General features: G+C 72.0%; 49 protein-coding genes and 4 pseudogenes (2 of these 53 only partly in view). 21 read left to right on the top strand and 32 right to left on the bottom strand.

The window, feature by feature from the left end:
- On the top strand, positions 1–332 hold the 3' portion of the coding sequence (locus ACVGV0_RS13565) for a TetR/AcrR family transcriptional regulator (RefSeq protein WP_459156034.1). It extends 355 nt beyond the left edge of the window; only the last 332 of its 687 coding nucleotides appear in the window; its start codon lies beyond the left edge, outside the window; the stop codon is at positions 330–332.
- Positions 333–407: 75 nt separating this feature from the next.
- Here the strand turns inward: ACVGV0_RS13565 and ACVGV0_RS13560 are convergent, their stop codons facing one another.
- The gene (locus tag ACVGV0_RS13560; RefSeq protein ID WP_459156033.1) at positions 408–1,436 is read right to left on the bottom strand and encodes an SDR family NAD(P)-dependent oxidoreductase; all 1,029 of its coding nucleotides are present in this window, start codon (positions 1,434–1,436) and stop codon (positions 408–410) included.
- Between the two features lie 198 nt (positions 1,437–1,634).
- Here ACVGV0_RS13560 and ACVGV0_RS13555 point away from each other — a divergent pair, with 198 nt between their 5' ends.
- Complete coding sequence (locus ACVGV0_RS13555; RefSeq protein WP_459156032.1) at positions 1,635–3,101, top strand: MFS transporter; 1,467 nt, start codon at positions 1,635–1,637, stop codon at positions 3,099–3,101.
- 253 nt (positions 3,102–3,354) lie between these two features.
- Entirely contained in the window at positions 3,355–4,605 is a 1,251-nt protein-coding gene (locus tag ACVGV0_RS13550; RefSeq protein WP_459156031.1) for a cytochrome P450, read from the top strand.
- Positions 4,606–4,730: 125 nt separating this feature from the next.
- On the opposite strand, the gene ACVGV0_RS13545 is transcribed toward ACVGV0_RS13550, so the two are convergent.
- From ACVGV0_RS13545 to kdgD, 9 genes are all read right to left on the bottom strand, one after another.
- Complete coding sequence (locus ACVGV0_RS13545; protein ID WP_459156030.1) at positions 4,731–5,492, bottom strand: dienelactone hydrolase family protein; 762 nt, start codon at positions 5,490–5,492, stop codon at positions 4,731–4,733.
- A 233-nt stretch (positions 5,493–5,725) separates the two neighbouring features.
- A complete protein-coding gene (locus ACVGV0_RS13540) occupies positions 5,726–6,925 on the bottom strand; it encodes a low temperature requirement protein A (protein WP_459156029.1) in 1,200 nt (399 codons plus the stop codon).
- 490 nt (positions 6,926–7,415) lie between these two features.
- Positions 7,416–8,627, bottom strand: a complete 1,212-nt coding sequence (locus ACVGV0_RS13535; RefSeq protein ID WP_459156028.1) for a PucR family transcriptional regulator — start codon at positions 8,625–8,627, stop codon at positions 7,416–7,418.
- Positions 8,628–8,753: 126 nt separating this feature from the next.
- Positions 8,754–9,941 (bottom strand): L-talarate/galactarate dehydratase, encoded by a 1,188-nt coding sequence (locus tag ACVGV0_RS13530; RefSeq protein WP_459156027.1) that lies wholly within the window; start codon positions 9,939–9,941, stop codon positions 8,754–8,756.
- Positions 9,942–10,074: 133 nt separating this feature from the next.
- Positions 10,075–11,520 (bottom strand): GntP family permease, encoded by a 1,446-nt coding sequence (locus ACVGV0_RS13525; RefSeq protein WP_459156026.1) that lies wholly within the window; start codon positions 11,518–11,520, stop codon positions 10,075–10,077.
- A gap of 138 nt (positions 11,521–11,658) precedes the next feature.
- Positions 11,659–12,975, bottom strand: coding sequence for a glucarate dehydratase family protein (locus ACVGV0_RS13520; protein ID WP_459156025.1), 1,317 nt, complete (start codon positions 12,973–12,975; stop codon positions 11,659–11,661).
- Between the two features lie 111 nt (positions 12,976–13,086).
- On the bottom strand, positions 13,087–14,436 hold the full coding sequence (locus ACVGV0_RS13515; protein ID WP_459156024.1) for an enolase C-terminal domain-like protein: 1,350 nt from the start codon (positions 14,434–14,436) through the stop codon (positions 13,087–13,089).
- Positions 14,437–14,453: 17 nt separating this feature from the next.
- Positions 14,454–16,040: an aldehyde dehydrogenase (NADP(+)) gene (locus tag ACVGV0_RS13510; protein ID WP_459156023.1), complete on the bottom strand. Its 1,587-nt coding sequence runs from the start codon at positions 16,038–16,040 to the stop codon at positions 14,454–14,456.
- Positions 16,041–16,042: 2 nt separating this feature from the next.
- Positions 16,043–16,963, bottom strand: a complete 921-nt coding sequence (gene kdgD / locus ACVGV0_RS13505) for a 5-dehydro-4-deoxyglucarate dehydratase (protein WP_459156022.1) — start codon at positions 16,961–16,963, stop codon at positions 16,043–16,045.
- Positions 16,964–17,072: 109 nt separating this feature from the next.
- Between kdgD and ACVGV0_RS13500 the strand changes: the two genes are divergently transcribed.
- The 3 genes and pseudogenes from ACVGV0_RS13500 to ACVGV0_RS13490 all read left to right on the top strand — a co-directional run bounded on the left by ACVGV0_RS13500 (position 17,073) and on the right by ACVGV0_RS13490 (position 18,530).
- Positions 17,073–17,945: a LysR substrate-binding domain-containing protein gene (locus ACVGV0_RS13500; RefSeq protein WP_459156021.1), complete on the top strand. Its 873-nt coding sequence runs from the start codon at positions 17,073–17,075 to the stop codon at positions 17,943–17,945.
- An 81-nt stretch (positions 17,946–18,026) separates the two neighbouring features.
- Positions 18,027–18,125: pseudogene (locus ACVGV0_RS13495) on the top strand (hypothetical protein); the annotation flags it as partial.
- Between the two features lie 270 nt (positions 18,126–18,395).
- Entirely contained in the window at positions 18,396–18,530 is a 135-nt protein-coding gene (locus ACVGV0_RS13490; protein ID WP_459160124.1) for a hypothetical protein, read from the top strand.
- Positions 18,531–18,638: 108 nt separating this feature from the next.
- Here ACVGV0_RS13490 and ACVGV0_RS13485 read toward each other — a convergent pair whose 3' ends face one another.
- The 10 genes from ACVGV0_RS13485 to mftA all read right to left on the bottom strand — a co-directional run bounded on the left by ACVGV0_RS13485 (position 18,639) and on the right by mftA (position 28,308).
- Positions 18,639–20,213: a 4-hydroxyphenylacetate 3-hydroxylase family protein gene (locus tag ACVGV0_RS13485; RefSeq protein ID WP_459156020.1), complete on the bottom strand. Its 1,575-nt coding sequence runs from the start codon at positions 20,211–20,213 to the stop codon at positions 18,639–18,641.
- An 83-nt stretch (positions 20,214–20,296) separates the two neighbouring features.
- Complete coding sequence (locus tag ACVGV0_RS13480; protein WP_459156019.1) at positions 20,297–20,830, bottom strand: flavin reductase family protein; 534 nt, start codon at positions 20,828–20,830, stop codon at positions 20,297–20,299.
- Between the two features lie 260 nt (positions 20,831–21,090).
- Positions 21,091–22,125 carry a helix-turn-helix domain-containing protein gene (locus ACVGV0_RS13475; RefSeq protein ID WP_459156018.1) on the bottom strand — a complete coding sequence of 345 codons (1,035 nt, stop codon included), beginning with the start codon at positions 22,123–22,125 and terminating at the stop codon, positions 21,091–21,093.
- A gap of 212 nt (positions 22,126–22,337) precedes the next feature.
- Entirely contained in the window at positions 22,338–23,732 is a 1,395-nt protein-coding gene (mftF, locus tag ACVGV0_RS13470) for a mycofactocin biosynthesis glycosyltransferase MftF (RefSeq protein ID WP_459156017.1), read from the bottom strand.
- Entirely contained in the window at positions 23,729–24,517 is a 789-nt protein-coding gene (locus ACVGV0_RS13465) for a mycofactocin-coupled SDR family oxidoreductase (RefSeq protein ID WP_459156016.1), read from the bottom strand. The genes mftF and ACVGV0_RS13465 overlap by 4 nt, the downstream gene beginning before the upstream one ends.
- Before the next feature lie 75 nt (positions 24,518–24,592).
- On the bottom strand, positions 24,593–25,324 hold the full coding sequence (mftE, locus tag ACVGV0_RS13460) for a mycofactocin biosynthesis peptidyl-dipeptidase MftE (RefSeq protein WP_459156015.1): 732 nt from the start codon (positions 25,322–25,324) through the stop codon (positions 24,593–24,595).
- 5 nt (positions 25,325–25,329) lie between these two features.
- Complete coding sequence (gene mftD, locus ACVGV0_RS13455; RefSeq protein ID WP_459156014.1) at positions 25,330–26,526, bottom strand: pre-mycofactocin synthase MftD; 1,197 nt, start codon at positions 26,524–26,526, stop codon at positions 25,330–25,332.
- 54 nt (positions 26,527–26,580) lie between these two features.
- On the bottom strand, positions 26,581–27,801 hold the full coding sequence (gene mftC / locus ACVGV0_RS13450; protein WP_459156013.1) for a mycofactocin radical SAM maturase: 1,221 nt from the start codon (positions 27,799–27,801) through the stop codon (positions 26,581–26,583).
- An 88-nt stretch (positions 27,802–27,889) separates the two neighbouring features.
- Positions 27,890–28,204 carry a mycofactocin biosynthesis chaperone MftB gene (gene mftB / locus ACVGV0_RS13445; protein ID WP_459156012.1) on the bottom strand — a complete coding sequence of 105 codons (315 nt, stop codon included), beginning with the start codon at positions 28,202–28,204 and terminating at the stop codon, positions 27,890–27,892.
- On the bottom strand, positions 28,204–28,308 hold the full coding sequence (gene mftA / locus ACVGV0_RS13440; RefSeq protein ID WP_459156011.1) for a mycofactocin precursor MftA: 105 nt from the start codon (positions 28,306–28,308) through the stop codon (positions 28,204–28,206). The genes mftB and mftA overlap by 1 nt, the downstream gene beginning before the upstream one ends.
- Before the next feature lie 426 nt (positions 28,309–28,734).
- On the opposite strand from mftA, the gene mdo reads away from it, so the two are divergent.
- The 4 genes from mdo to mftM all read left to right on the top strand — a co-directional run bounded on the left by mdo (position 28,735) and on the right by mftM (position 33,700).
- Positions 28,735–30,027 carry an NDMA-dependent methanol dehydrogenase gene (gene mdo / locus ACVGV0_RS13435; RefSeq protein ID WP_459156010.1) on the top strand — a complete coding sequence of 431 codons (1,293 nt, stop codon included), beginning with the start codon at positions 28,735–28,737 and terminating at the stop codon, positions 30,025–30,027.
- Positions 30,028–30,106: 79 nt separating this feature from the next.
- Complete coding sequence (locus ACVGV0_RS13430; RefSeq protein ID WP_459156009.1) at positions 30,107–31,264, top strand: AAA family ATPase; 1,158 nt, start codon at positions 30,107–30,109, stop codon at positions 31,262–31,264.
- A 10-nt stretch (positions 31,265–31,274) separates the two neighbouring features.
- Positions 31,275–32,792, top strand: coding sequence for a VWA domain-containing protein (locus tag ACVGV0_RS13425; RefSeq protein WP_459156008.1), 1,518 nt, complete (start codon positions 31,275–31,277; stop codon positions 32,790–32,792).
- The gene (gene mftM, locus ACVGV0_RS13420) at positions 32,789–33,700 is read left to right on the top strand and encodes a mycofactocin oligosaccharide methyltransferase MftM (protein ID WP_459156007.1); all 912 of its coding nucleotides are present in this window, start codon (positions 32,789–32,791) and stop codon (positions 33,698–33,700) included. The genes ACVGV0_RS13425 and mftM overlap by 4 nt, the downstream gene beginning before the upstream one ends.
- Before the next feature lie 4 nt (positions 33,701–33,704).
- Here the strand turns inward: mftM and ACVGV0_RS13415 are convergent, their stop codons facing one another.
- The 5 genes and pseudogenes from ACVGV0_RS13415 to ACVGV0_RS13395 all read right to left on the bottom strand — a co-directional run bounded on the left by ACVGV0_RS13415 (position 33,705) and on the right by ACVGV0_RS13395 (position 38,481).
- Positions 33,705–34,391 carry a MadR family response regulator transcription factor gene (locus ACVGV0_RS13415; RefSeq protein WP_459156006.1) on the bottom strand — a complete coding sequence of 229 codons (687 nt, stop codon included), beginning with the start codon at positions 34,389–34,391 and terminating at the stop codon, positions 33,705–33,707.
- Positions 34,388–35,749, bottom strand: coding sequence for a MadS family sensor histidine kinase (locus ACVGV0_RS13410; protein WP_459156005.1), 1,362 nt, complete (start codon positions 35,747–35,749; stop codon positions 34,388–34,390). The genes ACVGV0_RS13415 and ACVGV0_RS13410 overlap by 4 nt, the downstream gene beginning before the upstream one ends.
- A gap of 7 nt (positions 35,750–35,756) precedes the next feature.
- On the bottom strand, positions 35,757–37,046 hold the full coding sequence (locus tag ACVGV0_RS13405) for an iron-containing alcohol dehydrogenase (protein WP_459156004.1): 1,290 nt from the start codon (positions 37,044–37,046) through the stop codon (positions 35,757–35,759).
- A gap of 44 nt (positions 37,047–37,090) precedes the next feature.
- Positions 37,091–37,351, bottom strand: coding sequence for a DUF4242 domain-containing protein (locus ACVGV0_RS13400; protein WP_459156003.1), 261 nt, complete (start codon positions 37,349–37,351; stop codon positions 37,091–37,093).
- 247 nt (positions 37,352–37,598) lie between these two features.
- Positions 37,599–38,481: pseudogene (locus ACVGV0_RS13395) on the bottom strand (class I SAM-dependent DNA methyltransferase).
- 148 nt (positions 38,482–38,629) lie between these two features.
- Here ACVGV0_RS13395 and ACVGV0_RS13390 point away from each other — a divergent pair.
- Both ACVGV0_RS13390 and ACVGV0_RS13385 read left to right on the top strand, forming a co-directional pair.
- Entirely contained in the window at positions 38,630–40,240 is a 1,611-nt protein-coding gene (locus ACVGV0_RS13390; RefSeq protein ID WP_459156002.1) for an ABC-F family ATP-binding cassette domain-containing protein, read from the top strand.
- A gap of 278 nt (positions 40,241–40,518) precedes the next feature.
- A complete protein-coding gene (locus ACVGV0_RS13385; RefSeq protein WP_459156001.1) occupies positions 40,519–41,547 on the top strand; it encodes a LacI family DNA-binding transcriptional regulator in 1,029 nt (342 codons plus the stop codon).
- Here ACVGV0_RS13385 and ACVGV0_RS13380 read toward each other — a convergent pair.
- Entirely contained in the window at positions 41,501–41,905 is a 405-nt protein-coding gene (locus ACVGV0_RS13380; RefSeq protein ID WP_459156000.1) for a DUF6807 family protein, read from the bottom strand. The genes ACVGV0_RS13385 and ACVGV0_RS13380 overlap by 47 nt on opposite strands.
- Positions 41,884–41,997: pseudogene (locus tag ACVGV0_RS13375) on the bottom strand (hypothetical protein); the annotation flags it as partial. The gene ACVGV0_RS13380 and the pseudogene ACVGV0_RS13375, both read right to left, overlap by 22 nt.
- Before the next feature lie 90 nt (positions 41,998–42,087).
- On the opposite strand from ACVGV0_RS13375, the gene ACVGV0_RS13370 reads away from it, so the two are divergent.
- Positions 42,088–43,179 (top strand): alcohol dehydrogenase catalytic domain-containing protein, encoded by a 1,092-nt coding sequence (locus tag ACVGV0_RS13370; RefSeq protein WP_459155999.1) that lies wholly within the window; start codon positions 42,088–42,090, stop codon positions 43,177–43,179.
- A 160-nt stretch (positions 43,180–43,339) separates the two neighbouring features.
- A complete protein-coding gene (locus ACVGV0_RS13365) occupies positions 43,340–43,762 on the top strand; it encodes a DoxX family protein (protein ID WP_459155998.1) in 423 nt (140 codons plus the stop codon).
- Positions 43,763–43,811: 49 nt separating this feature from the next.
- On the opposite strand, the gene ACVGV0_RS13360 is transcribed toward ACVGV0_RS13365, so the two are convergent.
- Together ACVGV0_RS13360 and ACVGV0_RS13355 are read right to left on the bottom strand one after the other, a co-directional pair.
- Positions 43,812–43,946 carry a hypothetical protein gene (locus tag ACVGV0_RS13360; RefSeq protein WP_459155997.1) on the bottom strand — a complete coding sequence of 45 codons (135 nt, stop codon included), beginning with the start codon at positions 43,944–43,946 and terminating at the stop codon, positions 43,812–43,814.
- Positions 43,947–43,959: 13 nt separating this feature from the next.
- A complete protein-coding gene (locus ACVGV0_RS13355) occupies positions 43,960–45,174 on the bottom strand; it encodes a cobalamin-independent methionine synthase II family protein (protein WP_459155996.1) in 1,215 nt (404 codons plus the stop codon).
- 99 nt (positions 45,175–45,273) lie between these two features.
- Between ACVGV0_RS13355 and ACVGV0_RS13350 the strand changes: the two genes are divergently transcribed.
- Complete coding sequence (locus ACVGV0_RS13350; protein WP_459155995.1) at positions 45,274–45,762, top strand: MarR family winged helix-turn-helix transcriptional regulator; 489 nt, start codon at positions 45,274–45,276, stop codon at positions 45,760–45,762.
- A gap of 182 nt (positions 45,763–45,944) precedes the next feature.
- Here ACVGV0_RS13350 and tnpA read toward each other — a convergent pair.
- Positions 45,945–46,348: pseudogene (gene tnpA / locus ACVGV0_RS13345) on the bottom strand (IS200/IS605 family transposase).
- 43 nt (positions 46,349–46,391) lie between these two features.
- Between tnpA and ACVGV0_RS13340 the strand changes: the two are divergent.
- Positions 46,392–47,624, top strand: a complete 1,233-nt coding sequence (locus tag ACVGV0_RS13340; protein WP_459155994.1) for an RNA-guided endonuclease InsQ/TnpB family protein — start codon at positions 46,392–46,394, stop codon at positions 47,622–47,624.
- A 108-nt stretch (positions 47,625–47,732) separates the two neighbouring features.
- Positions 47,733–47,987 carry a cupin domain-containing protein gene (locus tag ACVGV0_RS13335; RefSeq protein ID WP_459155993.1) on the top strand — a complete coding sequence of 85 codons (255 nt, stop codon included), beginning with the start codon at positions 47,733–47,735 and terminating at the stop codon, positions 47,985–47,987.
- A 71-nt stretch (positions 47,988–48,058) separates the two neighbouring features.
- On the opposite strand, the gene ACVGV0_RS13330 is transcribed toward ACVGV0_RS13335, so the two are convergent.
- Positions 48,059–49,552, bottom strand: a complete 1,494-nt coding sequence (locus ACVGV0_RS13330; protein WP_459155992.1) for a CoA-acylating methylmalonate-semialdehyde dehydrogenase — start codon at positions 49,550–49,552, stop codon at positions 48,059–48,061.
- Between the two features lie 199 nt (positions 49,553–49,751).
- On the opposite strand from ACVGV0_RS13330, the gene ACVGV0_RS13325 reads away from it, so the two are divergent.
- Positions 49,752–50,237, top strand: coding sequence for an Lrp/AsnC family transcriptional regulator (locus tag ACVGV0_RS13325; protein ID WP_459155991.1), 486 nt, complete (start codon positions 49,752–49,754; stop codon positions 50,235–50,237).
- Here the strand turns inward: ACVGV0_RS13325 and ACVGV0_RS13320 are convergent.
- Positions 50,219–51,619, bottom strand: coding sequence for an APC family permease (locus ACVGV0_RS13320; protein ID WP_459155990.1), 1,401 nt, complete (start codon positions 51,617–51,619; stop codon positions 50,219–50,221). The genes ACVGV0_RS13325 and ACVGV0_RS13320 overlap by 19 nt on opposite strands.
- A gap of 234 nt (positions 51,620–51,853) precedes the next feature.
- Between ACVGV0_RS13320 and ACVGV0_RS13315 the strand changes: the two genes are divergently transcribed.
- The 3 genes from ACVGV0_RS13315 to ACVGV0_RS13305 all read left to right on the top strand — a co-directional run.
- Positions 51,854–53,245 (top strand): aspartate aminotransferase family protein, encoded by a 1,392-nt coding sequence (locus ACVGV0_RS13315; RefSeq protein WP_459155989.1) that lies wholly within the window; start codon positions 51,854–51,856, stop codon positions 53,243–53,245.
- An 83-nt stretch (positions 53,246–53,328) separates the two neighbouring features.
- A complete protein-coding gene (locus ACVGV0_RS13310) occupies positions 53,329–54,762 on the top strand; it encodes a gamma-aminobutyraldehyde dehydrogenase (RefSeq protein WP_459155988.1) in 1,434 nt (477 codons plus the stop codon).
- Between the two features lie 426 nt (positions 54,763–55,188).
- Positions 55,189–56,384, top strand: partial view of an RbtT/DalT/CsbX family MFS transporter gene (locus ACVGV0_RS13305; protein ID WP_459155987.1) — the 5' portion only. Its footprint extends 124 nt past the window's final position; only the first 1,196 of its 1,320 coding nucleotides appear in the window; its start codon is at positions 55,189–55,191; its stop codon lies beyond the right edge, outside the window.

Genomic DNA, 56,384 nt, shown 5'->3' with positions numbered 1-56,384 from the left:
AGGCCGCCCTGCAGGTGTGGACCGCCGCCGCGGCCGACGAGAAGCTCCGCGAGCGGATCGTGCCGCTGGAGGCGAAGTTCGGCCGGATCGCGCACCAGGTCACCGTCGAACTGCTCGGGGCCGACGACGCGGATCCGGTGGTGCGGCGGCTCGTGCAGGGCACGCTGGACATGGCCCGCGGGCTGGGACTGGCCGACGTGCTCACCGACGACTCCGCGCGCCGGGAGCGCATCGTGCGCCAGTGGTCCGAGACCCTCGACGCCGCGCTGCGCGACCGGCTGCCCGGGTCGGGTGGTGGAGGAGCAGCGGGCGGCGAGCGCGGCGCGGAGTAGCGGGACTCCGCCGGGAGCGCCGCCGCGGTGCACGGCCCGCGGAGGTGCTGCGGTGCCGCCGCGGGCCGGTGCGCGCTACTGCACCGACCAGCCGCCGTCCGAGGGCAGCACCGCGCCGGAGATGTTGACCCCGTCGTCGCTGAGCAGGAACGTGATCGAGGCGGCGAGCTGCGGTGCCGTCGCGATCGGCGGCATCATCCGCTGCAGCGGGGCCAGGCGGCCGGAGCCGAACTCCGCCGGTTCCGCCATCGCCCCGCCGCTGGCGATGCCCGTGACCACGCCGCCCGGGGCGACGGCGTTGACGCGGATGCCCGAGTGCCCGTACATGAACGCCGCGCTGCGGGTCAGCCCCACCACCGCGTGCTTGGAGGCGGTGTAGGCGACTCCGGATGCCCCGCCGCGCAGCGCGGCCTCCGAGGCGATGTTGACGATCGAGCCGCGCCCCGCCTCGAGCATCGCCGGGAGCACGGCGCGGGTGAGGCGGAACATCCCGTCGACGTTGACGCCGAACACGCGCTGCCACAGCTCGTCGCTCATCTCGTGCAGGGCGCCGAAGTCGTCGTTGATCCCCGCGATGTTCGCCAGCCCGTCGATCCGCGGTCCGGCGGTGGTGACCACCCGCTCGAGGTCCTCCGCGTCGGTGATGTCCGCGCGCACCGGCAGCACCTCGGCGGAGCCGAGCTCGGCGGTGAGCTCGTCCAGCTCCCCGGCCGCCACGTCCGCTGCGACCACGCGCCCGCCTTCGCGGGCGATGCGCGAGGCGGTGGCGCGGCCGATGCCGGAGGCGGCACCGGTGACGATGACCGTCCGGCCGTCGAACCGCCCGGGCGCGATGCGCTCCTGCCAACCGGTTTCCTCCTCGGCCGCGTCGGGCGCGGCGCCGCCGTTGGCCCGAGACACCAGGTCGTCGACCACCTGCTGCGAGAGCGCGCCCCGGCTCATGGTGACCAGCTGTTCCAGCGGCAGCTGCCGCACGGGTGCGAGCGCCTCCTCGTCGAAACCGCCCCGGGCGAGCAGCTCCCGGATCAGCGGCCCGCCGACCGGGTGGTCGATCCACGTGCCGATCGGGGTCCGGCCGGTCAGCGGCGTGCGTTCGTCCGTCATCGCGTCGTCCTTCCTCTCGTGCGTGCGTCGCCGGTCGCACCGCGCCGGAGCGGTGCGCCCGCCCTCCCGCGGGCGCGGGTCCCGCCGCGCACGCGGGTTCGCCGGTGGTGCGGGGATCCTCGTGCGGAGCCTCCGCGGGGTACCTGCTAGCGTAAGTCAGACAGCTGACTTAAAATGTTCGCGGGGGTTCGCGCAGGGATGACACCGACGTCCACCACACCGCAGGCGGAGGAGGTCTCCGGTGCCACCCGCCCGCAGACCATCGTCGTGGTGCTGGCCCTCAGCGGGATCGTGGTCTCGCTCATGCAGACGCTCGTGGTGCCGCTGGTGCCGCAGCTGCCCGAACTGCTGAGCACCTCGGCCGCCGACGCGGCCTGGGCGGTCACCGCCACGCTGCTGGCCTCCGCCGTCGCCACTCCCACGGTGGGCAGGCTCGGCGACATGTACGGCAAGCGGCGCATGCTGCTGCTCAGCCTCGCGATGCTGGCGTCCGGATCCGTGCTGTGCGCCCTGTCGCACGGCCTCGTGCCGATGGTCCTCGGCCGCACCCTGCAGGGGTTGGCCGCGGGCGTGATCCCCCTCGGCATCAGCATCATGCGCGACGTCCTGCCGCCCGAGCGGCTGAGCGGTGCCACCGCGCTGATGAGCGCCTCGCTCGGTGTCGGCGGTGCGCTGGGCCTGCCGCTGGCCGCGTTCATCGCCGACAACGCCGACTGGCACGTGCTGTTCTGGGCCGCCGCCGCGCTGGCCGGTGCCGCCTTCGCGCTCGTGACCGCGCTGGTGCCCGCCTCCGCGGTGCGCACCGGTGGGCGGTTCGACCTGCCCGGGGCGGTGGGGCTGTCGATCGCGCTGCTGTGCCTGCTGCTGGTGATCTCCAAGGGCTTCGACTGGGGCTGGGGCAGCGGCCTGCCGGGGGCGCTGCTCGCGATCACCGCCGTCGTGCTGCTCGTGTGGGGGTGGTGGGAGCTGCGCACCCCGCGCCCGCTGGTCGACCTGCGCACCTCCGCCCGGCGCCAGGTGCTGCTGACCAACATCGCCTCCGCGGTGTTCGGTTTCTCGATGTACGCGATCACCCTGGTGGTTCCGCAACTGGTGCAGCTGCCGGAAGCCACCGGCTACGGCTTCGGTCGGACCGTGTTCGTCGCCGGCCTGGTGATGGCCCCGAACGGGCTGGTCATGATGGCGATGGCGCCGGTGTCCGCGCGGATCACGCGCACCCTGGGACCGAAGGTGACGCTGATGACCGGTGCGGCCGTGGTCGCCGCGGGATACGGCGCGGGACTGCTGCTCAACTCCGCCCTCTGGCAGCTCGTGCTCGCCTCGAGCGTCGTCGGCTCCGGGGTCGGACTCGCCTACGGCGCCATGCCCGCGCTGGTGATGGCCGCGGTACCGCCCTCCGAGACCGCCGCGGCCAACAGCCTCAACACGCTCATGCGGTCGATCGGCACGTCGGTCTCCAGCGCGGTGATCGGGGTGGTGCTCGCGCACATGACCACGCGGATCGGCACCGCGGCCGTACCGGCGCAGTCCGGCTTCCGCGCGGTCCTCGGCCTCGGCGCGCTCGCCGCGCTCGGCGCCCTGGCGATCGCCTCCTTCCTGCCCGGCCGCTCCGCCGGGCGCGCAGCGGCCGAACCGGGACCCGCCGCGCAGCGGGCGGGCCGGTAGGGCGGCGCACCTGCCGCGGCGAGCCCGGGGGTCACCCCACCCGGGGGACGGCACCGCCGCGGCGTCCGGCTGATCGGTGGACACGTCTTCTTCCGCGCCGCAGCACCGGTGTAGTTTCGCCGGAAAGATCCCGTGCGGGCCGTGCTCCGGCCTGCCCCGCGGTGCGGTGTCGCCGTCCTCGGCGCTTCGCCGCTTCGCAGCGGTGGGCCCGGGGCCGACCGCACGGGCCGTCGCGCGGCGAGGGGAGCGTTCCGTGGCCAGCGAGGTGCACCGGGCCGGGCTGGCGGTGGCCGACCCGGCCGTCTACGCCCACGAGCAGCAGCTGCACGAGGCGCTCGCGACCCTGCGGCGGGAGGATCCCGTGCACCGGGTGGACCCCTCCCCGGAGTACAACCCGTTCTGGCTGCTCACCCGCCACGCCGACATCCTCGAAGTGGAGCGGCAGCACCACCTCTTCCGCAACGCGCCGCGCCCCGTGCTCGTGCCCGCCGAGCAGGACCTGCGCGCCGAGCAGGAGGGGCAGCTGCTCAACACGCTGATCCACATGGACGGTCCGGAGCACCGCGCGATGCGCGGTGTCGTCGCCGACTGGTTCCGACCCAAGGCGCTGCGCAGGATGGAGGAGCAGGTCCGCGTCCTCGCCAGGCGCTACGTCGACCGGATGGCCGAGTTCGGCGGGGAGTGCGACTTCGTCCGCGACGTCGCCGTGGGCTACCCGCTGTACGTCATCCTCTCGCTGCTCGGGCTGCCCGAGTCGGACTTCGACCGGATCCTGCAGCTCACGCAGGAGCTGTTCGGCGGGTCCGACGAGGAACTGCAGCGCGGGCGCACCGCCGAGGAGATGGCTGCGGTGGTGACGGACTTCTTCGCCTACTTCCAGAAGATCACCGCGGACCGGCGCGCCCAGCCGACCGAGGACCTGTCCTCGACGATCGCCAACGCCCGCGTCGACGGGGAACTGCTGTCGGACCTCGACGCCACCTCGCTGTACGTGATCATCGCCACTGCCGGGCACGACACGACGAGCTCCACGATCTCCGGCGGGATGCACGCGCTCGCCGAGCACCCCGAGCAGCTGCGCCGGCTGCAGCGCCGCCCGGAACTCGTCGACACCGCGGCCGAGGAGATGATCCGGTGGTCCACTCCGGTCAAGGCGTTCCTGCGCACGGCCGCCGCCGACTACGAGCTCAACGGCGCGCCCATCGCGGAGGGGGATTCGCTGCTGCTGTCGTACCCCTCGGCGAACCGCGACGAGGAGGTCTTCACCGACCCCTCCGCCTTCGACGTCGGGCGCGACCCGAACCGGCACCTCGCGTTCGGGTTCGGTGCGCACTACTGCCTGGGCGCCACGCTCGCGCGCATGGAGACCCGCGCGTTCTTCGCCGAGCTCGCGCCGCGGCTGGGGGAGGTGGAGCTCGCCGGCGATCCGGAGTGGGTGGCGACCACGTTCGTCGGCGGGCTCAAGCACCTGCCGCTGCGCTGCGGTATGCGCAGGGCTTCCTGAGAGCCGTTCCGGCGAGCCGGGCCCGGTCGCGGCGGGTGTCCGCAGCGCACTGCGGGCGGTCCGCCGGCGGACCGCCCGCAGTGCGCGGAACGCCGTTCCGCGCTGCGTGGTCGCGTTGCCGCGGACTACGCGCTCAGGTTGCGGTCGAGCAGGTCCAGCAGCTCCCGCCAGTGCCGCTCGGCGGCGTCCTCGTCGTAGCTGGCCGTATCGGCCTGCGTGTAGCCGTGCGCGGCGCCCTCGTAGACCTCCGCGCGGAAGCGCACCCCCGCGTCGGTCAGCGCGGTGCTCAACCGCTCGACCTGCTCGGGCGGCAGCGCGTGGTCGTTGTCCGCGTGTCCGAAGTAGAGCTCCGCGGTGATCCGGTCGGCGAGCAGGTGCGGGCTGTCCGGGTCCTCCGTGGCCAGGTTCCCGCCGTGGAAACCCGCCGCGGCGGCCACCCGGTCGGGGTGGGCGGCGGCCGTGCGCATCGCGAGCGCGGCGCCCATGCAGTACCCCGTCACGCCCACCGGCCCGTTGGCGGCCTCGGGACGCGTGCTGATCCACTCGAGGTAGGAGCCGGCGTCGCGCACCACGCGGTCCGGCGTGAGCGAGCGCATCATCGGGCCGATCTGCTCGAAGATCTCCGGGCGCTGTTCCGGGTCGATGAACTCGGGCAGGTCGGCCACGGGCGTGCGGGCGTGCCGGTAGAACACGTTCGGGACCACCGCGGTGTAACCGGAGGCGGCGAGCCGGTCGGCCATGCCGGTCAGGTGCGGGCGCAGCCCGAACGCATCCATGTAGAGCAGGACCGCCGGGTGGGCGGCGGTGTCGTCGGGATGCGCCAGGTAGGCGTCGGCCACCCCGTCGGCGGTGGGGACGTCCACCCAGGTTCCGGTTGTGGTGGTCATCGGCGCAGGTTCCCTTCTCTCGACGGATCTTCTGCTGCGCGATCACATCACTCCGCGCCGCGGGGCGGGATCCGGGGCCCGCGATCCCGTGCGCGGGCCGGCGCCGCCGGCCGTTGCGCACCGCGACAGGCGCGGCGCGGCAGCGCTGCTCACCAGACGCGGACAGCGGCGAGCCCGGCGGACCACCGCGGCCTGCCGGGCTCGCGTCGGGAGCAGTGCTGCGCTCGCGGCCGTCAGTCGGTCCGCGCGGCCGTGATGCGGTTGGAATTGATCTGGGTCGCGATCGCGAGCGCGCCCATGATCAGCACGGTGGCGATGCCGACGAACAGCGGCGGGATCGCGTGGCCCAGCGCCAGGGCCAGAACGCCGACGAGGATCAGCGCCCCCGCGGCCGCGTAGCGGGCGCGGGCCACCGCACCGGTGCGCGAGCGCAGGAACAGGATGTTGCCCAGCAGGTAGATCAGCGGACCGCCCACGGTGGTCAGCACCAGCGGCGCATCCGTGTGGTCGTGGGTGAGGCGCAGCTCGATCGACACGGCCACCACGATCGCACCGGCGACCATGAGCGCGTGCGCGTAGGCGAACGCCGACCGCAGCGCGCGCGTGCTCGCGTCCCCGCGGCTGGCCTGCGTGTTCTGCCCCGCCAGCGCGAAGTACGCCCACCACTGCACGAACAGGCCGAGGAACCCGAGCACCGTGGTCAGCACCGCGGCCGGCGGGATCTCCTCCAGCTCGGACAGCGTGAAGCCCATGATCAGGATCGACTCGCCGAGGGCGATGATGAACACCCCGCGGTTGCGCTCGGCGAGGTGCTCCGGGTCCGTCGGCCAGGTGTGCATCGGCGCCGACCCGAGACCGGGGAAGCGGAACTCGAACCGCGGTGCGGCCACGTCCACCACCAGGGCCGCCAGCCAGATCACCAGCCGCACTTCGGGCGGGAAGAACGCGCCGAGGATCCACAGCACTCCCGCCGTGGAGCTCCAGGCCAGCAGGTTGGTGTAGTTGTGCGAGAGCACGTGTCCCCGCATGGCGAAGACCATGAACGCTGCGCGGCCCACCTGGGCGACCACGTAGAAGAGCGCGAAGAGCAGCGCTTCGCCCGCGAACGCGTACGGCAGGGTCAGCGACATGCCCAGGGCCGCCAGCATGAGCAGCAGGTTGAGCACGCGCACGATCCCGCTGTGCGGGTCCAGCCAGTTCATCGCCCACGCCGAGTAGTTCCACGCCCACCACACCGCGCCGAACAGCAGGGCGACTTCCAGCGCCCCGAACCAGTTCAGCTCGTCCAGCAGCGTGTGCGAGATCTGGATGATGGCGAACACGTACACCAGATCGAAGAACAACTCGATCGGCGCGACTTCCGAGCGGCCCTCTCCCGGTGCCCGCATCAACCGGGGCCGCGGTCGCGCGGCCCCGGCGTCCTCTTCGACCATCGCTCCTCCCCGTGGTGTTCCGACCTCGCGGCTCTCCGCGGCCGCACAATCCTAGAGCAGTCCACACCGGAGGGCGCGACCGTCCGGTGCCCTCCGGTGGTGCAGGCGCTCCGCGAGCACGATCCGTCCGCAGTGGCTGGTTGTCCGTGGATCCGCGGGGGAGCGTGGCCGGGCAGTCGCTCGTGGGAACGCCGCCCCGCGCGGGATGCGGCGGCTCGGTGGCCGGGCGCGCTGCAACGCGCGAGCGCGGGCGGCCCCTGCGGACCGCCCGCGCACGTCACCCCCGCTCTCCCGAGGACGACCCCCGAACGAGCCTAGGCCGGCGACCTCGCAGGTGGGAAACGCGAACCTGCGGTGGGCTCACAAGCGGGAGCGATAGTCCCAGTGCAGCGCCTTCCCGGCACTCGGCGGGCCTGCGCTGCGGGCAGCGGCGGCGGATGGCTGACCGGCCGGGCCCGGCGTGCTGCTCGCGGGTCCGGCGCGCCCGGGCTCAACTCGGGTGCAACCGCCGCGCGTCCAGGGCGAGGCGCAGCCACACGGTCTCCTCGACGCCGTTGATCGACCGCCCCAGCACCGACTCGATCCGCGCGAGCCGGTTGAGGACGGTGTTGCGGTGGCAGAACAGCCTCGTCGCGGCGAGCTTGGCCGAACGGTCGGCCGCCAGCCAAGACGCCAGCGTCGCGAGCAACACGTCGCGTTCCTGCTCCGGCAGCTCCAGCAACGGACCGAGCGCGCGGTGCACGAGCCGCTCGGCCAGCGCCGGGGAGCGGGCCACGAGAGCCTGCGGCAACCGCTCGTCGAGCGTGGCCGTTCCGGCCGTTCCGGGAGGGACCGTGCGCAGGGCGAGCCGTGCCCACTCGTGGGCGCGCGGCAGTTCGGCGGCGCTGGTGACGCCGGGGGAGAGACCGACACGCCCCGGTACGTTCTCCGCGAGGACCCGGGTCAGCGCCTCGACCGGGTCCAGCTGCACCGCGACGATCCCCACCAGGGCCGCCGGCCTGGCCTGCCACGCCGAGGAGACCCCGTGGCGGGCCAGCATCTCCTCGCGGTGCACCGGGTCGACGGGCCCGTCGTCGGCGGCGTTGACCACCACCAGGTAGGACGTGTTCGCCGGCAGCCCCAGCGCCCGCAGCTGCGACTCCGCCGATCCCGCTTCCTCCTCCGTCCCGTGCAGCAGGGAATCGATGAGCGCGCGGCGCTGCTGCTCGTCGGCGCGGAGCACCTCCAACTCGGCGCGGCGGTAGTTGTCCGAGACCACCGAGGAGACCTCGTCGACCACGGTCCACACGGAGGTGGCGATCTCGAGCAGCAGCTCCTGGTCGATGCGCTCGCTGCCGCGGGCGGCCTCCAGCGTGTTCGACCACACCACGCGCCCGCCCAGGCGGAACGAGCGCAGCACGAGGTCGAGCGGGACGCGCTGCTCCGCCCGCTTGCGCCCGGTGCGCCGGGCCGCGTCGTAGGCGTCCTCCCCCTCGGGGGTGCACTGGCCGATCAGCTGCAGCACGCGCTCGATGTTGGCCCGGCACGAGGCCCGCAGGTCCGGTTCGGACACCTGCTGGGAACGGTAGTACCGGGGGTTTTCGGTGACGATCGCCTCGACCAGCCGGTCGGTGACCGTGTCCAGCTTCGCCAGCGTCGCACGCGCGAGTTCGGCGGCACCCGCGTCCCGCTCGTCCGGAACGGTCCGTGCGTCGGTGTCCATGGTCCGGGAACGTAGACGGCCCGCGGCGGGCTTGGCAATTGCCCTCCTCCCGCGCTCCCGCGGGTGCGCTGCGGTGATCCGGAACTCGCGGGGTGCTGTGACGCCGTGCGCCGGGTGCCGCCCCGGTCAGGCAGGGGCTTCCACCGCGGCCTCCGCACTGGTCCACGCCCGTGCCCGCTCCGACGGGGAGAAACCGAGGCCGGGGCGGTCCGGCACGATCATCCGCCCGTTGCGCAGCTGCAGTCGTTCGTTGAACACCGGTTCCAACCACTCGAAGTGCTCGAGCCAGGTGGTACCCGAGTACGCCGCGGCCAGGTGCAGGTGGATCTCCATGGCGAAGTGCGGGGCCAGCGACAACCTGCGGTGCTCGGACAGGGCCATGATCCGGAGGAACGGCGTGATCCCGCCGACGCGGGGAGCGTCCGGCTGGACGTAGTCGCAGGCGTCCTGCCGGACGAAGTTCCAGTGCTCGTCGACGCTGGTCAGCATCTCGCCCGTGGCGATCGGTGTGTCCAGCGCCGCGGTGAGCCGGGCATGCCCCTCGGCGTCGGAGCAATCGAGCGGTTCCTCGATCCACGTGAGCTGGAACTGCTCCAGCACCCGGCCGGTGCGCTGCGCGGTGGCCCGGTCCCACTGCTGGTTGGCGTCGACCATCATCGGGAACGCGTCCCCGAGGTGTTCGCGCACGGCCTCGACTCGCCGCAGGTCCTCCCGCGCGTCGGGTTGTCCGACCTTGATCTTGATGCCGCCGATGCCGCGCGAGAGGGACAGGTCCACGTTTTCCAGGATCTGCTCGGTGGACGCGGACAGGTAACCACCGGAGGTGTTGTAGCAGGGAACCGAATCGTGGTGCGCCCCCAGCAGTTTGGCCAGCGGCAGGTTCGCGCGCTTGGCCTTGAGGTCCCACAGCGCGATGTCGCAGGCCCCGACCGCCTGGGTGGCCAACCCGCTCCGGCCCATCGAGGCACCGGCCCAGACGAGCTTGTCCCACAGGCGGGCGATGTCATTGGGGTCCTCCCCGATCAGTTCGCCGGCGATCTCCCGGACGTGGGCGAACATGCCCGGCCCGCCCGCGCGTTTCGCGTAGCTGAAGCCGACACCGCCGTGCCCCGCTTCGGTGCTGATCTCCACGACGAGCAGCGCGATCTCCGTCAACGGCTTCTGCCTGCCGGTCAGGACCTTCGCGTCGCTGATCGGGACTTCCAGCGGCAGGCGGACCAGCGAGAGGTGCACCTTCGAGATCGCGTCGGTGGGCGCCTCCTCGGGGGCGCTGGTGGACGACCGGGTGGCAGGACTGCCGGATCGAGTTGTCATGGGGTTTCCTCTCCGTGCACGTTGGACCGTTGTCGCGTGGTGGGCCGTGGTGGTGGGGACGTGGTGGTGGACCACTGCTTGCTCGCCGCGTCGTGCCGGGGCGCTCCGGGAACCGCGCGGGAGCGCTGCGCGCTCAGCCGAACGCGGTGATGCCGATGCTGATCACCAGGGCGATCAGGAACATCAGCGCGCCCATGATCGTCTCCATGAGCGTCCAGGTCTTCAGCGTGCTCCTGACGTCCAGATCGAGGTAGCGGTTGAACAGCCAGAACCCGGAGTCGTTGACGTGCGAGAGCACGGTCCCGCCGCCGGCGACGGCGATGACGATGAGCGCGGTCTCCGGCTGGGAGAGGTCCGCGGATTCGATGAAGGGACTGATGATCGGTGCGGTCGTCACGATCGCCACCGTCTTCGACCCCAGGGCCACGCGCAGCACCGCGGCGACGAGGAAGGCCAGCACGGTGGGGGGCAGCGCGGCGCTGCCGATCGCGTTGGCCAGGGCGTCACCGGCCTCGGTGGCCTCGAGCACGGCGCCGAACACGCCACCGGCTCCGGTGACCAGCAGCACCATCGCAACGGGGCCCAGCGAGGCCGAGGCGGCCTTCTCGACGCCCTGCAGGGTGAACCCGCTGCGGCGGGCGAGGATCCAGAAGGCCAGCAGGGTGGAGATGGTGAGCGCGCTGATCGGGTCACCGATGAACAGGAAGAAGCTGCGCACCGGTCCGTCGGGGAGGAACACGTCGGAGAACGTGTTGAGCAGGATCAGCACGACCGGCAGGACCATGAACGTCACGGTCAGCGGCAGGGACGGCGGGCGCTGGTTCTGCGCGCGCTGGCCGGCCTCCTCCGACACGCTCAGCGACAGCTGCTCGGGCACCGGGGTGAAGGTGCGGTCGCCGATCCACTTGCCGAACAGGTAGGAGCCGAAGAACCAGGCGGGCAGGCCGCAGAGGAGGCCCATGATCGTCAGCCACCCGAGGTTGGCGCCGAACAGCTCAGCGGCGGCGACCGGTCCGGGGTGCGGGGGCAGCACCGCGTTCAGCATCGCCAGAGCGCCCAGCGTGGGCAGTGCGATGCTGATCAGGGAACGTCCCGCGTTGGCCGCGACGGCGTACACCAGGGGCAGCAGCAGGATGAAACCGACGTCGGGGAACAGGGGGATGCCGACGACGAGTGCCGTCACGCCCATCGCCAGCGGAGCGCGGTGCTCGCCGAACAGGGTCAGGAGGCGTTCGGCGAGGGCCTGCGCACCGCCGGTCTGCTCCATGACGCGACCGAGCATCGCCCCGAGAGCGACGATGATGGCGAAGCTGCCGAGCATCTCGCCCATGCCGTTCTCCAGCACGGTGGGGATCTGGTTGAGCGGGATGCCGGAGGCCAGCGCCACGAACATGCTGACGACGAGCAGCGCGACGAAGGCGTGTAATCGCAGGGCGAGCACGAGCACGAGCAGCAGCGCGATGCCACCTGCCACGCTGAGCACGAGCGCCCAGTCGGGCAGGTCCCAGGCGGGCGTGATGTTCGCGTCCCCCGACTGCGCGAGGACGAGCGGTGCGGGGTGTGCGGGTAGGAACGGCATGGGCGTCCACCTTCCGCGGTGTCCGGGATCAGCGGGAGTTCGAAGTTCGTCGGGATGCGCGCCCCCGCGCGGGTGGGCCGGGGAGGTGCGCGGCGGTGCGGGGAGGGTGGCGTTCCAGGCGGCCGCCCGGAACGCCGGTCACCAGCGCGGCAGGTGCGGAGCGGTCCAGGAGGGGTCGTGGGCCCGCATCGCCGCGGCGTCGTCGCGCGCGCGGACCTCGCTGCCGGCCCAGCGCGCGTGCAGCCGCTCCACGGCGGTGCGGTCGAGCTCCACCCCGAGTCCGGGTTCATCGCTGACGGCGACGGCCCCGCCGCTGATGGTGTGCGGCCGGGCCACGACGTCCTCGTCCTGCCACGGCCGGTGCGTGTCGCAGGCGTGGTGCAGGTTCGGCACGGTCGCGGCCACCTGGGTCATCGCGGCGAGGCTGATGCCCAGGTGCGTGTTCGAGTGCATCGAGACGCCGACGCCGTAGGTGCGGCACAGGGCGGCGAGTTCCTGCGTGCGCCGCAGGCCGCCCCAGTAGTGGTGGTCGGCGAGCACGACCTGCACGGCGTCGCTGCCGAACGCCTGCGGGACCTCGTCGAACCCGGTCACGCACATGTTCGTGGCCAGCGGCATGCCGGTCCTCGCGTGCACCTGCGACATGCCGTCGGGGCCGGGCGTCGGGTCCTCCAGGTACTCGAGCGTCCCGTCGAGCTCGCGCGCGACGCGCACGGCCGTGTCCACCGACCACGCGCCGTTGGGGTCGAGCCGCAGCGGCAGTTCGGGAAACGCGGTGCGGAGGGCGCGGATGGCGGCGATCTCCTCGTCCGGTGGGAACACGCCGCCCTTGAGCTTGATCGACGAGAACCCGTAGTGCTGCACGAACGTGCGCGCCTGCGCCACGATTCCCGCGGGGTCCAGCGCACTCCCCCACGCGTCCGGTTCCCGGTTCGGGTGCGCGCCGTACTTGTAGAAGAGGTAGGCGCTGTAGTCCACCCGGTCGCGGACTTTCCCGCCCAGCAGGGCGTGCACCGGAACACCGAGGGCCTTCCCCCAGGCGTCCAGGAAGGCCACTTCGAACGCGGAGTGCACGCTGGCCTTGAGCTTGGGGAGGTCGTGCTTGCCGCGCAGCGCCGAGGCGGGAGCCCCCGCCTCGGCACCGCCGGAGCCGTTCTCGCCGCGGCCGGGGCCGTCCAGGGCTTCGTCGACGCGCGCGAGCAGGGCGTTGGGGCGGGAGACGTCGGCGGCGTGCAGCTGCGCGGCGACGGCGCGGACGGCGGAGAGGTAGTACTGGTCGCCGTACGTTTCGCCGAGACCCACGTGACCCGAGGCGGTCTCGACTTCGACGACGGTGCGGGGGGTCAGCGGCTGGTGCGCTCCGGGCAGGTTGAGCAGCGGGGGGTCCGAGATCAGGATGGGCGTCACCCGGACGTCGGTGACGTGGGACGCGTTGGTCGGTCCTGGAGCAGGCATCGTTGCCTCCTGTGCGGTGTGGACGGACCGGTCGCGGCGGTGGCGCTCCCCGCCGCTCCGGATCGGGAGCGCCGCGGCCGGGCGAGGAGGGCCCGCCCGGCCGCAGCGGTGTCAGCCCCGCTCGAGGGCCGGGCGCTTCGGGTCGAACGTCCAGTCGGGGACCAGGTACCGCATCGCTGCGGCGTCGTCGCGGGAACCGAGCCCCTCGGCCCGGTAGAGCTCGTGCGCGGCCGCCACGCGCTCCTCGTCGAGCGCCACGCCGAGGCCGGGGGCGTCCGGCACCCGGAGCAGGCCGTCGCCGATGCGCAGCGGCTCCCGCGTGAGCCGCTGACCGTCCTGCCAGATCCAGTGCGTGTCGATCGCCGTGATCTCCCCCGGCGCCGCGGCGGCCACGTGGGTGAACATGGCCAGCGACACGTCGAAGTGGTTGTTGGAGTGCGATCCCCACGTCAGGCCCCACTCGTGGCAGAGCTGGGCCACGCGCACCGAACCGCTCATCGTCCAGAAGTGCGGGTCGGCCAGCGGGATGTCCACCGCGTCGGCGCGCACGGCGTGCCCGAGCTCGCGCCAGTCGGTGGCGATCATGTTCGTCGCCGTGGGCAGGCGGGTGGCGCGGCGGAACTCCGCCATCGTCTCCCGCCCCGAGAACCCGTCCTCGGCGCCGCACGGGTCCTCGGCGTAGGCGAGGACGCCCGGCAGCTCGCGGCCGAGCTCGATGGCCTGCTCCAGCGGCCACGCCCCGTTCGGGTCGAGCGTGATCCGCGCGTCGGGGAAGCGCCGGGCGAGCGCGGTGACCGCTGCGGCCTCGTCCTGCGGCGGCAGCACGCCGCCCTTGAGCTTGAAGTCGCGGAAGCCGTAGCGCCGCTGCGCCGCTTCGGCCAGCCGCACCACCCCGTCCGCGGTGAGGGTTTCCGCGTGCCGCAGCCGCATCCAGTCGTCCGCGCCGGCCGGTTCGTCCTCCGGGGCGCGGTAGGCCAGGTCGGTGCGCGTCCGGTCGCCGACGTAGAACAGGTAGCCCAGCACCGGGACGTCGACGCGCTGCTGCCCGTCGCCGAGCAGCTCGGCCACGGGCACGTCGAGGTGCTGCCCCAGCAGGTCGAGCATCGCCGATTCGACAGCGGTCGCGGTGTGCACCGCCACGCGCAGGTCGAAGGTCTGCTGACCGCGCCCTCCCGCGTCGCGCCCGCCGAAGCGGGAGCGCACCGCGCTGAGCACTGACCGCAGCCGGGCCACCGGTGCCCCGACGACGAGCTCGGCGACTTCCTCGAGGGTGGCGCGGATCGCCTCCCCGCCGGGGACCTCGCCGAGACCGGTGCGCCCCTCCGCGTCGGTGAGCACCACCAGGTTGCGGGTGAAGAACGGCGCGTGCGCGCCGCTGAGGTTGAGCAGCATGCTGTCGCGCCCGGCCACGGGGATGACGCGCATCCCGGTGACCACAGGGGACCGCTGTGCGTGTGCCATGGGTTCCTCCGCGTGCTTCAGTGGCGTCCCGGTTCGCCGTCGATGCGGCGCAGCAGTCCTTCGGGGTTGTCGGCGGCGACCGCCGCCGGCAGCAGGCCGGCGGGCACGTCCTGGTACGCCACGGGGCGCAGGAACCGGTCGACGGCCGCGGTGCCCACCGACGTGGTGCGTGCGTCCGATGTGGCCGGAAACGGTCCACCGTGGACCATCGCGTGCCCGACCTCGACGCCGGTCGGCCAGCCGCCGAAGAGGACGCGACCGGCGAGCAGCTCCAGGACCGGCAGCAGTCGCGCGGCCTCGTCGTGATCGGCGGGGGAGGCGTGCACGGTGGCGGTCAACTGCCCCTCGAGGCTCCCGGCCACCTCGCGCAGCTGAGCGGCGTCGCGGCACCGCACCACCAGCGAACTCGCCCCGAACACCTCGCGCTGCAGGCCGTTGTCGGCGAGGAAGCTCGCCGCGTCGGTGGCCAGCAGCGCCGGGCGGCACCGGTTCGGGTGGTCGGTTTCCGGGCCGCGGGCGAGCACCTCGACGTCCGCGCGGTCGGCGAACTCGGCCACGCCCTCGTCGTAGGAGCGGGCGATCCCCGGCGTGAGCATCGTGCTCGGTTCGCTGGCCGCGACCTCGGCGGCCGCGGCGTCCAGGAACGTCCGCAGCTGCGGATCCTCGACCGCGAGCACGAGCCCCGGGTTGGTGCAGAACTGGCCCGCGCTCGAGGTGAGCGAGCCGACGAAGCCGCGCGCGAGCTCGGCGGGCCGCTCGGCGAGCGCGCCCGGCAGCAGGCACACCGGGTTGATGCTGCTCATCTCCGCGTACACCGGGATCGGCTGCGGGCGCTGCTGGGCAGCGTTGCGCAGGGCCGTCCCGGCCGCGCGCGAACCGGTGAAGCCGACCGCCCGGATCCGCCGGTCGCCGACCAGCCGCACGCCCAGCTCCGGCCCCGAGCCGAACAGCATCGAGAACGTGCCCGCGGGCAGGTCCAGATCGGCCACGGCCTCGGTCGCGGCGCGCGCGACGAGCTCGCACGTGCCGGGGTGGGCGTCGTGCGCCTTGACGACGACGGGGCAGCCGGCGGCGAGCGCCGCGGCGGTGTCACCGCCCGCGATGGAGAACGCCAGCGGGAAGTTGCTGGCGCCGAACACCGCCACCGGTCCGAGCGGCACCGCCCGCTGCCGGATGTCCGCGCGCGGCGGTTGGCGGTCGGGGCGGGCGGGGTCGAGGCGCGGGACCTGTTCGCCGCCGTCGCGCAGCAGCGCGGCGAACATCCGCAGCTGGCCGGTGGTGCGGGAGCGCTCACCGGTCAACCGGGCGGTCGGCAGGCCGGTTTCGGCGCGGGCGCGCTCGACGAGCGCGTCGCCGAGCGCCTCGATTCCGTCGGCGATGCCCTCCAGCAACGCCGCGCGTGTGGTGCGGTCGACGGCGCGGTAGGAGGCGAAGGCCTCCTCGGCGGCGGCGCAGGCGCGCTCCACCTCGGCGGAGCCGCCGTGGCCGAAGGCGGGCTCGAGTTCCTCGCCGGTGTCGGGGTCGGTGGCGCGGATCCGCGCACCGCCGCCGAAGACGGCCTCCCCGGCGAGGAACATGTGGCCTGTCGGGTGCTGCTGGGGCATGATCACTCCTTCGGAATGCGTTCGACGAGTTCGGCCAGGCGGGCGCGTTCGTCCTCGTCCAGGTCCACCAGCGGGCTGCGCACCGGACCGGCCGGTCGCCCGACGACGGTCATGCCGGCCTTGACGATGCTGACCGCGTACCCCGCCCGGCGGTTGCGGATGTCGCAGTAGGGCAGGACGAACTCGTCGAGGTAGCGGTGCACGGCCTCCCGGTCGCGGGCGCGCACGGCCGCGTAGAAGCGCTGCGCGAACTCCGGCACGAAGTTGAACATCGCCGAGGAGTACGTCGTCACGCCCAACTCCTGGTAGGGCAGGGCGAACGTTTCCGCGGTGGGCAGTCCGCCGACGTAGGTGAGCCGCTCGCCCACGCGGGAGTGCAGCCGGGTCATCCGCTCGATGTCGCCGACCCCGTCCTTGAAACCGATGAGGTTCGGGCAGTCCTCGGCCAACCGCGCGACGGTCGTGTCGGTGTAGGTGGCGTTCGCCCGGTTGTAGACGAGGACGCCGAGGTCCGTGGCCGCGCAGACCGCGCGCACGTGGGCGGCCAGTCCCTCCTGGTCGGTCTCGGTGAGGTAGGGCGGGAACAGCAGCACGCCGTCGGCGCCGGCTCGTTCGGCCGCGCGGGCCAGCTCGGCGGCCAGCGCTGTCCCGTAGCCGGCGGGGGCGACGATCGGCACGTCCTGCGGGGCCTCCTGCACCGCGGCTGTGACGACCTGCTCGACCTCGGCGGGGGTGAGCGAGAAGAACTCGCCGGTGCCGCCGGCGGCGAACAACCCGGACGCGCCGAACGAGCCGAGCCAGCCGATGTTCTCGCGGTAGGCGGGCTCGTCGAAGGAGCGGTCCGCGCGGAAGTGGGTCACCGGGAAGGACAGCAGACCGGAGGCCAACCGGTGGGCGAGATCGGGTGGAGTGAAGCGGGACATCGGTGCGTCGTCCTCCAGAATCCGTGCTTTGACTGGAGATGACGGTAGAGTCGCCGATCAATGCGCGTCCAACTCCGAAAAGGCATCCTCCGATACTGAGAGAGCATCAATGTTCACGCTCACGCAGCTCGCCGGTTTCGTCGCCGTCGCGGAAGAGGGGAACGTCGGCCGGGCGGCGCAGCGGCTGCGCATGACGCAGCCGCCGCTGAGCCGCCAGGTCCAGCAGTTGGAGAAGGAACTGCAGGTGCGGCTGTTCGACCGCAGCGGCCGGACGGTGCGGCTCACGCCCGCCGGGCGCGCGTTCCTGCGGGACGCGCGGCGGCTGCTGCACGAGGCGGACAACGCCGCCCTGTCGGCCCGCCGCACGACCGCCGGCCAGGAGGGCACGGTGCGCGTGGGCTTCACCGCGACCTCGGCCTACGGCGTGCTCGGCCCGCTGCTGAGCACGGCGCACGAACAGCTGCCGCACGTGGAGGTGGTGCTGCAGGAGCTCGTCACCCGCGACCAGTTCGAGCGGATCGCCTCCGGGGCGCTCGACCTGGGGCTCGTGCGCCCCCCGGCGCGGCCGGAACTCGCCTCCCGCCGGTTGCGCAGCGAGCCGCTGCTGGCCGCGCTGCCGGCGGGCCACCCCCTGGTGGACGCCGGCGAACCCCTCGGCCTCGAGGAGTTCCACGGCGCCGAGGTCGTCGGCTACTCGCCGTCCGAGGCGCGCTACTTCCACGAACTGCTCGCCGGCGTCTTCTCCGCGGCCGGGGTGCGGCCGGTGTACGTGCAGCACGTCAGCCAGGTGCACACCGTCCTCGCCCTCGTCGAGGTCGGCCTGGGCACGTCCCTGGTGCCGTCCACCGCGGCGCGGCTGCGGTTCGAGGGGGTCGTGCTGCGGCAGGTGGACCTGCCCGCGCCGGACCCGGTGGAGCTGCACCTGGCCTGGCGCGAGGACAACGACAACCCCGCCCTGCACGCGCTGCTCGCGGAGCTGTGAGCACGCGACCGGAGCGGTGCGGCGCGGTGCTCGGCGCCGCCGGGCTCGACAACCGGCGGGACGGTTCGCGCACTGCCGGTCATGCCGAACTCGCGGGCCGGGGAGTCAGTGGTGGCGCGGATCGTGCGCATCGTCGAGCGCTTCGGCGTCGACGCGCCCGCCCTGACGGTCTCGGAGATCGCCCGGCGGGCGGACCTGCACGTCGCCACCGCCTCGCGCCTCGTCGACGAGCTCGTCCGCACGGCTGGTTGCGCCGCGACGGCGACCGCGCCGTGCGCGTCGGGGTGCGGTTGTGGGAGGTCGCCTCGCGCGCCTCGCCCACGTCGGGTCTGCGCGAGGCGGCGATGCCGTTCCTGGAGGACGTGCACGCCGTGGGCCACCACGTCCAGCTCGGGGTGCGCGACGGCGGCGAGGTGCTGTTCGTCGAGCGGCTGTCAGCACGGGGCGCGGTTGGAAGCCGAAGCCGTGCTCACCGCGCTGGTGCGGCGGGTGGAGCGGATCGAACTCGCTGCTGACCCGGTGCGCCACCGCAACAACACCCTGCGCGGGCGGGAGTCCCCGCCCGTGCGGGTCCGGCTCGGTTGAGCGCCCGGTCCGTCTGCGGACCGGGCGCTCGGGCTCCGCGGTCGTCCTCGCGGAACCCGAGCGCGCTGCGGGGCGGGGCGCGGTTCCGGTCGAGGGCCCCGCCCGGGTTCACCTGCGGCCGTGCACGGACACGTCGTCCGGGTTGAAGAGGTCCGGTGCCGTCCAACCGTCCAAGTCGTACTCGGCCATGCACCGCTCGGCGAAGCCCTTCATCTCATCGGCCTTGCCCGAGTTCTGGTGCGCGTACAGGATTTCGGCGCGCACGCCCTCGTGGTTGCCGGAGTAGTTGACCTCGTAGAGCTCGTGGCGGCTGCCGAACTCGCTGCCGATCGAGTCCCAGATCAGCTTCATGAGCTTCACCCGGTCCACCGCCTCGTAGCCGTTCGACCCGCGCACGTACCTGTCCAGGTAGGACCGGATCTCGGGCCGCTTGAAGTCCCGCGCGTGCGAGTTGAGGTAGATCAGCGAACTGCCGAGGTCCTTCTGGATGATCTCCTTGATGCGCGGGTACCCCTGCGTCATGAACCAGCGGTAGGCCATGCCGTAGTCCGCGTTCGGCAGCACGGTGCCGTCCTTCCACCCCTCCGGGGTCCTGGCCATCGCGTCGGTCAGTCCCCAGAACATGTTGCGCCAGGCGAGCACCTCGCCGACGCGGGTCTGGATGCCGCGGAAGTCCTTGGTCCCGGTGACCTCGACGCCCTTCATGAGCAGGCCCGCGATGAAGTCGAGCTTGACCGCCAACCGCGTCACGCCCTGGAACGTGAACCGGGGCAGGAACCCGGAGTTGGGCATGAACGTGCTGGCCTTCTCGGTGTCACCGTAGATGAACACGTTCTCCCAGGGGATCTTGACCCGGTCCAGGATGAAGATCGTGTCGTTCTCGTCCATGCGCGAGGACAGCGGGTTGTCGAACGGACTGCCCATCACGTCGGACTGCATGGAGTACGAGTGGCGGCAGATCAGCTTCATCCCGGGCGCGTTCATCGGCACCGTGCACACGAGCGCGAACTCGCGCTCCCTGATCGGCAGGGCGTAGTGGCCGAGGAAGTTGAAGTGCGTCAGCGCCGACCCGGTCGCCACGACCTTCGCCCCGGAGACGACGAGTCCGTCGTCGCGCTCCTCGTGGACGTGCATGAACACGTCCTTGACCTCCTCCGGGTCGCGGTGGCGGTCCACCGGCGGGTTGATGATCGCGTGGTTCCAGTACAGCACCTTCTCCTGCGACTCCCGGTACCAGCGGCGGGCGTTGTCGGAGAACGGTTCGTAGAAGTCGGCGTTGGCCCCGAGCGTGCCGAGGAAGCTCGCCTTGTAGTCCGGACTGCGCCCCATCCACCCGTACGACAGGCGCGCCCACTCGGCGATCGCGTCCCGGTCGGCGACCATGTCCTCGGCGCTGCGCGGGGCGCGGAAGAACGGGTGCGTGAACCCGTTGTTGCCCGTGTCGGTCGGCCGGGTGAGCACGTCCTGCTCGTCCGGGTCGTGCAGCGCGTCGTAGAGGCGCGCCGTCATGCGCACCGGGTTGCGGAAGGCCGGGTGCGTGGTGACGTCGTCGACCTTCTCCCCGTACAACCACAGTTCCCGGCCGTCGCGCAGGCTCTCGACGTACTCGTCGCCGGTCATCGGCCGCTGCTGCGCCTGCGGGGCGACGGCGGGATTGCTGGTGCGCTCTTCCTGCTGGGTCATCACGTGCTCCTTCGCTGCGGATTTCCCGCTGCTGCGGACTCTCCGCGTTCTTCGGGTGCGGGTGCGCCGTGTCCGTGCCGGGCTCACGCCCGGACGAAACGGGTCTGGCCCGTGGGGCAGTCGGCCGATTCGAGCCACGGTGCGTCCTGGAACACTTCGCCCAGGTGCCGGAACGCGCCGAGGTAGAACACGAGCGGATCGCCGCCGGTGCACTCGAACGTCTCGACCTCGCCCAGGTGGATGACGTGGTCCCCGCCGTCGTAGCACCGCCACGGCCGGCACGAGATGCGTGCGAGCGATTCCCGCAGGTACGGCGCGGAATCAGCGGGACGCACCCACTCGACCGGTTCGCCCGCGGGCTTTCCCGCGAAGTGCAGCGCCACTGCGTCCTGCTCCTCGCGGAGCACGTTCACCGCGAACGGCCGGTTCTCCAAGTACCCGCAGGCCTTGCTGCGGCGGTCGAGCGACACCAGCACCAGCGGTGGATCCAGGGAGACCGCGCTGAACGCGTTGACCGTCGCACCGTGCGGGCTCCCGTCGGCCTCGCAGCTGACGACGGTGACTCCGCTGGTGAAGTGGCCGAGGCAGTTCCTGAGTTCTCGCGGATCCAGGTGCATGACGTCTCCAGTGACGGTCGGGGGCCGGAGGGCCCGGCCGCGCGGTGGGCGGGCCCCTCCACCCGTCTGCGGGTGTCCGGAAGACTGACCCGCCTCGCCGCGCTGTGGAAGGCGTCACGCCGGCGATGTCCGCTGAGTGCTAGGACCCGGCGGCTGAGTGCGAAGGGAGCGCAACTCCTGGATCGATTCTGCGGGTGCTCGAGCCCGGCCCTCCGCTGCGGTGCGCGCTGCCTCGGACGCGCAGGTGGTGACGCCGGCGGTCACACGACCCGCACCGGCCGCGGTGCGGTGTCCGCGTCCGGCGCGGCCCCGGAGCGGTCCTGCCGGCGCGCTTCGCGCGGAGTCACGGCGAAGCGGTTCTTGAAGGCGCGGCTGAAGTAGTTGTGCGAGGAGAACCCGAGCGCCGGCGCGATCTCCCCGAGCGGACGCTCCTCGCCTTCCGGGGAGGTGAGCAACTCCCACGCGCGGTCCAGGCGACGGTCGCGCAGGTAGTCGCGCAGCGTCAGGCCCGCGTCGGCGAACGCGCGCGCGAGGTGGCGCGGGCTGATGCCGACCGCTGCGGCCACCCCTTGCGCCGACAGATCGGGGTCGGCCAGGTGCTGCTCGATGTAGTCCTTGGCCGCCGCCACGTAGCACGGGCCGGCTCCCGCCTCGCGGTCCACGACGAGCGGACGGAGGAGGTCCAGGACGGAGCGCTCCACCTCCGCGCTCACCGGGGCGTGCGCCGTGGCGGTGTCCAGTTGCGCCGCCACCGTGCGGCGCACCAGTTTCGCCAGGGTGTGCGCTGCGCGCTGAGCACCGGTTCCGAACGGGAAGATCACCGGTTCGCGCGGCGCGCCACTACCGGTGAGTCCGCAGTAGACCGATCGTGGAACGGTCAGGACCAGTTCTTCCAGTCCACGGGCGAATCCTCGGGTGTAGGGCAGGTCCGCGTCGTACATGATGGCCTCGCCCGGTTTCAGGGATTCGTTGCCGCCGCGGTGGAAGAAGAAGGCCTCCCCCTGCGTGGCGAAGAAGATCGCCACCGCGTCCGCGGGGTTGTCGCGGATGAACGACTCCGAGCGCTCCACGATCTGGGGTGAACCGTTGACCTGCGCGAGGCTGAGGTTCGGCAGGTGCACGTTGATCTCCCGCGCGCGCAGCGGCGATTCGTCGATCGTGCGGATGTCGAGGGGTATGAGAGCTCGGGCGTTGTGGTGCTCCCACATGCGCACCCGGCTCGCCGGAGCGATGCCGTGCGTGGTGAACCGGAGGGTTCTCGGATGAGCGACCTGCTCGGCGTGCTCCTCGGGCATGGCTCCACTCCCGCTGGCCGTCGATCGATTCGCCGATATGCACCGCGTCCGAATCTCCCGGGGAGGCGGCGCGGAATCTTGGCTCGGTACTATGCGGGTGCGCGCGCGGCACGTCAACGCCGCCGCCGGCGCGATGCCGCCGCCGGCACGGATCCGGGACGGGGACGCCGGCGAGCACCGGCCCTCGGTGGCGCGGCGGAGGGCTCGGCGAGTCAGCGCAGCGAGTCCTCGGTGAACTGCGGGCGCAGCGGGTCGAGCGTGCGCTCGCGCAGGCAGCCGCGCCACACGCCGGCCGCGTAGGCGGCGTCGTCGAGCACGCGCAGCGCGGCCCAGTCCCCACCGCGGCCCGCCGACTCGACCAAGCACGGCAGCAGCGCGGCGAGCAGCGCCCGGCGCGCCCGCCGGCTGAACACCGCCGCCACCGCCAGCGGGGGCAGCCAGGTGCGGCGGGCGGCGTCGGACAGCAACCGGCCCGCGCCGAGGTGCCCCAACCCGGCCAGTCGCAGCGCCTGCGCGGCGGGCAGACCGCGACCGCGGAGCTTGCGGGGGAACAGCGCAGCCGTCACCACCGCGGTGGCCAACGCCGAACAGGGGCGTCCCGCGGCGAGCAACGTCCACGACAACGCGCTCCACCGCGACATCTTCGCGCACGTCAACCGTCCCGGGTGGCGCGCCGACAGCGGTGCCGCCGAGGTGCCGTAGTCGAACCGCTGGCGCAGCCACGCGGCCAGGCCCGCCCGCGGGTCGTGGTGGACCACCGAGCGGGGCTCGTAGCGCACCGCGCGGCCACTGTCGAGCAGCCGCCACACCAGGTCCACGTCCTCGCCGAAGCGCAGCCGCGCGTCGAAGCCGCCGACCTCCTCCAGGGCGCTGCGGCGCACCACCAGCGCGGCGCCGGGCACGTAGCTGACCCGGCTCATCGGCCGCACCGGGGCCGGCTGCTCCCCCAGGTCGAGGCTGGAACGGCTCCGCTCGTAGCGGGCCACCGCCCCCGGGGCGGAACTGCTGCGCACGCGCGGGGCGACCGCGGCCACCGCCGGGTCGGCGAACTGCGCCAGCACCGGTTCGAGCCAGCCCGGCTCGGGCCGGACGTCGGCGTCGACGAAGGCGACGAGCTCCGTGCCGGCGCGCTGCCACCCCGCATCGCGCGCGGCCGCCGGCCCGCGCGGGGTCTCGTGGCGCACGGCCGCTTCGGGCAGCGGGGCGGCCGAACCGTCGTCGACGAGCACCCGGTCGCCGAGCTCGGCCGTGGCCCGCCACAGCCGGCGAACCCCGGACGGGTCGTCCTTCACCGGCGCCACCAACGTGACGTCGCTCGGTGCGAACCGGCCCGGTGGTGGTTCGGGGTGCAGCAGGCCCGCGTCGATCAGCTGCCGGGCCAGGCGTTGCTCACCCCGGCCCGGTCCGAGCCGCTCGCCGTTCAACCAGCCGGTGACGACGGCGGCTCCGCGGGAACCGAGCCGCAGCAGCCGCAGCGGGGAACCGCCGAGCAGCACGGAGTCGGCGGCGAACCGGCGCAGCGAGGCGTCCGACCGCAGGACCGTGCCTTCCGGCGGGGCCGCGCTTTCCGGTGGTGCAGGACCGTTCGGCGGGGTGGCGGTGCTCAAGCCGTGAACCCCCCGTCCGCGTGCACGACGCTTCCGGTGATGGCCGAGGACTCCGGCGAGCACAGGAAGGCCACCGCGGCGGCGACCTCGTCCGGGTCGAGCAGCCGCTCGGTGAGCTGGTGGGCGGCGAACTCCTCGGCGTCGGACAGGTCGTAGATCGCGGCCGTGGCGTCGAGCATGTCGGTGCGCGTCGAGCCGGGGGAGACGGCGGTGGCGCACACGCCCGTGCCGCGCAGATCGGTCGCCAACCCGCGCACCAGTCCGACCACCGCGTGCTTCGCCGCGTTGTAGGTCGTCAGTCGCCACAGTCCCCGGTGGGCGGCTGCCGAGGCCAGGGCGACGAACCGGCCGGTGCGCGGTTCCGGGCGGCGCAGCAGTGCCGGGATCGCGGCGCGGGCGAGGTTGGCCACACCGGTCACACCGGTGGAGAACAGCACGTCCCACTCGGACTCGTCGGCCTCCCAGAACGGCTCGCCCCCGGCCATGAGCGCGGCCGCGCCCACGGCCGCGTCCAGGCCGCCGAAACGCTCCTCGGCCAGGGCCACGGCGTCGCGCAGCGCAGCGGTCTCCCGGACGTCGGCGGCGGCCTGCACCACCTGCTCGGGGAACTCGTCCGCGAGCGCCGCCAGCTGCTCGGGGGTGGCCAGCGGGTAGGGCACCGCCGGATCGTCGGCGCAGCGGTCGACCGCGATCACCCGCCACCCCGAGCCGGCCAGGCGGCGCACCACTGCCGCGCCGATGCCCCGCGCTGCCCCGGTCACCACGGCCACCCGCGGTTCAGCCATCGCGTTCTCCTCCCCGGAACGAAAAGAAGCTCGTAGACCATGCGGGAACGATCGCCGACAGCGGCGAACGAAGCACTACCGGACCCCGGTCTCGCTCAGCGCGCCGTCCTCGACGGACCACCGGACGAGTGCCGCGGCGAGTCGTTCGGCCATGCCGGTCACCGCGGCCCGCCCCTCCGCGGCCGTTCCGCGCGTCGGGTCGCCGAGCACGCCGCTCGTGCTCACCCCGAGCACACCGTGCCGGGAAAGCGCCGGCATGAGCTCGGCGACCGGTTCGGTGCGCCCGGTGCTGCGGTGCTCGTCGCGGACCGACCCGGGACGCAGCGCCGACATGAGCGCGGTCTCGGTGCGCCCGGCGTGCGCGTCGGAGCCGGGAACGCTGCAGTGCCACCACGCCACGTCCCGTCCTTCCGCCCGCAGCTGCGCGACGGCGCGGGTCAGTCCGGTGAGGTTGCCGCCGTGCGCGTTGACCACGAGCAGCCGCGGCGCCCACCGGCCCAGCGACCGGCCGATCTCGACGAGCAGCCGCTGCAAGGCCTCGTGCCCGGTGGAGACGGTTCCGGGGAAGCCCTCGTGCTCGCCGCTGGCCCCGTAGGGCTGGGCGGGCGCGACGAGCACGTCCGCCGCACCGGCCGCCAGTGCCGCGCCGCGCCGGGCGACCTCCGCGGCCACCGCCGCGTCGGTGTCCAGCGGCAGGTGCGGGCCGTGCTGCTCGCACGCGCCGAGCGGGAGCAGCACGGTGGGGGCGCGCCCGGTCAGCTCGCACCACGAACGGTCGGCGAGCGCCTCCTCCGGAAGCGGGGACATCGGGCTCACCCGGCCCCGATGGTTTCGGAGCCCCCGAAGCCGCTCTCGAAACCGGGCGGGACGACGACGTCGGAGCGGTCGAGCTCGTGCACGGAGGGTTTGCCGAGGCCGAGCAGGGTCGAGTCGAGGCCGCTGCGGAGGATGTCGAGGACGTTCTCCACCCCGGGTTGCCCGTTGGCGGCCAAGCCCCACAGGTAGGCCCGGCCGATCATGACGGCCTTGGCGCCGAGGGCGAGGGCCTTGGCCACGTCGCTGCCGCGGCGGATGCCTCCGTCGAGCACGACTTCGACCTGGTCGCCGACCGCTTCGGCGATGCGCGGCAGGGTGCGGATGCTCGCGGGCGTGCCGTCGAGGTTGTTGCCGCCGTGGTTGGACACGGAGATGGCGGTGACCCCGGCGTCGACGGCGCGTTTGGCGTCGTCGACGCGTCCGACGCCCTTGAGCATGAGCGGCCCGTCCCACTGCTCGGCCATCCAGGCGATGTCGTCCCAGCTGGGCGGGGGCGTGCGCATCCACTGGCCGTAGGCGCCGAAGAACGTCGGCGCCTCGGCGTCGCCGGACTCGCGCATGTTCGGCACGGTCAGGTCCGGGATCCGGCGCCGCTTGGCGAACTCGGCGAACCAGCGCGGATGCGTCAGCGCCTGCGGGGCGTACTTGGCCATCGTGCGCAGGTTCATCCGCTCCGGGATGGGCGGGCTGCCCCAGTCCCGCCCGTGCGAGAACGACCAGTCGGTGGTGGCGATCAGCCCCACCGCGCCCGCGTCGCGGGCGCGTTGCATGCGCCGTTCGATGTCGTCGCGGCTGCCCACCCAGTAGGTCTGGAAGAAGGTCTGCGGGTTCGCCCGCACGACCTCCTCGACGGGTTTGCTGGCGAACCCGCTCAGCCCCATGGCGGTGCCGCGGTTGGCCGCGGCGCGGGCCACGGCCACCTCTCCGTCGGGGTGCACCGCCTGCACCCCCGTCGGGGAGATGAGCACCGGCAGCGAGATCGGCTGACCCATCACCGCGGTGGACAGTTCCCGCGCGTGGCACAGCCCCGCCACGTGCGGGGCGAAGCCCAGTTGCGCGAAGGCCGCCTGGTTGTCCGCCAGCGTCACGCCCTTCTCCGACCCGGCGACGAGCGCTCCGTAGACCGACCACGGCAGCCGCTTGCGCGCTCTGCGCTGCGCTTCGGCGACGGTTTCGAACCAGCCGCTACCCATGGGATCTTCCTTTCCTGACAGCTGGGAGTTGTGCGGGCCCGCGGCCCGGATCGCTCAGGTCATGCCCGCCAGCGGGCTCTCGTCGCAGGCGCGGTCGGGTCGGCGCAGCCCGGGCAGGCCCAGCATCACCTGCTGCTGCTTCGCACTGGGCCTGGAGTGGTCCTGCGCGGGCCGCGGCGCCTGCTCCGCGTCGACCTGGGCCAGTGCGGCCTCGCCGTGGCCCTTGACGCACTCGGGATCCGGCCCGTCCAGCGCGAGCCCGGTGAAGAACTTCGCCGCCATGCACCCACCCTGGCAGGCGTCGTAGGCCGAGCACGACAGACACGCCCCACCGGTCTGCGGCCGGCGCAGCTCGTGGAACAGCTCGGAGTCCCGCCACACGGGGCCGAATCCCGCCTCGCGGACGTTGCCGGCGTGGAAGGCGTCGTGGATGGCGAACGGGCAGGCGTAGACGTCGCCGACCGGGTCGATCAGGCACACCACGCGCCCGGCACCGCACAGGTTCAGCCCCGGCAGCGGGTCCGAGCCCAGCGCGTTGAGGTGGAAGAACGAGTCGCCGGTGAGCACCTCCTCGCCGTGCTCCAGCAGCCACCGGTAGAGGGTGTACTGCTGCTCGGCGCTGGGGTGCAGCTCGTCCCACACGTCCGCACCCCGGCCCGAGGGGCGCAACCGGGTGATGCGCAGCTGCGCGTCGAAGCCGTCGGCGATGCGCTTGAACTCGTCGAGCTGGCCGACGTTCTGGCTGGTCATCACCACCGAGATCTTGAACCCGCGCATGCCGGCCGCGTGCAGGTTGGCCATGGCGGCCACGGCCGCGTCGTACGAACCCGGCCCGCGCACCGCGTCGTTGACCTCGCGGGTGGCTCCGTCCAGCGAGATCTGCACGTCCACGTAGTCGGTCGCGGCCAGCCACCGGGCGCGCTCGGCGTCGATCCGGTGGCCGTTGGTGGAGAACTTGATGCCCACGTCGTGGTCCACGGCGTAGGAGACCAGTTCCCAGAAGTCCTGGCGCACGGTCGGCTCGCCACCGCCGATGTTGACGTAGAAGACCTGCATCCGCTCGAGCTCGTCGATGACGGCCTTGATCTCGCCGGTGCTCAGCTCGTCCGGGTCGCGCCTGCCGGACGAGGACAGGCAGTGCGCGCAGGACAGGTTGCAGGCGTAGGTCCATTCCCAGGTCAGGCAGATCGGCGCGTCCAGCCCGTACTTGAACTGCTCCACCAGCGGTGGGGCTTGCGAGGTGGTGGCGGTGCTGGTCTTCAACGGCGCGTTCATCGGACCTCCTATCGGGTCGGCCCCGGCGGCGCCGGGGAGGGACCGGCACCGAGGGGCGCAGCGGCCTCCTCGGCTGCCGGGGGCGCGCTCACGCGGGCACGATCATGCCCGTGCGCGCCAGCGCGGCCAGGGCTTTCAGGTAGCTCGCCTGCTCGGCCCCGGGCAGGTGGGTCACCGCCGCCCGGACCGAGGAGTGCTGCGTCAGCTCCCGCACGATCTCGACCAGCTGCGGCGTCTTCAAGAACGAGAGCTGGCGGGTGCCGAAGTGGTAGGCCAGCGCGCCGAAGCGCTCGGGCCGCAGCGCCACGTTCGGACTCAACCGGTACGGGCGGTCCGGGTCGAAAACCGGGGCGGACTCCTCCGGGGCCGCGGCGGCCCCGGAGGAGCGGGTCTCGGCCGACATCAGTAGACCCCGCACATCCCGTCGATCGAGACCTCCTCGACGAGGAGCTCCTCAGCGGCGACGTCCTCGGCCGCCGGCTGCTCGGAACCGTTCTGCTCGCTCATCGCGCATCCTCCTGATCCATCGCGGGTGGTGCGGTCCTCGGATCCGCACCGACCGGAGCCGAAGTTAGTCGGCGCGACGGCAGGTGGACGCCGTGCCAGCGGACGTGGTTTCCCCCTCCATTCGGGCAGGTAGCAGTCCTACACCGACTGCTCCGCGCGGCGGTAAAGCCGTGCGGAACGCGGGTGCGCCGGGCATTTCCCGCGGCGGGCAGGTGGTTCCCCCGTCCGTTCGCACGGGGCCGCCCCGGACCGCCCGGTCGCGGTTGCCTGGCCGAGGCGGCGGTTCCCGCCGCGAAGCCTTCCGCGCCGGCTCCGGGTCGCCCTAGCGTGCCGGTGCAGGTGATCCGCGTCACCTCGCGAATGCGGAGACCACGAGCGAACGCGCGTCGGGGAGTGCAGCGGTGCGCGCGGTGAGAGGAGAATCGAATGCAGGTCGAAGAGCTGTTCAAACCCTTCCCGCTCAAGGAGTTCCACCCGGTTCCCCGGGCGCTGCTCGGGCCGGGATCGCACGAGATGATCGGTCCGGAGGCCCTTGGCATCGGAATGCGCCGACCGCTGGTGATGACCTCCGGACTGCGCGGAACCGGCATCGTGCACAAGATCTTCGAGTCGCTGAAGTACCACGGCCTCGAACCGGTCCTGTACGACAAGGTGGAGTCGAATCCGAAGGACTACAACGTCATGGATTCGGTGCAGCTCTACCAGGAGAACTCCTGCGACGGATTCATCTCCATCGGCGGCGGGTCCTCGCACGACGCGTGCAAGGGCGCGCGGATCTCGGTGGCCCACGACGGGCGCAACGTCAACGAGTTCGAGGGCTTCAACAAGAGCGAGAACGCCAAGAACCCGCCGCACATCGCCGTGTCCACCACGGCGGGCACCGGTTCGGAAACCTCGTGGGCCTACGTCATCACCGACACCACCACCGACCCGGAGAACCCGCACAAGTACGTCGCCTTCGACGACCACTCTGTGACCACCCTGGCCATCGACGACCCGGTGCTGTACTACGACCTGCCCACCCACTTCACCGCGCAGTGCGGTTTCGACGTGCTCGCGCACGCCTCCGAGCCCTACGTCGCCCGGCTCGACTTCACCCCCTCCATGGGGCAGGCGCGCCACGCCGCCGAACTCGTGGGGCAGCACCTGCGCACCGCCACGTGGAACGGGCAGAACCTGGCCGCCCGCGAAGGCATGATGTACGCCCAGTACATCGCGGGGCAGGCGTTCAACTCCGGCGGTCTCGGCGTGGTCCACTCGATCTCGCACGCGGTCAGCGCCTTCTACGACACCCACCACGGGTTGAACAACGCGATCGCGCTGCCGCGCGTGTGGGCTTGGAACCTGCCCGTGGCCTACAAGCAGTACGCCGAGCTGGCCGAGGCGCTCGGCGTGGACACCACCGGGATGAACGACGTGAAGGCCGCCGACGCCGCCGTGGCCGCAGCGGTCCGGCTGCTGCGCGACGTGGGCATCACGGAGAAGTTCACCGACATCACCCGGGACACCCACGAGAAGAACCGCCTGGGGCAGGGTCCGACGAAGTTCTACGAGAAGCGCATCGCCATCAAGGGCGACAAGGACGACGTGGACCGCGTGTCGCAGCACATCCTCGGGGACGCCTGCACGCCCGGGAACCCGAAGGAGACCACCTTCGAGACCGTGCGCCCGGTCGTGGAGCACGCGTTCAACGGTGATCTCGACGACCTGCTGACCTGAGGCCACCCGCCACCGGCGCCCGCCCACCGCGGCGGGCGCCGGTGGCGCCGCACCGGAAACCACGTGGAAAGGCGAGGCCTTGAGCCCTACGCAGAGCTTCGACTCCGTCGAGCACACCGCCAGCGCCCTGGCCGAGGTCGGCTACCTGGCCGACCGCAGGTTGGCCACCACCGTGTACCTGCAGACCCGGTTGGAAAAGCCCGTGCTGCTGGAAGGACCGGCCGGCGTCGGCAAGACCGAACTCGCCCGGGCCCTGGCCGAGGCCACCGGGCGGCGCATGGTGCGGCTGCAGTGCTACGAGGGGCAGGACGAGAGCCGGGCCCTGTACGAGTGGGACTACGGCAAGCAGATGCTCTACACCCAGATGTTGCGGGAGAAGATCGGCGAGATCGTCGAGAGCTCCACCGACATCGCCGGAGCGGTCGAGGAGATCGGCGCGCACGAGGACGTGTTCTTCTCCGAGCGCTTCCTGTCCGCGCGGCCGCTGCTGGAGGCGATCCGCTCGGAAACGCCGGTGGTGCTGCTCGTCGACGAGATCGACCGCGCCGACGAGGCCCTGGAGGCGGTGCTGCTGGAAATCCTGTCCGAAGGGCAGGTATCGGTCCCCGAGATCGGCACCTTCACCGCGCAGCACCCGCCGCACGTGGTGCTGACCTCGAACAACACCCGGGAGTTGTCCGCGGCGCTGAAACGCCGCTGCCTGCACCTGTTCCTCGACTACCCGGACGCCGGCCGGGAGCTGGAGATCCTCCGCTCCAAGAGCACCGGGGTCGGCGACGCGCTGGCCGCGCACCTGGTGCAGGTCGTGCGCGGACTGCGCGAGTTGGACCTGCGCAAACCGCCGAGCATCGCGGAGGCGGTCGACTGGGCCCGCACGCTAGCCGTGCTGGGCATCGCCGAACTCGGCACCGAGGAGCTGGAATCCACGCTGTCGGTGGTGCTCAAGTACGACAAGGACCTCGCCCGCGCCCGCGAACAGCTGGACGCGCTCGTCGAGGGGGAGGTCCCCGGCACCGCCGGCACCCCGGGGGCCGGGGGCCCGGCCGACCGGGAGGGCCGGGCGGTGCGCAGCGCCAAGGACGAGCCCGGCCGGCACGGCCCCGGCATCTACGGGGAACCGGACGCGCACGGGGAACGCGGCCGGACCGGCAACGGCGAACGCTCCACCCCGCCCCGGGTGAGCGCCGGCCAGGGGGAGCGGTCGTTCACCTCCAAGTTCCGCCGCGGCAACGTCTGAAGGAGGGCTCGTGGAGTCCACAGTGGTGCGCTTCGCCCGTCTGCTGCGGATGCGCGGTGTGCGCCTTTCGGTGTCCGAAGTGCTCGACGCACTGCGCGGCCTGTGCGCGCCGGGGGTGTTGGAGGAGCGCGCGCTGTTCCGGGAGGCGTTGCGCAGTGCGCTGATCAAGGACCAGCGCGACGACCCGGTGTTCGACGAGCTGTTCGCCGCCCTCTTCGCCGCAGATCCCGTCGCCGCCGCCGATGAACCCGCGGCGGAGGACGAACCGGCGGCGGGCGCGGCGTTGGAGGATTTCACCCTCGGCGACGTCGAGCAGCGCCCGCCGCGCGCGGACATGGAAAGCCCGGACGCCGAAGTCGGCGACCTGTTCGACGAGGACGACCTCATCGAGCGCTACAGCCCGCACCCGGAACTGAACCCGATCAGCATGAGCTCCGACTCCTCCGACGAGCTCATGCTCTCCCAGGACGACGTGGCCGGCATCGACAACAGCGACCACGTGCAGCTGGAAACCGACCGCATGGGCAGCACCCCGCCGCCGGGGGAGCTGTCCTCGGCCAACGCGCAGCGCATCGACGCCGATCTGACCGACGAGCAGCAGGACGCCCTGCTGGGCTGGCTGTCGCCGCTTTCCGATCCGACCGCGGCGGAGGACGACGGCGACGCCGACGACGCCGCCGCGCTGCGCCGCCGGTTGTCCGGACTGCTGCAGCACCTGCCGGAGGCGCTCGAGCAGCACATCGCGCGGTTGCTCGCCGCCGGGCACGACGTCGAGGAGGCCGGTGACCCCGCGGTGCTGGACCGGATCGACCGCAGCGAGCGGGAGGAGCTCGAGGACTCGCTGAACCAGCTGGCGCAGAGCCTGCGCGGCGGGCTCACCAGCCGTCGCGTGATCTCCTCCCGCGGGCGCGTCGACTCGGCCCGGACCATGCGTCGCAACATGCGCTTCGACGGGGTTCCGTTTCGCCCGATCGCGGTGCGCCGCACCGAGGACAAACCGCGGCTGGTCGTGCTCGCCGACGTGAGCCTGTCGGTGCGCGCCACCGCCCGGTTCACCCTCCACCTGGTGCACGGGTTGCAGAACCGGTTCCGGAAGGTGCGCAGCTTCGCCTTCGTCGCCGAAGTCGCCGAGGTCACCTCGCTGTTCAGCACCCGTCCCAGCGAGCACGCGCTCGGGTTGATCTTCGACGGGCGCACCCTCGACGTGGACGCCGACTCCGACTGCGGGAAGGTGTTCGGCGACTTCCTCGAGGAGTACCGCGGGGCGCTCGACCGCAGCACCACGGTCGTCGTCCTCGGCGATGGCCGCAACAACGGCCGGCCGCCGAACCTCCCTGCGTTGGAGGAGATCTCGCGGGCGTGCCGCGAGCTCATCTGGCTCACCCCGGAACCCCGCCACTCGTGGGCCCTGGGCGGGTGCGACCTGCCGCACTACGCCGAGAACTGCGACCGCGTGCAGGTGGTGCGGGACCTGACCGGGCTGCGCCGCACCGCGGAGCGGATGGCCGAGGAGGTGACCGGGCGATGAGCGTGCCGCTGCGCACCGGTGGGCCGATCGACGCCTTCGACGCGTCGACCCCCGGGCGGTACTCCGACGGGCTCATCGAGGTCACCCGGGCCGAGCTCATGGGCGGAACCGAGCAGCGCACCGTGGCCAGCACGCGGCACTTCTGCCTGCGCCGCAACGGGGACCGGCTGCGCATCGGCCATCGGGTAGCGCCGGAGCGGCTCGACAACGAACTCGCCGGGCTGCTCGTGGAGGAGCTGTTCGTCCCGGGGTGGCTCAACGGCGCCGAGGTGTTCGAGCGCGTGTTCACCGGGGTCGTCAAGACCACTGTGGACGATCCGGTGCGGGGGTGGTCGCTGTTCTACGACAACACCCTCGAACGCATCCGGCAGCTGTGGTCGAGCGCGCCGGGCGAGGAGAGCTCCTCCATCGCGGAGATCGTCCCGGTCTACCGGCGCTGCCTCGAACTCGTGCCGGGCGGGCGCGTGCTGGACTTGGGGGCGTGCTTCGGCTTCCTCCCCGTGCTGCTGGCCGAACGGGGCGGCACCGAGGTCATCGCCTCCGACATCGATCAGGGTTCCATCGACCTGCTGCGGCGCATGACGCGGCACCGGGGCGTGCCGATGGGAACCCTGGTCTGCGACGCGGCGCGCGTGCCGCTGCCGGACGGCGCGGTGGACACCGTGCTGGCCGTGCACCTGCTGGAACACCTCGAACCGGAGCACGGGGCCGCCGTGCTCGCCGAGGCGCGGCGCCTGGCCCGGCGCCGCGTCGTCGTCGCCGTCCCCTTCGAACAGGAACCGACCGCGGCCTACGGCCACGTGCGCACGTTCGACCCGTACGCGCTGGAGGAGCTCGGCCGCTGGACCGGCGAACCGTTCGAGGTGCACCAGCACCACGGCGGCTGGCTGGTGATCGACAGGGGTTGAGCTGTTAGATCAGCCCCGCCTTGCTCGCGGAGTAGACGGCTTCGGCCCTGCTGGACACGCACAGCTTGCGCATCACGTTGCGCACGTGGAACTTCACCGTCGTCTCGGAGATGTAGAGCTGGCCGCCGATCTCCCGGTTGCTCAACCCGCGGGCGAGAAGCTCCAGCACCCGCAGTTCGCGGGTGGTCAGTTCCGGTTCCTCTTCCTGGTTGCTGATCGAGTGCGCCATCGCCGCCGCGGACCGCGAGTCGAACGCGCACTCCTCGCGCGCCACGGCCCGGATCGAGCGCACCAGCTCGGTGGTGTCCACGTCCTTGACAACGTACCCCCGCGCGCCCCGGCGCAGCGCCTCCACCACGAGGTCGTCCTCCAGGAACGTGGTGAACACGAGCACGCCGATGCCGCTGTGCGCGCTGGTGATCTCCTCGCACAGCTGCAGCCCCTCGGTGGAGTCCCCGTAGGAGAGCTTCAGGTCCAGCAGCACGACCTCGGGTTCGCAGCGGGGGACGAACGCGAGCGCCTCCTCCGCGCTGGAGGCCTCGCAGACCACCGCGAGGTCGTGCTCGCGTTCCAGCACGGCGCGCAGCCCCTGGCGGACGATCGCGTGGTCGTCGACCAGCATGATCCGCACCTCGCCGCTGCCGTGCTGCGCAGCCGGGGCGGCACTTCCGCGCGTGGCGGCTTCAGTCATCGCCAATCCCTCCAAGCCAGGGGCAGCGGCACCGCCAGGTGCACCAGCACGCCGCCGAGATCCGCGCGCCGGATGCTCAGTTCCCCGCCCATTTCCTCGGCCCTGCCCGCCATGTTCGCCAGACCGCAGTGGTGCCCGGCGCGCTCGTTCCCGCCGGTGAGGAGGGCCCGCTGCAGCGCCTCCGGGTCGCCGGTGCCGTCGTCGGCGACCGACAGCACCACCCGCTCGTCGGAGTAGTGCAGATCCACCACCGCGCGCGCGGCGTTGGCGTGCGTGGCCGTGTTGAACAGCGCCTCACCGGTTAACCGCAGCATCGAGTGCTCGACCGCGGGCGGCAGCGCCACCGGCTCACCCGCCACCCGCACCGACACCTCGACCTCGGTGGGCAGGTGCACGTGCGAGAGCCGCTCCAGCAGCACCGGAAGCGAACCGGGGGCCTCGTCGCTGGCGTTGTGCAGGGCGTAGATCGCCGAGCGCAGCTGCGAGACCGCCTGCTGGGTGAGTTCCTTGGCCGGCGCCAGCCGGTGGGCCACGTCGCCGGCCGGGCCCGGCACGCCCTCCAGCTCCGAACGGCACACCTCGACGATCATGCCCGCGCTGAGCACGGCCTGGGTGACGCTGTCGTGCAGTTCGCGCGCGATGCGGTGGCGTTCCTCGTCGATCACCTGCCGCTGGATCGCGGCGGTCAGCCGCTGCTGGACGTCCTCGAGCTCGGCCTGGCGCTGCACGAGGTGCTCGGCCTGCCGCGAGGCCTCCGCGGTGAGCTGGTCGGCCCTGCCGCGCAGGTGCGCCGCGGTCTGGAACAGGTGCGCGTTGTACAGCGCCACCGCGGCCTGGTTCGCCAGCACGCGGATGATCGCCAGGTCCGTGTCGGCGAGCTGCACCTGCGGCCCCGCGAGCGCGACGATCCCGCCGACCGGTTCCTCCTCGAGCATCATCGGCGCCCGCACGAGTCCGGTGGCGATCGAGCAGGACTCGAGCTCCCGCGGGGCGTCCCGCACCGTCGCCAGGTGCTCGCGCACCTCACCGGGGAGGTCCTGTTCGCGGTCGATGAGCCGGCCGTGGTGGTACAACAGCTGCCCCGGGCGCATCCCGGCCAGTCGCCCGCCCGAGATCGCCAACAGCAGCCACCGGGCCTGCAGGTGCTCCGCGGCGGCGGTGACGACCGCCTCGACCAAGGCGCGCGGCCCTTCCGCCGACCGCACGAGCGCCTGCGATATCTCGTCGAGCGCCTGCACGGTGCGCGTGAGGCGTTCGTTGGAACGGCGGTACTCGGGGTAGAACGAGTGCTTGCTGGAGCGCACTCCGGTCAGCTCGCCGAGCGTGGCCGGGTCGTCAGAGCGGGCGACGTCGTCCATGCCGACCTCACATGGCAGCGCGGAACAGCGCCTCGACCTGGTGCTGGTCCATGGGGCGCGGGTTGGTGGTCAGGCACGCGTCGCGCAGCGTCGTGCGTGCGAGGTGCTCGACGTTGTGCTCGCCGACGCCGAGCCGGACCAGCCCCCGCGGCACGCCGACGGAGTCGGCGAGTTCGCGCACCCGGTCGGCGAGCATGTCGGCCGCTTCGTCGGCGGGCGCGCGGTCGGCGTCGATGCCCGCGGCGCCGGCCAGGGGGCGGTAGCGCTCGGGGTCCTCCGCGGCGTTGAACCGGATCACGTGCGGCAGCAGGATCGCGTTGATCACCCCGTGCGGGGCGTCGAGCAACCCGCCCACCTGGTGGCTCATCGAGTGGGTGGCGCCGAGGATCGCGTTGGTGAAGGCCATGCCCGCCTCCAGCGAGCCCTGGGCCATCGCCGTGCGGGCCGGCATCTGGTGCGGGGCGATCAGGGTGTGCAGCAGGTTCCCGGTGACCAGGCCGACGGCGTGCAGCGCGTGGTGGTCGGTGAGGGGGTTGTGCGCGCGGGAGACGTACGACTCGACGGCATGGGTGAGCGCGTCGAGCCCGGTGGCGGCGTTGAGCCACTCCGGCATCGTGGTCAGCAGCCGCGGGTCGACGATCGAGATCTCCGGGACGAGGGTGCGACTGATGATGGTCACCTTGGTCGACCGAGCGGTGTCGGTGACCACGCAGAACTGCGAGACGTCGGCACCCGTCCCAGAGGTCGAGGGCACCATGACCAGCGGTGGGATCGGTTTGACGACTTCGTCCACGCCTTCGTAGTCGAGGACGTGGCCGCCGTTGCCGGAGAGGATGGCGACGCCCTTGGCGGCGTCCACGCACGAACCGCCGCCCACCGCGACGATCACGTCGCTGCCGGTTTCGACGTACTCGGCGTAGGCGGCCTGGACCTCGTGGTCCTTGGGGTTCGGGGTGAGCTCGCTGAACACGACGGGGTGCAGGCCGACCGAGCGCAGGTGCGCGCAGGCCTCGCGGACCCACCCGGCTTCGACCACGCCCGGGTCGGTGACCAGGAACGGGCGGCGCGCGCCGAGGCGGCCCGCGCTGTGCCCGAGTTCGGACAGGGCTTCGGGCCCGAACACGATCTCGGGGGCGTGGAACTTGGCGAGCTGACCCGCTGCCGGTTGCTCTGCCGTCGGATTCCCCGCTGGCGGCTGTTCGGCTTCCGGCGCGGTGCCGGTGGGCGGGGCTTCGCTCAGCTGCTCCGGGACGGTCCCGACATCACCGGTGCCCACGCCCGGGCGAAGTCCTGTCATCGGCTGCCTCCGAGATGCGTACGCGGCTTGGGTGCAGCACGCGCTCAGGACGCGGTCCCCGGATCGATCACGGTGCGCACGGGACTCACCCGGTCGCAGGGGAACCCGCCTCGACGCGCGTGTTCCTCGATGCGTTCCGGGTCGGTCGCCTCGTAGACGCAGTAGAGCTTGTCGGGGGTCACGTAGGATTCGATCCAGCGCACCTCATCGCCCATCCCGGCGAGGACCTCGTTCGACTTCGCCGAGAGCTCGCGCAGCTCTCCCCCGGAGAGGTCCCCGGCCCCGGGCACGGTTCGTTCCACCACGTAACGCTCCACGGCAGCTCCCTCGGTACTCGTGGCCGCGCCACCTCGCGTGAGTGACGCACGGCATAGCACGACGGTAATCGGTGCGCCACCCGGGCGTAACCCCTCCGGGGCGGTGCGCGCACCTGCCCGGATGGTCAGGTGACCAGCGAGCAACCCCGGTGCACCTGCGATAGCCGCTCCGCGGGCGGGGTGCGGTTGGCAGCCGATGCCCGAAGGCGCCCGGACGTGTCGCGGGACCGCTCGATCAGCCCTGCGCGGGGGCGAGCGGTTTGCGGGCGAGCAGGAAGCCCTGCGGAGTCCCCTCGCTGTAGTCGCCGCTACCGTCCGGCTCGCGCACCAGGCGGGCGCGCACGTCCAGCCCCGCCCGTTCGAGCAGGCCGGTGAGCCCCTCCGGCCGCAACCGGTGAAAGTCGAGCGAGACGGGGGCGCCGCCCACGTCGGTGCGGTGCTCGACCTCGTCACCGACCTGGAAGGCCAGCTGCAGGTAGCCGCCGGGGGCCAGCACCCGGGCGAACTCGGCGAAGGCGACCGGCCGGTGCTCCTCCGGGAGGTGGATGACCGAGTACCAGGCGACGAGACCGCCGAGCGCCGCGTCGCCGATGTCCAGGCCGAGCATCGACCCCTCGGAGAAGCGCAGCCCGGGGTGCTCCCGCCTCGCCGCAGCGAGCATGCGCGGACAGGTCCACGCCGAACACCTCGAGACCGAGACCGCTCAGGTGCGCGGTGATGCGGCCGGTCCCGCAGCCGACGTCGGCGACCGGACCGGTACCGGCGGTGCGGACGAGCTCGGCGAACCCGCCGAGCACGGCGCGGTCCACGGGCTTGGCCGCCAGTTCCCCGCGGATCCACGACGCGTACGCGTCCGCACCCGCGTCGTAGGACCACCGGGTGCGCCGCAGGAAATCCGGTTCGTCCGTGCGAGCACCGTAGCGCCGGCCGGCACCTGCTTCGAAGCCACCCGTTCCCGGCGCGGACGGCGCCACCTCCGGGGGATCGCGCCGCGCGACGAGCAGCCGTGGCGGCGCGCGGAACCGCCGCGCACGTGGATCCGTGCGCACCGGGGCGTCCGGTGCGCACGGGGAAAATCGGTTTGACGGTCGCTGGGGACGTGCATAACCTCGGAGCATGATCTCCTGAGACCGCGCCGACGACCGTCCGCCCGCGGCGAGTTCCGCCGCCGAGCTCCACCGGTTCCCACTCCGGTATCGGCAGGACGCGTCCGCACGCGCATCCGGCTTCCCGCTGCCTCCGCCACCGGAATTCCGGGAGATCCTCGTGTCCGATGCCGCTTTCCTGCACGCCCGTGACGTCGTCAAGCACTACGGGGGCCGCCGCGTGCTCACCGGGGTCACCGTGTCCGCCCCCGCCGGGCGCCGCATCGGCGTGGTCGGGGAGAACGGCGTCGGCAAGTCGACGCTGCTGCGCGTGCTGGCCGGAGTCGAGGACGAGGACACCGGTGCGGTGCTGCGCCCGCAGGACTGCGGTTTCCTCCGGCAGGAGCTGCCCTTCCCGCAGGAGGCGGCGGTGCAGGACGTCGTCGACGACGCGCTCGCCGAGATCCGCGGGACGCAGCGCCGCATGGACGTCCTCACCGAACGGATGCGGGAATCGCCCGAGGACACCGCGGCGCTCGCCGAGTACGGCGAGCTCGTGGACTGGGCGCAGGACCACGAGCTGTGGGATGCGGACCGCCGCGCCGAACGCGTCCTCGGAGGACTCGGACTCGCGTCGGCGGACCCCCGCCGGCGCCTCGCCGCCCTCTCCGGCGGGGAGCGCTCGCGGTTGGCGCTGGCGGCGCTGCTCATCCGGCAGCCGCGCGCCCTGGTGCTGGACGAACCGACGAACCACCTCGACGACGCCGCGATCGGATTCCTCGAGCACCAGCTCGCGGACCTGCCCGGGGCCGTGGTCGTGGCCTCGCACGACCGCGTGTTCCTCGACGAGGTGTGCACCGACGTCCTCGACCTCGACCCGTCCCGCGACGGCGCGACCCGCTACGGCGGGTCCTACAGCGACTACCTGGTCGAGAAGCGCCGCGAGCGCCTCCGGTGGGAGCAGCAGTACCGCGCGGAGCAGGACGAGATCGCGCAGCAGCGGCGAGCGCTCGCGGTCACCGCGCGCGACGTCAGCCACAACCGCGAGATGCGGGACAAGAACAAGATGGCCTACGGGCGCCGGGGCGACCGCGTGCAGCAGCAGGTCTCCCGCCGGGTGCGCGATGCCGAGCGCAGGCTCGCGGAACTGACCCGCACCCAGGTGCGCAAACCACCGGTCCCGCTGTCCTTCGCGGGAACGCTGACCCGCGAACCGGCCTGCGACCTCCCGCTGGCGCTGCGCGGAGTCCGCCTCGCCGACCGGTTGCGCGTGGACGAGCTGGATCTCCCCGCACGCGGGCGGATCATGGTGACCGGGGCCAACGGCGCGGGCAAGTCCACATTGCTGGGTGTGCTCGCAGGCCGCCTCGCACCCGACGCGGGAGCGGTGCACCGCGCGCGGGGCGTCCGGGTCGGGATGCTGGACCAGGACGTCGAATTCGGCGACGGGAACCGCACACCGCGGCAGCTGTGCGACGAGGGCGGTGGCGGGAACAGCCCGCCGCTGGTCGAACTGGGCCTGCTGGCACCGCGGGACCTCGACCGGCCCGTCGGCCGGTTGTCCACCGGCCAGCGGCGTCGGCTGGCCCTGGCCCGCCTGCTGATCGCGCCGCCGCACGTGCTGCTGCTGGACGAACCGACGAACCACCTGTCGCTGAGCCTCGTCGAGGAGCTCGAAGACGCTCTCGGGACTGCTCCCGGCGCGATCGTCGTCGCCTCGCACGACCGCTGGCTGCGCCGGCGCTGGACCCACCGGCGGTTGCACATGGCCGGCGGCGCGGTCGTGGGATGACCCCGGTGCGGCCGGGACCCGGACCGCCGCGGGTCGGCACGCCGCGCAGGGCGATACCTCCCGCCCGACGAGCACGCGCCGACCAGCTGGCCGGCTGCGCGGCGGTGAGCGCGTGCACGCCCTCCACGCGTGCGATCGTCTCCAGCGGCGTGCGCGGCGGTGGAGGGGATCGGTACCGGATGGGACGTGGTGGTGCGGCGGCTGCCCCGCTGCGGCGGCACCGCGCGGGAAAGAGCTTTCCCGGAACCGGGTACCATCACCCCGGGGAAAGGAGATCGATGTCCTCGAACGCAGGTCGGTTGACCCTCGCCGACGTCGCGCGCGAGGCCGGCGTGTCGTTGGCGACGGCCTCCCGCGTCCTCAACGGCAGCGACCGCGCGGTCGGTGACGACCTGCGTGATCGCGTGCAGGCGGTGGCGGAGCGGCTGAACTACTCGCCGAGCGCCCCGGCGCAGGCCGTGGCGCGGGGCAGGACCAACGTCGTCGGCCTCGTGGTTCCGGACATCGCCGACCCGTACTTCTCGACGATCGCCGCCGGTGTGATCCGCCGCGCGGAGCCGCACGGCTTGATGGTGACGCTGTCCAGCACTTCCCAGCGCCCCGAGCGGGAGGCGGAATACGTGGCGGCGTTGCGGCACCAGCGGGCGCGCGGCGTGATCCTGGTCGGCAGCCGCACCACCGAGAGCGAGCCCGAGGAGGCGCTGCGGACCGAGATCGACGCGTTCGACGCCGCAGGCGGCCGCGTCGTCGCGGTCAGCCAGAACCGGTTGTCCTGCGACACGGTGGTGCTCGAGAACCGCGCCGGCGCGCGCGAGCTGGCCACCCGCTTGACCGAGCTCGGCTACCGCCGGTTCGCCGTCCTGGCCGGGCCGCAGAACCTGCTCACGGCGCGGGACCGGCTGGCCGGTTTCCGCGACGGGCTGCGCCGCGCGGGCATCGGGCTGTCCGCCGCGGACGTGGTGCACGGCGAGTTCACCCGCGACGGGGGCCACGAGGCCGCCGTCGAGCTGCTGCGCCGTGAGCGCGGCGCGGAGTGCGCCTTCGCGGTCAACGACATCATGGCCGTCGGGGCCATGGCGGCCTGCCGCGAGCACGGTCTCGGGGTGCACGACCTGGCAGTGGCCGGGTTCGACGACATCGCCACCCTCCGCGACATCACACCCGGCCTGAGCACCGTGCGTATTCCGCTGGAGAAGCTCGGGGAGGCGGCCTTCGACATGCTCGTGGACGCCGACCGCCGGCAGCGGCGCCTGCGGCGGTTCAGCGGGCAGGTCGTCCTGCGCGACAGCACCCCGCAGCGCGGCTGAGCGCGACCGCCTCCGAGGCGGACGCGGTCGGTGCGGGGGGTCCGCGGGTGCGGACCGATCCTTCCCGCCTGCTCGGCGCAGTCGCCGCCGCTCGTGCCCGGTCGAGGGCTACGAGGGGTGCGCGGTGAGGGCGCGTCGACGCGTGCGCGAAGACGAGGGCGGAGTGCGCGTCCACGGCGTCGTGCTCGCCGGCGAAGGCCAGCCACGGTGCCTGCCGGCCCCTCGTGGCCTCCCCACCGAGGTCGCCGGGTCCGAGCACGGCGTCACAGGTGAACTCGCGCGGTCCGCGCCAGTGCAGCCGCCCCAGAAGTTCTGCCCGGACACGTGGCTGGCGATCATCTGCAGGCCCTTGTGCCACCGGTGGTGGTGGGCCGGTAGCCGGTCACGACGTGGCCGGCAAGTGTGCGCAGCGGTGCGCGTAGGGCTTGCGCGACTCGCAGGCCACCGGATCCGGGGTGCGGGGCTTTGACACGAGCCCGGAAGGACGACACGCTAATATTCACATTGCAGTAGTGATAGTTAACGGAATTGGAGTTAACCATGTCCTCTTCGGTGCCCGAGCGGATGCGCAGCGTGGTCATGCACGGCCCCGGTGACTACCGGCTCGAGGAAGTCGACGTCCCCGCTCCCGGGGAAGGGGAGCTGCTGCTGCGGGTCGAGGCCGTGGGCGTGTGCGCCAGCGACCTGAAGTGCTACCACGGCGCCGCGAAGTTCTGGGGCGACGAGAACCGCTCCGCGTACGCGCAGAGCGGCATCACTCCCGGGCACGAGTTCGTCGGCGTGGTCGTCTCGGGCGCGGACGCCGACCTGCGGCGCCACGGCGTTTCCCTCGGGGACCGTGTCGCGTGCGAGCAGATCGTCCCCTGCGAGCAGTGCCGCTACTGCGCGCGCGGGCAGTACTGGATGTGCGGACCGCACGACATGTTCGGCTTCCGCAACTACCACGGGGCCATGGCCGAGTACGTGATCGTTCCGCCGAAGGCGCGGGCGCACCGGGTCTCGCACGAGCTCGCCCCGCACCACGCGGCCTACGCCGAGCCGCTGTCCTGCGCGTTGCACGCGGTCGAGCGCGCGAACATCACCTTCGGCGACGTCGTCGTGGTCGCCGGCTGCGGGCCGATCGGGCTGGGGCTGATCACCGGGGCGCGGCAGAAGAACCCGATGACGCTGGTGGCCCTCGACCTCGATGACAACAAGCTCGAACTGGGACGCCGCTGCGGAGCGGACGTGGTGCTCAACCCGGCGAAGCAGGACGTCACCGCCGAGGTCGGCCGGCTCACCGACGGCTACGGCGCCGACGTCTACCTGGAGGGGACCGGTGCCGTCGCCGCCGTCGGACAGGGGCTGAACCTGCTGCGCAAACTCGGCACCTACGTCGAGTACTCGGTGTTCGGCTCGGACGTCACCGTCGACTGGTCGATCATCTCCGACGACAAGGAGCTGAACGTGCTCGGCGCGCACCTGGGGCCGTACTGCTGGCCCGCCGCGATCCGGATGCTCGAGCAGGGCGCGCTTCCCGTCGACGAGATCTGCACCCACCAGTTCCCGCTGGACGAGTTCCAGAAGGCGCTCGACCTGGTGGCCGACACCTCGGGCGAGTCGGTGAAGGTCTCCATCCTGCCGAACGGGTGAGACCGCCCGCTGCGCGCTCCGGCGGGCCCGACCCGCCGGAGCGCGCGTGCTCCCCGTCCCGGCCGCGAGGCTGGTTCCCGCCCCCATCGGTGGGACGATGGGACGTGTCGGGCGACCGGTCCGGCGGCCGGTCGTGAGGCCTGGCGGGGAGGGGATCGCGATGCACGCGCGCGGAACGGAGGCGCTGGGCGGTCGCGGGCGGATCGGCGAGATCGCCCTGTGGGTGCTGCAGGTGCTGCTGGCCCTGTACTTCGTGGGCAACGCGGCGGTGCCGAAGCTCGTCGGCACGGCTTCGGCCGTGGACATGTTCGACCGGATCGGAGTGGGGCACTGGTTCCGGTACCTGACCGGGAGCCTGGAACTGCTCGGCGCGGTCGGCCTGGTGATTCCCGCGCTGGCGGGGCTGGCCGGGCTCGGTCTGGTGCTGGTGATGCTCGGCGCGGTCATCACGCACCTGGTCGTGCCCGCGCTCGGCGGGACGTTGTTCCTGCCGCTGGTGCTCGGGCTGCTCGCGGCCGTCGTCGCCTGGGGCCGGTGGTCCCGGACAGCGGATGTGCTGCAGCGGATCGGCCCGGCGCGGTGATCCGGCGGCCCCGTCCGCGAGGCGGGAGCGCGAGCTTCGCGGCCCGTGTTCACGGCGGCTCCGGGGGCGCGGGCAGCGGCGGCGGGTCGTTGCGCTCGTCCGGAGCGGTGCCCGGCATCAACGATGCCCGCACCCCGTCGACGAGCTGCGCGGTGCCGCGCCGCCGCATCGAGCGGCGCGGCACCCGCCGGAACTCGTCACGGCCACAGCCGCTGCGTGGCCAGGGCCGCGCCTTCGGCGAGGGCTTCGAGCTTGGCCCAGGCGATCTGCGGGTGGACCCGTCCGCCGAGCCCGCAGTCGGTGGAGGCGAGCACGCGTTCCCGCCCGACGCATTCGGCGAAGCGCACGATCCGGTCGGCCACGAGCTCGGGGTGCTCGACGACGTTGGTGGCGTGGCTGACCACGCCCGGCAGGATCAGCTTGTCCTCGGGCAGCGTGACGTCCCGCCAGACCTTCCACTCGTGCTCGTGGCGGACGTTGCCCGCTTCGAAGGAGTACGCGCCCGCGTCGACCTGCAGCAGCACGTCGATGATCTCGCGCATCGGCAGGTCCGTGGTGTGCGGACCGTGCCAGCTGCCCCAGCACAGGTGGAAGCGGATGCGGTCCTGCGGCAGGCCGCGGAGGGCGTGGTTGAGCGCTTCGACCCGCCGCATCGCCCACCGCCGGTAGTCCTCGACGGCGGGGGCCGGGTTGATCTGGTCCCAGCTCTCGGCCAGGCCCGGGTCGTCGAGCTGCAGGATGAGACCGGCGTCGATGATCTCCTGGTACTCCTCGCGCATCGCCTCGGCGCAGGCGTGGAGGAACTCCTCGTCGGTGGCGTAGTGCTCGTTGCCGATGCGGGCGCAGCTGCCGGGGGCGATGGCGGTCATGAAGCCCTCTTCCAAGCCCGCGCGCTCCAGCGCGCGCTGGAACGCGGCGATGTCCGCCCGGATGGCGTCGTGCCCCGCGTAGTGCAGCGGTCCGCGGCAGACGGGGAAGCGCATCGCTCCCGAACCTCCGGTGGTGATCCCGGCGGACGGGTCGGCGTAGGCCTCGGCGAAGCGCGCCCGGTCGCGGCGGTCGGCGAAGCGCGACAGCGCGAGTCCGGTGGACTTGGCGGGGTCGTGGCTGATGTCGTCGACCCCCTGATCGGTCAGCTCCAGTCCGCCGAGCCGCTGGAACGAGTAGGACCACCAGGCGCCGTAGTCGACGCGCGTGCTCATGGACTTCCCGAACTCGCCGTCGCCGACCACGTCGATGCCGGTCCCGCGCTGGCGCTGCACGAGGTCCGCGACGGCCTGGTCGACACCGCTGCGGAAGCGGTCGTGGTCGACCTCTCCACCGGCGCGGGCGCGGTTGAGCTCGATGAGTTCGTCGGGCCGGGGAAGGCTGCCGGCCTGCGTGGTGCGGATCCGCTCGGTACTGGCCAACATGCGCGCATCATCCTCCTCCACGTATCAAGCACTTGATATGCGGAGATGCGGCGCGCTGGCAAGACCGCGATCGGGCGAGGACACCGATAGCATGTGCACATGGCCGAGCGGAAAGGGCCTCTCCGACTGGAGGATTTCGACAAGCTGCTGGCGCAGTCGGACCTGGCCGGTGCGGGGCACATCCCGCTGCGGCTCCGCCTGGTGTCGCAGATCTACGCCCGGGTGGCCGATGACCTGCTGCGCTCGGCGGGCACGTCGCTGGCGGCGTTCACGGTGCTCGCGAGCCTGCAGCTGCACCCGGGGGCCTCCGGCGCGGCGCTGGCCGATCTCACCGCGCAGACGCCGCAGGGGATCAGCGCGATGGCCGCGTCCCTGGAGCGGGACGGGTTGCTCGAACGGCGCTCGACGGACGGCCGCCGGCTGTCGCACCACCTCACCAGCCGGGGCGAGGAAGTGGTCGAGCAGTGCCGCGACCTGCTCACCGGGCTGCACGAGCGGGCCTTCGCCGAGTTCGACGAGGACCGCGTCGCGCGCATGGTGGAGGACCTGAGGTCCTTCGCCGAAGGGCTGCTGCGCGAGCGCGGGTGAGCGGGGACGCGCACGGCCGCGCTGCGCTCTGCGAGGCGAAAGTCCCTGGTTCGCGGCGCGCGAGGCGCGCACTCTCGGGGCCTCGGCAACCCGAAGGAGTCACCATGACTGGGCCTTGAATCGGCGCAAGTTCCGGCCTTCAGGCCGGAGGTAGTCGGTCAGGAGTGGTTTTGGTCGGCGCGCTACGGAGGGCGTCGCTGGTTCTCCACGTACTGCCGGATGATGCTCAGCGGCGCCTCACCGCACGAAGCAGCGAAGTGGCTCGGAGACCAGAGCTTGCCGCTGCGGGTGCGCACTCGGAACTGCTGCTTCAGCCGCCGCGAGGACACGCCCTTCAGGCTGTTCACCAGTCGTGACACCGCCACCTGCGGTGGATGTTCGACCAGTAGGTGCACGTGGTCATCCTCGCCGTTGAACTCGGTTAAGTCCGCGTCGAAGTCGGCGCACACCTTGCCGAACACCGACGTCAGAAAGTCCAAGTGTTCGCCGGTGAGTACGTCCCGTCGATACTTCGTCACAAAGACCAAATGAACGTGCATGCCGAAACGCAGTGTCTACCAGTGCGATAGTCTTCAGTGTCAGCCATAGACCAACATGATGCAGTGATCCCCGAAGGGAGGTGATCAGCCGTGCAGTTGCGGTACCGCTACCGGCTCTACCCAGACGAGGTTCAGCGGCGGGCGCTGGCGCAGGCGTTCGGCAACGCTCGTGTGGTCTACAACGACGCGGTGCGCGCCCGCCAGGACGCCTACCAGGCAGGGGAGAAGTACCCGAGCGGCACCGTGTTGCAGAAGCGGCTGATCACCGAGGCGAAATGCACCGACGAACGCGGTTGGCTCGCGGAGTGCTCCAACATCGTGCTGCAGCAGGCCATCCGCGATGCTGATGCCGCCTACAAGAACTTCTTCGACTCGAAACAGGGCAAGCGTGCTGGCAAGCGGGTGGGTGCTCCCCGGTTCAAGTCCAAGCGCGACCGGCGGCAAGCGATCCGGCTGCACACCGGCGGGTTCTCGATCGGGGGCAACGGCACGCTGCGTCTCGCCCGGATCGGCGACGTCTCCGTGGCATGGTCGCGGGTCCTGCCGAGTGCGCCGAGTTCGGTCACCGTGGTCAAGACCGCCGAGGACCGGTATTTCGCGTCGTTCGTCGTCGAGACTGGCGACGACACCCTGCCGGCCGCGGTCGACGGGCACGGCCACGACGTGGAACTCGGACTCGACCTCGGGTTGTCGGCGTTCGCGGTGGACCAGCACGGCCGCGTCATCGACAACCCGAAGGTGCTGCGCCGGGCCGAACGCAAACTCAAACGGGCCCAACGGGAACTCAGCCGCAAGCGACGCGGCTCGAACAACCGCAACAAAGCACGCAAGAAACTCGCCCGTGCTCACGCGAAGGTCGCCGACACCCGCGGGGACTGGCTGCACAAGGCCACGACCAGCATCGTTCGTGAGAACCAAACGATCGTGCTGGAAGACCTGGCCGTCTCCGGCCTGGCCCGCACTCGGGTGGCGAAGTCCGTGCACGACGCGAGCTGGGGCACGTTCCGCCGCCAGCTGGAGTACAAAGCCGCACGGTACGGACGCCACCTGGTGATCATCGACCGATGGTTGCCGACGTCGCAGACCTGTTCCGACTGCGGCCGCCTCGACGGGTCGAAACCCCTCGATGTGCGCACCTGGTTGTGCCCGTGCGGCACGGTGCACGACCGGGATCAAAACGCCGCGAAGAACATCCTCGCCGCAGGGCGGGCGGAGAGGCAAAACGCCTGTGGAGCCGACGTAAGACCCGCTACGCGGGCGGTTGGCGTGGAAGCAGGAAGCAGCGGGACCCCGCGAGGGAACACCGCTCCGCACGCGGCGTAGCCGCGTCGGAATCCCCGCCGCTCACGGCGGGAAGCACGTCAAGAGGTCCGCGAGATCACGCACGGACGGGTCGAGGTGCTCCACTTGGACGTGGGCACGGTAGGGCGGATGGTGCTGCACCCGGGGTGGCGGTGGAGCCGGGACGTGCGTCCGCTCGCCGGCACGGACTGGTGCGAAGCGCCGCACTTCCAGTACCACGTGTCCGGGACCGTGCGCGTGCGGATGTCCTCCGGCGAGGAGTTCGACGTCGGTCCCGGGCAGGTCAGCTACCTGCCCCAGGGTCACGACGCGTGGGTCCTCGGGGACGAGGACGCGGTCATCGTGGACTGGGCCGCGGCCACCGACTACGCACGGCCGACGTGAGCGGTGCCCCGGGAACCGGCGCCGGCCCCGGGCACCGCACGCCGCCGTGCCGCGTCAGGGGTTGCTGAACATCAGGAGTTGTTGGGGAATCCGAGGTCGACGCCGCCCTCGCCGGGGTCGGGCCAGCGTGTGGTGACGGCCTTCCCGCGGGTGTAGAAGTGCACGCCGTCGGTGCCGTAGATGTGGTGCTCGCCGAACAGCGAGTCCTTCCACCCGCCGAAGGAGTGGTAGCCCACGGGCACCGGGATCGGCACGTTGACGCCGACCATTCCGGCGCGCACCTCGAGCTTGAACCGCCGCGCCGCGCCGCCGTCCCGGGTGAAGATCGCGGTGCCGTTGCCCCAGGGCGAGGAGTTCATCAGCTGCAGCGCCTCCTCGTAGGAGCGCACGCGGACGACGCAGAGCACCGGCCCGAAGATCTCGTCGCGGTAGGCGGTCATCTCGGGGGTGACCTTGTCCAGCAGGCTCACGCCGAGGAAGTTGCCGTCGTCGTGGCCGGGAACCCGCAGTTCGGTGCCGTCGACGACGACGTCGGCGCCCTGCTCGCGCGCCTGCGGGACGTAGGAGGCGACGCGGTCGCGGTGCTCGGCGGTGATCAGCGGGCCCATGTCGCTGTTCGGGTCGGTGCCGGGGCCGATGGTGAGCCCGCGGGCGCGCTCGGCGATCCGCTCGACGAGATCATCGCCGACCGGGTCGACGGCGACGACGACCGAGACCGCCATGCACCGTTCCCCGGCCGAGCCGTAGGCCGCGGAGACGGCCGCGTCGGCTGCCTGGTCGAGGTCGGCGTCGGGCAGCACGAGCATGTGGTTCTTCGCGCCGCCCAGGGCTTGCACCCGTTTGCCGTGCTCGGTGGCGGTGCTGTGCACCGCGCGGGCCACCGGCGTGGAGCCGACGAAGCTGACCGCGTCGATGTCGGGGTGCTCCAGCAGCCGGTCCACGGCGGGCTTGTCCCCCTGGACGAGGTTGAGCACGCCGTCGGGCACGCCGGCCTCGGTGGCGAGCTCGACGAGCCGGGTGGTGGCCGCGGGGTCCTTCTCGCTGGGCTTGAGCACGACCGTGTTTCCGCAGGCCAGCGCGATGGGGAACATCCACAGCGGCACCATGGCGGGGAAGTTGAACGGGGTGATCCCGGCGACCACGCCCACCGGTTGGCGCAGCGATTCGACGTCGACGCGCGTGGCGACCTGGGTGGAGGTCTCGCCCTTGAGCAGGTGGCCGATTCCGCAGGCGAACTCGACGATCTCGAGGCCGCGGGCGACTTCGCCGAGCGCGTCGGAGTGCACCTTGCCGTGCTCGGCGGTGATGAGCGCGGCGATCTCGTCGCGGTGGCGGTGCAGGGCCTCGCGGTAGGCGAACAGGATCTCGGTGCGCTTGGCCAGCGACGTGCTCGCCCAGTCCGGGAACGCCTTGGCGGCTGAGGACACAGCAGTGTCCACGTCGGACGCACCGGCGAGTGCGACCCGACCCGTGCGCTGTCCGCTCGCCGGGTCGGTGACGTCGGCGTACCGGCCCGACGTCCCCTCGGCGGCGGCGCCGTCGATCCAGTGCTGGATTGTCTTCATGTTCCGTCTCGCTCCTCGCGGCTGGGACTTGTCCGTGCCGGTCGACCGGCCCCGTCCAGGGGGCGGTCTCTGTCTACGCCGTGCGCGCAGCCGCTGTCAACATTTGTCCATACATTAGGACTTGATAGTGGGCGGCGCCGCGTGTGTTGCACCACGACCGGTTTGCGGGCGGGCGCGCGCGACCTGGATCATGCTGCATGTGCAGCGCAGGTACGAGTACGTCGACAACGCCGGGCACGGTGCCCTGGACGAGGTGTCCAAGCGCATCATCGAGCAGTTGCAGGAGGACGGGCGCAGGCCGTACGGGGCCATCGGCAAGGCGGTGGGGCTGTCCGAGGCGGCCGTGCGCCAGCGCGTCACGCGGCTGACCCAGGCCGGCGTGATCCAGATCGTCGCGGTGACCGATCCGATGCACGTCGGCATGTTCCGCCAGGCCATGGTCGGCATCAAGGTGGACGGCCCGATCGAACCGGTCGCCGAGGAGGTCGCGCAGATGGAGGAGATGAGCTACGTCGTCCTCTGCGCGGGCCGCTACGACCTCCTCTGCGAGGCGGTCTGCGAGGACGACGAGCACCTCCTCGAGGTCGTCTCGCGCCAGGTGCGCGCCATCAGCGGTGTCCGGGACGCGGAAACCCTGCCGTACCTGAAGCTGTACAAGCAGACCTATCAGTGGGGAACCCGCTGATCGGGATCCTCGGCTGAGTCGGCGTCCGGAGCCGCCTCCTGCTCCGGCACGAGCTCGAGGTCGTCGAGCGGCCGCCGGAAGCCGCGCGTGAGCACGAGCACGTAGCCGAACCCGAGCGCCGTCCACACCAGGCCCGCGACCAGCGCGTCGGCGGAGAGGAAGTACCAGAGCACGCCGGTCAGGGCGGCTCCGACCAGCGGCATGGCCACGTACCGCAGCACCTCGGGTGCGCTGTGCACGCGCCGCTCGCGCACGACGTGGTGCGCCAGCACGGCCAGGTTGACGAAGGTGAAGGCGATCAGCGCGCCGAAGTTGATCACCGAGGCGATGAGCTCCAGGCTCGGTGCGATCGCCAGCAGGCTCACCACGCCCACGAAGACCACCGTGTACGCGGGGGTGCGCGTGCGCGGGTGGACGTGGGCGAACATCCGCTTCGCCGGCAGCACGCCGTTGCGCCCCATGACGTGCAGCAGCCGGGACACGCTGGCGTGCGAGGCGAGGCCGGAGGCCGCGGTGGCGCCGAACGCGCCGGCGAGGAACAGCGCCTGGAACACGGGGCCGCCGACCAGCATCCCCAGCTCCGGCGTCGTGTTGTCCGGCTGGGAGAACGGCGCGTTGGTGGGGAAGGCGGCCTGCGTGAACCACGAGCAGACGAAGTACAGCACCCCGCCGATGAGCACGGTCAGCAGGATCGCCCGCGGCACGGTGCGTTCGTCGCGCGCTTCCTCGGTGTACATCGTTACGGCGTCGAAGCCGATGAAGGAGAAGGCCACGATCGTCGATCCGGCGAGCAGCGCGGCGAGGTGCGTGCCCTCGTTCCACAGCGGGTCGAGGGTGGCCGCGGTTCCCTGGCCGAGCCCCCCTGCCAGCTGCACCGAGATCAGCACGAGGAAGGCCGCCACCATGCTGACGGCGAACAGGAACAGCGCGGTGTTCAGCCGCGAGGTCGACCGCATGCTCCACGCGTTGACCGCGGTCACGCAGCCGACGAAGGCCAGCACCCACACCCAGGCGGGCACTCCCGGGAACACCGACTCCAGGTACTGCCGGATGATCAGCGCGTTGACCATCGGCAGCAGCAGGTAGTCGAGGAGCGCCGCCCAGCCGACGAGGAAGCCCACGACCGGGTGCATGGTCTTGCGCGTGTAGGTGTACGCCGATCCCGCGCTGGGGAAGACCCGCACCATCTTGCCGTAGCTGATCGCCGTGAAGAGCATGACGACCAGGGCGATGAGGTACGAGGTCGGCACGGTGCCGTGCGTGCGGTCGGAGACGATGCCGAAGGTGTCGAACACGACGGTCGGCGTCATGTACCCGAGGCCGAGGGCGACGATCGCCCACATCCCCAGTGTTCGTTGCAGCGTGCTCCCGGTCGTCGTCATGAGCAAGCACTCCCTCGTGGCGGGGTCGGGCGGATGACGTCCCGGCGGGCGCCTGCTGCACCCCGGCGCCGGGACCCCGAGGGGGCATTAACCCCCGGAGGGCCGTCGTCGTCAACGGCAGAGGGAACGTTTTTCGTTGTGTTGAATGGTTATAGCCACGGATATGCTTGCATCTAGCGATGAACTGTGCGATACACGTATTGCCAACGTCGTTGAACGAGTGCGAGGACACCGATGGCCCCCTCTGAGACCGCAGGCACCGCGACCCCGCTCGATGACGCCGCGCGGGAGCACCTGTGGATGCACTTCACCCGGCACGCCGTGCACAGCGAGCAGGGCGAGCGCGTCCCCGTGATCACCTCCGGTGACGGCCCCTACGTGTTCGACGACCAGGGCAAGCGGTACCTGGACGGGCTCGCCGGACTGTTCGCCGTGCAGGTGGGGCACGGACGGGACGAGCTGGCCCGCGCCGCCGCCGAGCAGCTCGCGGAGCTGTCGTACTTCCCGCTCTGGTCGCACGCGCACCCCAGCGCCATCCGGCTCGCCGAGCGCCTCGCCGGAAGCGCGCCGGGAGACCTCGACCGCGTCTTCTTCACCGTCTCCGGCGGGGAGGCGGTGGAGACCGCCTGGAAGCTCGCCAAGCAGTACTTCAAGGTCACCGGGAAACCGACCAAGCACAAGGTCGTCAGCCGTTCGCTCGCGTACCACGGGACCTCGGCCGGCGCCCTGTCGATCACCGGGCTGCCCGGTGCGAAGCAGGACTTCGAACCGCTCGTGCCGAGCGTGCTGCGCGTGCCCAACACGAACTTCTACCGCGCGCCCGAGCACGGCGACGACTACGCGGAGTTCGGGCGCTGGGCCGCCGACCAGATCGCGCAGGCGATCGAGATGGAAGGCCCCGACACCGTCGCGGCCGTGTTCCTCGAGCCGGTGCAGAACACCGGCGGGTGCTTCCCACCTCCGCCCGGGTACTTCGAGCGCGTGCGCGAGATCTGCGACCGCTACGACGTGCTGCTCGTCTCCGACGAGGTGATCGGCGCCTTCGGCCGCCTCGGGCACGAGTTCGGCGCGCAGCGCTACGGCTACCAGCCGGACATGCTCACCACCGCCAAGGGGATGACCTCCGGTTACGCCCCGCTGGGCGCGCTGCTCGTCGGCGACCGCGTGGCGGAACCGTTCCAGCACGGCACGACGATGTTCGCGCACGGGTCCACCTACGGCGGGCACCCCATGTCGTGCGCGGTGGCGATGGCCAACCTCGACCTGATGGAGCAGTGGGACCTGTACGCGCACGTGCGCGCCAACGAGAGCGCGTTCAAGTCCACATTGGATAAATTGCGCGATCTGCCGATCGTCGGTGACGTGCGCGGCGCCGGGTACTTCTACGGGGTCGAGCTCGTCAAGGACCAGCACACGGGCGAGACGTTCACCGCCGAGGAGTCCGAGCGCGTGCTGCGCGAGCACGTCTCCAAGGAGCTGTTCGCCAACGGCCTGTACTGCCGCGCCGACGACCGCGGCGAGCCCGTCGTGCAGCTGGCGCCGCCGCTGGTCTGCGAGCAGGAGCACTTCGACGAGATCGAGCAGATCCTGCGCACCGTGCTGACCGGAGCGTGGAAGCAGCTCTGACCGGACCGAACCACCGCCACCGGCGATCTGCGCCGGTGGCGGGACCCGCTCATCACCGCCGCATCCCAGGAGGTGCACGAACCGTGCAGGAACCCCGCATCTTCCGCAACTTCATCGGCGGTGCGTTCGTCGACCCGGCGGACGGCCGCACGCAGCCGGTCATCGATCCGGCCACCGAGGAGGTGCACGGCCACGTCGCCGTGTCCGACCGGTCCGATGTGGACGCCGCGATGAAGGAGGCGCGCACCGCCTTCGCGGACTGGAGCAGGCGCACACCGGCCCAGCGGCAGCGGGCGCTGCTGGGCATCGCCGATGACATCGAGCGCAACGCCGACGAGTTGCTGCGCGTGGAGTGCGCCAACACCGGCAAGCCCAGCGCTGTGGCGCACGCCGAGGAACTGCCGATGATCCTGGAGCAGACCAGGTTCTTCGCCGGCGCGGCACGCACGCTCGAGGGCCGGGCCGCGGCGGAGTACCTGCCGGGGCTGACCTCGTGGCTCCGCCGCGAGCCGGTCGGCGTGTGCGCGCAGATCACGCCGTGGAACTACCCGATCCTGATGGCCGTGTGGAAGTTCGCGCCGGCCCTGGCCGCGGGCAACACGGTGGTGCTGAAGCCGGCCGAGACCACGCCGGCCTCGACGCTGTACCTGGCCGAGCTCATGGCCGAGCACCTCCCGGCCGGGGCGTTCAACGTGGTCTGCGGCGGGCGCGACACGGGGCGCGAGCTCGTCGCGCACCCCGAGCCGGACATGGTCTCGGTCACCGGCAGCGTGCGGGCGGGCAAGAACGTCGCGGAAGCGGCGGTGGACGACGTCAAGCGCGTGCACCTCGAGCTCGGCGGCAAGGCGCCGGTGGTCGTCTTCGACGACGCGGACGTGGAGCGGACCGCCCGGGGCATCGCCGAGGCGGCGCTGTTCAACGCCGGCCAGGACTGCACGGCGGCCACGCGCGTGCTGGCCGGTCCCGGCATCCACGACGCGCTCGTGGAGGCGCTGACCGAGCAGGCCCGGGCGACCGAGACCGGTCCGGAGGCCGCGGAGCCGTTCTACGGCCCGCTGAACAACGCCGACCAGCTCGCCCACGTCACCGGGCTCGTCGACCGGCTCCCGGGGCACGCCACGGTGCACACCGGCGGCTTCCGGGTGGGCGAGCGCGGCTACTTCTACGCCCCGACCGTCGTCTCCGGGCTCGAGCAGCGCGACGAGGCGGTGCAGACCGAGGTCTTCGGGCCGGTGCTGACAGTGCAGCGCTTCACCACCGAGGAGGAGGCCGTGACGATGGCCAACGACGTCGAGTACGGGCTGGCCTCCTCGGTGTGGACGACCGACCACGGCCGCGCGCTGCGGATGTCCCGCGAGCTCGACTTCGGGTGCGTGTGGATCAACACCCACATCCCGCTGGTCGGCGAGATGCCGCACGGCGGGTTCAAGCACTCCGGTTACGGCAAGGACCTCTCGCTGTACGGGTTGGAGGACTACACGCGCGTCAAGCACGTGATGTCGCAGATCGAGGACTGACCGCCACGAGGCAGTCCGATCCGTCCGGGCGCGCCGCGCGGCGCGGGCTCCGCACCACCGGGGCCGCGCCGCGCGGCGCGCCTGTGTCGTTTTAACAACGATCCTGTTCAATCGAACTTGCACCTTGTGGTGCTCGTGCTCAGCGGGAAGCGCGCCGTGTCCACCGAAGTTCCCGCACCGGGGGTGCGATCGCGGCGCTGGAGCGATTCGGAACCGAGGGGGCGGGTGCGGATCACTGTGTTTTCCCAGGTCACGGAATTCCGGAAGGCGAGTCCTGCCGGAGGGCTTTGACAAAGCGCGTGTGACGAGACAAGCTGCTTCGCACACAAAGTCACAACATAGACGTGATACTTAAACTGGAGAAAGTTAAGTGTTCGCTTCGGTGGACCGTCCTCCCGCCCGACGAGTGAAACCGGAATCGCCGTGATGAGTACCGACGCAGCCAATCGACGCACCGAGACCGGGCTCGACCGGATCGGCATCCCCCACTCCCTGCGCTGGGGGTTCCTCGCCGTGCTGATCTTCATGACCGGCAACGGGACCGAGTCGAACTTCATCTCGCCGCACATCGAGAGCGTGCTCGGCAGCACTACCGCCACCGTCAGCACGATCATCTCGATGTACGGCGTGTCCGTGTTCGTGGGCAGCTACCTGTCCGGCGCGCTGGCCGACCTGTGGGGCCCGCGGCGCGTGATGCAGCTCGGCGCGGCCGTGTGGCTGGGCTTCGAGGTGCTGTTCCTGATCAGCCTGTCCGTCGGCAGCCTGCCCCTGGTCTTTCTGACCTACTTCCTGCGCGGCTTCGGCTACCCGCTGTTCGCGTTCGCCTTCCTCGTGTGGGTGAACGTGGTGGCACCGACCGAGCGCAAGGGCGCAGCGGTCGGCTGGTTCTACGTCATGTTCACCGGTGGTCTGCCCACGCTCGGCTCGCTGTTCGCGCTGGGCATGATCCCGGCCTTCGGCGGTGGTACCGGCGGTGAGACCGGTGCGATGATCGCCTCCTCGGTGCTGGTGCTCCTCGGGTTCCTGCTGGCGCAGTTCGCCGTGACCGAGCCGCACGGCGACCGGCGCCTGGCCCCGCGGGGCGTGCCCGCCGGACAGGTCATCACCGAGGGCGTGCGCCTGAGCTACCGCCAGCCCAAGATCTTCATGGGCTTCCTCGTGCGCTGGATCAACACCGCCCCGCAGTACGGCATGTTCATCATCCTGCCCACGGTCATCGCGGATCAGCTGCAATGGGGCCAGAGCCGCTGGCTGACCATGACCGTGCTGGTGTACGCCACGAACATCCTCGTCAACGCGGTCTTCGGCGCGATCGGCGACCGGTGGGGCTGGCGGCTGACCGTGCAGTGGTTCGGCGTGTTCGGCTCCGCGGTGGGGCTGCTGGCCTGGTGGTACGTGCCGCACTGGGTCCCGGCCGGGTCGGTGTGGGGCTTCTGGCTCGCCGTCGTCGCCGGTTGCGTGTTCGGCTGCCTGCTGGCCGGGTTCGTCCCGATGGGCGCGATCATGCCCGCGCTGGCACCGCAGTTCAAAGGCGCGGCCATGGCCATGTACACCACGGCGGCCGGTGGTTCGGCCTTCCTCGGCTCCGCGGTCGTCACCGCCGTCTACATGCTCGGACTCGG

The organism is Salinifilum ghardaiensis (genome assembly GCF_054491345.1).
The sequence above is the reverse complement of the archived record's forward strand: the minus strand, read 5'-3'. Positions and strand labels throughout refer to the sequence as shown.

Coding starts and splice junctions, on each gene's coding strand:
- ACVGV0_RS13515 (WP_459156024.1), bottom strand. CDS start 14,436: ATGGCACACGCACAGCGGTCCCCTGTGGTCACCGGGATGCGCGTCATC.
- ACVGV0_RS13525 (WP_459156026.1), bottom strand. CDS start 11,520: ATGCCGTTCCTACCCGCACACCCCGCACCGCTCGTCCTCGCGCAGTCG.
- ACVGV0_RS13355 (WP_459155996.1), bottom strand. CDS start 45,174: ATGTTGGCCAGTACCGAGCGGATCCGCACCACGCAGGCCGGCAGCCTT.
- ACVGV0_RS13405 (WP_459156004.1), bottom strand. CDS start 37,046: ATGACAGGACTTCGCCCGGGCGTGGGCACCGGTGATGTCGGGACCGTC.
- ACVGV0_RS13370 (WP_459155999.1), top strand. CDS start 42,088: ATGTCCTCTTCGGTGCCCGAGCGGATGCGCAGCGTGGTCATGCACGGC.
- ACVGV0_RS13465 (WP_459156016.1), bottom strand. CDS start 24,517: ATGGCTGAACCGCGGGTGGCCGTGGTGACCGGGGCAGCGCGGGGCATC.
- ACVGV0_RS13330 (WP_459155992.1), bottom strand. CDS start 49,552: ATGAAGACAATCCAGCACTGGATCGACGGCGCCGCCGCCGAGGGGACG.
- ACVGV0_RS13545 (WP_459156030.1), bottom strand. CDS start 5,492: ATGACCACCACAACCGGAACCTGGGTGGACGTCCCCACCGCCGACGGG.
- ACVGV0_RS13475 (WP_459156018.1), bottom strand. CDS start 22,125: ATGCCCGAGGAGCACGCCGAGCAGGTCGCTCATCCGAGAACCCTCCGG.
- ACVGV0_RS13335 (WP_459155993.1), top strand. CDS start 47,733: ATGGTGCTGCACCCGGGGTGGCGGTGGAGCCGGGACGTGCGTCCGCTC.
- mftE (WP_459156015.1), bottom strand. CDS start 25,324: ATGTCCCCGCTTCCGGAGGAGGCGCTCGCCGACCGTTCGTGGTGCGAG.
- mftB (WP_459156012.1), bottom strand. CDS start 28,204: ATGTCGGCCGAGACCCGCTCCTCCGGGGCCGCCGCGGCCCCGGAGGAG.
- ACVGV0_RS13485 (WP_459156020.1), bottom strand. CDS start 20,213: ATGACCCAGCAGGAAGAGCGCACCAGCAATCCCGCCGTCGCCCCGCAG.
- mftA (WP_459156011.1), bottom strand. CDS start 28,308: ATGAGCGAGCAGAACGGTTCCGAGCAGCCGGCGGCCGAGGACGTCGCC.
- ACVGV0_RS13365 (WP_459155998.1), top strand. CDS start 43,340: ATGCACGCGCGCGGAACGGAGGCGCTGGGCGGTCGCGGGCGGATCGGC.
- ACVGV0_RS13530 (WP_459156027.1), bottom strand. CDS start 9,941: ATGACAACTCGATCCGGCAGTCCTGCCACCCGGTCGTCCACCAGCGCC.
- ACVGV0_RS13410 (WP_459156005.1), bottom strand. CDS start 35,749: ATGGACGACGTCGCCCGCTCTGACGACCCGGCCACGCTCGGCGAGCTG.
- ACVGV0_RS13385 (WP_459156001.1), top strand. CDS start 40,519: ATGTCCTCGAACGCAGGTCGGTTGACCCTCGCCGACGTCGCGCGCGAG.
- ACVGV0_RS13350 (WP_459155995.1), top strand. CDS start 45,274: ATGGCCGAGCGGAAAGGGCCTCTCCGACTGGAGGATTTCGACAAGCTG.
- ACVGV0_RS13415 (WP_459156006.1), bottom strand. CDS start 34,391: ATGACTGAAGCCGCCACGCGCGGAAGTGCCGCCCCGGCTGCGCAGCAC.
- mftM (WP_459156007.1), top strand. CDS start 32,789: ATGAGCGTGCCGCTGCGCACCGGTGGGCCGATCGACGCCTTCGACGCG.
- ACVGV0_RS13555 (WP_459156032.1), top strand. CDS start 1,635: ATGACACCGACGTCCACCACACCGCAGGCGGAGGAGGTCTCCGGTGCC.
- mftD (WP_459156014.1), bottom strand. CDS start 26,526: ATGGGTAGCGGCTGGTTCGAAACCGTCGCCGAAGCGCAGCGCAGAGCG.
- ACVGV0_RS13315 (WP_459155989.1), top strand. CDS start 51,854: ATGGCCCCCTCTGAGACCGCAGGCACCGCGACCCCGCTCGATGACGCC.
- ACVGV0_RS13500 (WP_459156021.1), top strand. CDS start 17,073: ATGTTCACGCTCACGCAGCTCGCCGGTTTCGTCGCCGTCGCGGAAGAG.
- ACVGV0_RS13510 (WP_459156023.1), bottom strand. CDS start 16,040: ATGCCCCAGCAGCACCCGACAGGCCACATGTTCCTCGCCGGGGAGGCC.
- ACVGV0_RS13560 (WP_459156033.1), bottom strand. CDS start 1,436: ATGACGGACGAACGCACGCCGCTGACCGGCCGGACCCCGATCGGCACG.
- ACVGV0_RS13520 (WP_459156025.1), bottom strand. CDS start 12,975: ATGCCTGCTCCAGGACCGACCAACGCGTCCCACGTCACCGACGTCCGG.
- ACVGV0_RS13535 (WP_459156028.1), bottom strand. CDS start 8,627: ATGGACACCGACGCACGGACCGTTCCGGACGAGCGGGACGCGGGTGCC.
- ACVGV0_RS13480 (WP_459156019.1), bottom strand. CDS start 20,830: ATGCACCTGGATCCGCGAGAACTCAGGAACTGCCTCGGCCACTTCACC.
- mdo (WP_459156010.1), top strand. CDS start 28,735: ATGCAGGTCGAAGAGCTGTTCAAACCCTTCCCGCTCAAGGAGTTCCAC.
- kdgD (WP_459156022.1), bottom strand. CDS start 16,963: ATGTCCCGCTTCACTCCACCCGATCTCGCCCACCGGTTGGCCTCCGGT.
- ACVGV0_RS13320 (WP_459155990.1), bottom strand. CDS start 51,619: ATGACGACGACCGGGAGCACGCTGCAACGAACACTGGGGATGTGGGCG.
- mftC (WP_459156013.1), bottom strand. CDS start 27,801: ATGAACGCGCCGTTGAAGACCAGCACCGCCACCACCTCGCAAGCCCCA.
- ACVGV0_RS13540 (WP_459156029.1), bottom strand. CDS start 6,925: ATGGTCGAAGAGGACGCCGGGGCCGCGCGACCGCGGCCCCGGTTGATG.